The sequence below is a fragment of the Campylobacter sp. IFREMER_LSEM_CL292 genome (assembly GCF_025771615.1).
Lineage (GTDB): Bacteria > Campylobacterota > Campylobacteria > Campylobacterales > Campylobacteraceae > Campylobacter_D > Campylobacter_D lari_D.
In genome coordinates, this window is sequence record NZ_JAKMQP010000004.1 from 1 (window position 1) to 57671 (window position 57671).

62 protein-coding genes and 1 tRNA gene (1 of these 63 running past the window's edge) are annotated in these 57671 nt (G+C 29.9%); 25 read left to right on the top strand and 38 right to left on the bottom strand.

Annotation, left to right across the window (positions count from 1 at the left end; genetic code table 11):
• From L8T82_RS03350 to L8T82_RS03380, 7 genes are all read right to left on the bottom strand, one after another.
• On the bottom strand, window positions 1-75 hold a 75-nt coding region (locus L8T82_RS03350), incomplete at its 3' end, for a glycosyltransferase family A protein (RefSeq protein ID WP_141082294.1).
• Entirely contained in the window at window positions 71-1726 is a 1656-nt protein-coding gene (locus tag L8T82_RS03355) for a galactosyltransferase-related protein (protein WP_263725864.1), read from the bottom strand. The genes L8T82_RS03350 and L8T82_RS03355, both read right to left, overlap by 5 nt.
• The gene (locus L8T82_RS03360) at window positions 1723-2679 is read right to left on the bottom strand and encodes a KpsF/GutQ family sugar-phosphate isomerase (protein WP_412175064.1); all 957 of its coding nucleotides are present in this window, start codon (window positions 2677-2679) and stop codon (window positions 1723-1725) included. Before L8T82_RS03360 ends, L8T82_RS03355 begins: the two co-directional genes overlap by 4 nt.
• A gap of 8 nt (window positions 2680-2687) precedes the next feature.
• Window positions 2688-4331 (bottom strand): polysaccharide biosynthesis/export family protein, encoded by a 1644-nt coding sequence (locus tag L8T82_RS03365; RefSeq protein WP_263725865.1) that lies wholly within the window; start codon window positions 4329-4331, stop codon window positions 2688-2690.
• Entirely contained in the window at window positions 4331-5446 is a 1116-nt protein-coding gene (locus tag L8T82_RS03370; RefSeq protein WP_263725866.1) for a capsule biosynthesis protein, read from the bottom strand. The genes L8T82_RS03365 and L8T82_RS03370 overlap by 1 nt, the downstream gene beginning before the upstream one ends.
• On the bottom strand, window positions 5436-6107 hold the full coding sequence (locus L8T82_RS03375; protein WP_257403809.1) for an ABC transporter ATP-binding protein: 672 nt from the start codon (window positions 6105-6107) through the stop codon (window positions 5436-5438). The genes L8T82_RS03370 and L8T82_RS03375 overlap by 11 nt, the downstream gene beginning before the upstream one ends.
• Entirely contained in the window at window positions 6104-6880 is a 777-nt protein-coding gene (locus L8T82_RS03380) for an ABC transporter permease (protein WP_263725867.1), read from the bottom strand. The genes L8T82_RS03375 and L8T82_RS03380 overlap by 4 nt, the downstream gene beginning before the upstream one ends.
• Window positions 6881-6961: 81 nt before the next feature.
• On the opposite strand from L8T82_RS03380, the gene L8T82_RS03385 reads away from it, so the two are divergent.
• A complete protein-coding gene (locus L8T82_RS03385) occupies window positions 6962-7759 on the top strand; it encodes a ferritin-like domain-containing protein (RefSeq protein ID WP_263681017.1) in 798 nt (265 codons plus the stop codon).
• Window positions 7760-7762: 3 nt separating this feature from the next.
• On the opposite strand, the gene L8T82_RS03390 is transcribed toward L8T82_RS03385, so the two are convergent.
• The 4 genes from L8T82_RS03390 to acpP all read right to left on the bottom strand — a co-directional run bounded on the left by L8T82_RS03390 (window position 7763) and on the right by acpP (window position 10318).
• Window positions 7763-7838 (bottom strand) — tRNA-Phe (locus L8T82_RS03390).
• Window positions 7839-7906: 68 nt separating this feature from the next.
• Entirely contained in the window at window positions 7907-8842 is a 936-nt protein-coding gene (locus L8T82_RS03395) for an acetyl-CoA carboxylase carboxyltransferase subunit alpha (protein ID WP_173787044.1), read from the bottom strand.
• A 1-nt stretch (window position 8843) separates the two neighbouring features.
• Entirely contained in the window at window positions 8844-10058 is a 1215-nt protein-coding gene (locus L8T82_RS03400) for a beta-ketoacyl-ACP synthase II (RefSeq protein ID WP_263664799.1), read from the bottom strand.
• Between the two features lie 26 nt (window positions 10059-10084).
• Window positions 10085-10318 (bottom strand): acyl carrier protein, encoded by a 234-nt coding sequence (acpP, locus tag L8T82_RS03405; RefSeq protein WP_039617517.1) that lies wholly within the window; start codon window positions 10316-10318, stop codon window positions 10085-10087.
• A gap of 145 nt (window positions 10319-10463) precedes the next feature.
• On the opposite strand from acpP, the gene tenA reads away from it, so the two are divergent.
• Window positions 10464-11129, top strand: a complete 666-nt coding sequence (gene tenA / locus L8T82_RS03410) for a thiaminase II (protein WP_263725868.1) — start codon at window positions 10464-10466, stop codon at window positions 11127-11129.
• 15 nt (window positions 11130-11144) lie between these two features.
• Here tenA and feoB read toward each other — a convergent pair whose 3' ends face one another.
• From feoB to L8T82_RS03445, 7 genes are all read right to left on the bottom strand, one after another.
• On the bottom strand, window positions 11145-13169 hold the full coding sequence (gene feoB, locus L8T82_RS03415) for a ferrous iron transport protein B (protein ID WP_263725869.1): 2025 nt from the start codon (window positions 13167-13169) through the stop codon (window positions 11145-11147).
• Window positions 13169-13396 (bottom strand): FeoA family protein, encoded by a 228-nt coding sequence (locus L8T82_RS03420; RefSeq protein ID WP_039627920.1) that lies wholly within the window; start codon window positions 13394-13396, stop codon window positions 13169-13171. Before L8T82_RS03420 ends, feoB begins: the two co-directional genes overlap by 1 nt.
• A gap of 92 nt (window positions 13397-13488) precedes the next feature.
• Window positions 13489-14829 carry an MmgE/PrpD family protein gene (locus L8T82_RS03425; RefSeq protein ID WP_263725870.1) on the bottom strand — a complete coding sequence of 447 codons (1341 nt, stop codon included), beginning with the start codon at window positions 14827-14829 and terminating at the stop codon, window positions 13489-13491.
• A 6-nt stretch (window positions 14830-14835) separates the two neighbouring features.
• Window positions 14836-16200, bottom strand: a complete 1365-nt coding sequence (gene purB, locus L8T82_RS03430) for an adenylosuccinate lyase (protein ID WP_220566812.1) — start codon at window positions 16198-16200, stop codon at window positions 14836-14838.
• A 3-nt stretch (window positions 16201-16203) separates the two neighbouring features.
• Window positions 16204-17373, bottom strand: a complete 1170-nt coding sequence (gene metC / locus L8T82_RS03435; RefSeq protein ID WP_263665765.1) for a cystathionine beta-lyase — start codon at window positions 17371-17373, stop codon at window positions 16204-16206.
• 12 nt (window positions 17374-17385) lie between these two features.
• Window positions 17386-18825 carry a C4-dicarboxylate transporter DcuC gene (gene dcuC, locus L8T82_RS03440; RefSeq protein ID WP_133319587.1) on the bottom strand — a complete coding sequence of 480 codons (1440 nt, stop codon included), beginning with the start codon at window positions 18823-18825 and terminating at the stop codon, window positions 17386-17388.
• Between the two features lie 3 nt (window positions 18826-18828).
• Window positions 18829-19191: a Rid family detoxifying hydrolase gene (locus L8T82_RS03445; protein ID WP_044598311.1), complete on the bottom strand. Its 363-nt coding sequence runs from the start codon at window positions 19189-19191 to the stop codon at window positions 18829-18831.
• 167 nt (window positions 19192-19358) lie between these two features.
• On the opposite strand from L8T82_RS03445, the gene L8T82_RS03450 reads away from it, so the two are divergent.
• Window positions 19359-20033, top strand: coding sequence for a transcriptional regulator (locus L8T82_RS03450; RefSeq protein WP_133319588.1), 675 nt, complete (start codon window positions 19359-19361; stop codon window positions 20031-20033).
• A 3-nt stretch (window positions 20034-20036) separates the two neighbouring features.
• Here L8T82_RS03450 and L8T82_RS03455 read toward each other — a convergent pair whose 3' ends face one another.
• The 4 genes from L8T82_RS03455 to L8T82_RS03470 form a co-directional block, all read right to left on the bottom strand.
• Window positions 20037-21368, bottom strand: coding sequence for an anaerobic C4-dicarboxylate transporter family protein (locus tag L8T82_RS03455; protein WP_263725871.1), 1332 nt, complete (start codon window positions 21366-21368; stop codon window positions 20037-20039).
• A 20-nt stretch (window positions 21369-21388) separates the two neighbouring features.
• On the bottom strand, window positions 21389-22786 hold the full coding sequence (argH, locus tag L8T82_RS03460) for an argininosuccinate lyase (RefSeq protein ID WP_263725872.1): 1398 nt from the start codon (window positions 22784-22786) through the stop codon (window positions 21389-21391).
• 172 nt (window positions 22787-22958) lie between these two features.
• The gene (locus L8T82_RS03465) at window positions 22959-23420 is read right to left on the bottom strand and encodes an ankyrin repeat domain-containing protein (protein WP_263664792.1); all 462 of its coding nucleotides are present in this window, start codon (window positions 23418-23420) and stop codon (window positions 22959-22961) included.
• 51 nt (window positions 23421-23471) lie between these two features.
• Window positions 23472-24896 (bottom strand): catalase, encoded by a 1425-nt coding sequence (locus tag L8T82_RS03470; RefSeq protein ID WP_263661128.1) that lies wholly within the window; start codon window positions 24894-24896, stop codon window positions 23472-23474.
• Between the two features lie 218 nt (window positions 24897-25114).
• Here L8T82_RS03470 and L8T82_RS03475 point away from each other — a divergent pair, with 218 nt between their 5' ends.
• From L8T82_RS03475 to acpS, 3 genes are all read left to right on the top strand, one after another.
• A complete protein-coding gene (locus L8T82_RS03475) occupies window positions 25115-25753 on the top strand; it encodes a transcriptional regulator (RefSeq protein WP_220566805.1) in 639 nt (212 codons plus the stop codon).
• A gap of 65 nt (window positions 25754-25818) precedes the next feature.
• Window positions 25819-26364 carry a flagellar basal body-associated protein FliL gene (fliL, locus tag L8T82_RS03480; RefSeq protein WP_133319594.1) on the top strand — a complete coding sequence of 182 codons (546 nt, stop codon included), beginning with the start codon at window positions 25819-25821 and terminating at the stop codon, window positions 26362-26364.
• Window positions 26364-26720 carry a holo-ACP synthase gene (gene acpS / locus L8T82_RS03485; protein ID WP_263725873.1) on the top strand — a complete coding sequence of 119 codons (357 nt, stop codon included), beginning with the start codon at window positions 26364-26366 and terminating at the stop codon, window positions 26718-26720. Before fliL ends, acpS begins: the two co-directional genes overlap by 1 nt.
• 8 nt (window positions 26721-26728) lie before the next feature.
• Here the strand turns inward: acpS and fabG are convergent, their stop codons facing one another.
• Entirely contained in the window at window positions 26729-27472 is a 744-nt protein-coding gene (gene fabG / locus L8T82_RS03490) for a 3-oxoacyl-ACP reductase FabG (RefSeq protein WP_263725874.1), read from the bottom strand.
• Window positions 27473-27486: 14 nt separating this feature from the next.
• A complete protein-coding gene (gene gpmI, locus L8T82_RS03495; protein ID WP_263725875.1) occupies window positions 27487-28965 on the bottom strand; it encodes a 2,3-bisphosphoglycerate-independent phosphoglycerate mutase in 1479 nt (492 codons plus the stop codon).
• 78 nt (window positions 28966-29043) lie between these two features.
• Between gpmI and mraY the strand changes: the two genes are divergently transcribed.
• Window positions 29044-30102: a phospho-N-acetylmuramoyl-pentapeptide-transferase gene (mraY, locus tag L8T82_RS03500; protein WP_263725877.1), complete on the top strand. Its 1059-nt coding sequence runs from the start codon at window positions 29044-29046 to the stop codon at window positions 30100-30102.
• On the top strand, window positions 30102-31301 hold the full coding sequence (murD, locus tag L8T82_RS03505) for a UDP-N-acetylmuramoyl-L-alanine--D-glutamate ligase (protein WP_263725878.1): 1200 nt from the start codon (window positions 30102-30104) through the stop codon (window positions 31299-31301). Before mraY ends, murD begins: the two co-directional genes overlap by 1 nt.
• On the opposite strand, the gene L8T82_RS03510 is transcribed toward murD, so the two are convergent.
• Window positions 31293-32156, bottom strand: a complete 864-nt coding sequence (locus L8T82_RS03510; RefSeq protein ID WP_133319600.1) for a LysR family transcriptional regulator — start codon at window positions 32154-32156, stop codon at window positions 31293-31295. The genes murD and L8T82_RS03510 overlap by 9 nt on opposite strands.
• A 106-nt stretch (window positions 32157-32262) precedes the next feature.
• Here L8T82_RS03510 and L8T82_RS03515 point away from each other — a divergent pair, with 106 nt between their 5' ends.
• The gene (locus tag L8T82_RS03515) at window positions 32263-33300 is read left to right on the top strand and encodes a YeiH family protein (RefSeq protein ID WP_263725879.1); all 1038 of its coding nucleotides are present in this window, start codon (window positions 32263-32265) and stop codon (window positions 33298-33300) included.
• 57 nt (window positions 33301-33357) lie between these two features.
• Here the strand turns inward: L8T82_RS03515 and L8T82_RS03520 are convergent, their stop codons facing one another.
• Both L8T82_RS03520 and prfB read right to left on the bottom strand, forming a co-directional pair.
• Window positions 33358-34194 carry a universal stress protein gene (locus L8T82_RS03520; protein WP_263725880.1) on the bottom strand — a complete coding sequence of 279 codons (837 nt, stop codon included), beginning with the start codon at window positions 34192-34194 and terminating at the stop codon, window positions 33358-33360.
• 19 nt (window positions 34195-34213) lie between these two features.
• The gene (gene prfB / locus L8T82_RS03525; RefSeq protein ID WP_039642502.1) at window positions 34214-35314 is read right to left on the bottom strand and encodes a peptide chain release factor 2; all 1101 of its coding nucleotides are present in this window, start codon (window positions 35312-35314) and stop codon (window positions 34214-34216) included.
• Between the two features lie 77 nt (window positions 35315-35391).
• Here prfB and rimO point away from each other — a divergent pair, with 77 nt between their 5' ends.
• On the top strand, window positions 35392-36708 hold the full coding sequence (gene rimO / locus L8T82_RS03530) for a 30S ribosomal protein S12 methylthiotransferase RimO (RefSeq protein WP_263725882.1): 1317 nt from the start codon (window positions 35392-35394) through the stop codon (window positions 36706-36708).
• The gene (gene tilS / locus L8T82_RS03535) at window positions 36698-37660 is read left to right on the top strand and encodes a tRNA lysidine(34) synthetase TilS (protein ID WP_263725883.1); all 963 of its coding nucleotides are present in this window, start codon (window positions 36698-36700) and stop codon (window positions 37658-37660) included. The genes rimO and tilS overlap by 11 nt, the downstream gene beginning before the upstream one ends.
• On the opposite strand, the gene L8T82_RS03540 is transcribed toward tilS, so the two are convergent.
• The 3 genes from L8T82_RS03540 to L8T82_RS03550 form a co-directional block, all read right to left on the bottom strand.
• Complete coding sequence (locus L8T82_RS03540) at window positions 37641-39008, bottom strand: phosphomannomutase/phosphoglucomutase (RefSeq protein ID WP_263725884.1); 1368 nt, start codon at window positions 39006-39008, stop codon at window positions 37641-37643. The two genes, tilS and L8T82_RS03540, sit on opposite strands and share 20 nt — an antisense overlap.
• 1 nt (window position 39009) lies before the next feature.
• Window positions 39010-40008 (bottom strand): hypothetical protein, encoded by a 999-nt coding sequence (locus tag L8T82_RS03545; RefSeq protein ID WP_133319607.1) that lies wholly within the window; start codon window positions 40006-40008, stop codon window positions 39010-39012.
• A gap of 253 nt (window positions 40009-40261) precedes the next feature.
• Entirely contained in the window at window positions 40262-40471 is a 210-nt protein-coding gene (locus L8T82_RS03550; RefSeq protein WP_039662706.1) for a hypothetical protein, read from the bottom strand.
• A 168-nt stretch (window positions 40472-40639) separates the two neighbouring features.
• On the opposite strand from L8T82_RS03550, the gene L8T82_RS03555 reads away from it, so the two are divergent.
• From L8T82_RS03555 to L8T82_RS03580, 6 genes are all read left to right on the top strand, one after another.
• Complete coding sequence (locus L8T82_RS03555) at window positions 40640-41131, top strand: TM2 domain-containing protein (protein WP_263665780.1); 492 nt, start codon at window positions 40640-40642, stop codon at window positions 41129-41131.
• A 51-nt stretch (window positions 41132-41182) separates the two neighbouring features.
• Window positions 41183-41440: a hypothetical protein gene (locus L8T82_RS03560; protein WP_263665781.1), complete on the top strand. Its 258-nt coding sequence runs from the start codon at window positions 41183-41185 to the stop codon at window positions 41438-41440.
• Between the two features lie 30 nt (window positions 41441-41470).
• Window positions 41471-41974, top strand: a complete 504-nt coding sequence (locus L8T82_RS03565; protein WP_263725885.1) for a hypothetical protein — start codon at window positions 41471-41473, stop codon at window positions 41972-41974.
• Between the two features lie 120 nt (window positions 41975-42094).
• Window positions 42095-43669: an ABC-F family ATP-binding cassette domain-containing protein gene (locus tag L8T82_RS03570; protein WP_263661142.1), complete on the top strand. Its 1575-nt coding sequence runs from the start codon at window positions 42095-42097 to the stop codon at window positions 43667-43669.
• Window positions 43666-43998, top strand: a complete 333-nt coding sequence (locus L8T82_RS03575) for a hypothetical protein (RefSeq protein ID WP_039617462.1) — start codon at window positions 43666-43668, stop codon at window positions 43996-43998. The genes L8T82_RS03570 and L8T82_RS03575 overlap by 4 nt, the downstream gene beginning before the upstream one ends.
• Window positions 43999-44048: 50 nt before the next feature.
• Window positions 44049-44381 (top strand): hypothetical protein, encoded by a 333-nt coding sequence (locus L8T82_RS03580; protein WP_039627883.1) that lies wholly within the window; start codon window positions 44049-44051, stop codon window positions 44379-44381.
• Window positions 44382-44400: 19 nt separating this feature from the next.
• Here the strand turns inward: L8T82_RS03580 and L8T82_RS03585 are convergent, their stop codons facing one another.
• Complete coding sequence (locus L8T82_RS03585; protein ID WP_263725886.1) at window positions 44401-44982, bottom strand: IMPACT family protein; 582 nt, start codon at window positions 44980-44982, stop codon at window positions 44401-44403.
• A 74-nt stretch (window positions 44983-45056) separates the two neighbouring features.
• Here L8T82_RS03585 and galU point away from each other — a divergent pair, with 74 nt between their 5' ends.
• The 3 genes from galU to L8T82_RS03600 all read left to right on the top strand — a co-directional run bounded on the left by galU (window position 45057) and on the right by L8T82_RS03600 (window position 47685).
• On the top strand, window positions 45057-45887 hold the full coding sequence (galU, locus tag L8T82_RS03590; protein ID WP_133319613.1) for a UTP--glucose-1-phosphate uridylyltransferase GalU: 831 nt from the start codon (window positions 45057-45059) through the stop codon (window positions 45885-45887).
• Window positions 45877-47100 carry a glucose-6-phosphate isomerase gene (locus L8T82_RS03595; RefSeq protein ID WP_133319690.1) on the top strand — a complete coding sequence of 408 codons (1224 nt, stop codon included), beginning with the start codon at window positions 45877-45879 and terminating at the stop codon, window positions 47098-47100. The genes galU and L8T82_RS03595 overlap by 11 nt, the downstream gene beginning before the upstream one ends.
• Before the next feature lie 129 nt (window positions 47101-47229).
• Window positions 47230-47685, top strand: a complete 456-nt coding sequence (locus tag L8T82_RS03600) for a Dps family protein (protein WP_263725887.1) — start codon at window positions 47230-47232, stop codon at window positions 47683-47685.
• A gap of 337 nt (window positions 47686-48022) precedes the next feature.
• Here L8T82_RS03600 and L8T82_RS03605 read toward each other — a convergent pair whose 3' ends face one another.
• Together L8T82_RS03605 and L8T82_RS03610 are read right to left on the bottom strand one after the other, a co-directional pair.
• Window positions 48023-49186, bottom strand: a complete 1164-nt coding sequence (locus L8T82_RS03605) for a 2,3,4,5-tetrahydropyridine-2,6-carboxylate N-succinyltransferase (protein WP_263709486.1) — start codon at window positions 49184-49186, stop codon at window positions 48023-48025.
• A gap of 10 nt (window positions 49187-49196) precedes the next feature.
• A complete protein-coding gene (locus tag L8T82_RS03610) occupies window positions 49197-50300 on the bottom strand; it encodes an Mrp/NBP35 family ATP-binding protein (protein ID WP_133319616.1) in 1104 nt (367 codons plus the stop codon).
• Window positions 50301-50407: 107 nt separating this feature from the next.
• On the opposite strand from L8T82_RS03610, the gene L8T82_RS03615 reads away from it, so the two are divergent.
• Genes L8T82_RS03615 through L8T82_RS03630 form a run of 4 tightly spaced genes read left to right on the top strand, consistent with a single transcriptional unit; the run spans window position 50408 to window position 54039 of the window.
• Complete coding sequence (locus tag L8T82_RS03615) at window positions 50408-51523, top strand: bifunctional 2-C-methyl-D-erythritol 4-phosphate cytidylyltransferase/2-C-methyl-D-erythritol 2,4-cyclodiphosphate synthase (RefSeq protein ID WP_263671079.1); 1116 nt, start codon at window positions 50408-50410, stop codon at window positions 51521-51523.
• Window positions 51520-52395 carry a hypothetical protein gene (locus tag L8T82_RS03620; protein ID WP_220566787.1) on the top strand — a complete coding sequence of 292 codons (876 nt, stop codon included), beginning with the start codon at window positions 51520-51522 and terminating at the stop codon, window positions 52393-52395. The genes L8T82_RS03615 and L8T82_RS03620 overlap by 4 nt, the downstream gene beginning before the upstream one ends.
• Window positions 52373-53539: a sulfate adenylyltransferase gene (locus L8T82_RS03625; protein WP_263725888.1), complete on the top strand. Its 1167-nt coding sequence runs from the start codon at window positions 52373-52375 to the stop codon at window positions 53537-53539. The genes L8T82_RS03620 and L8T82_RS03625 overlap by 23 nt, the downstream gene beginning before the upstream one ends.
• Window positions 53540-53541: 2 nt before the next feature.
• A complete protein-coding gene (locus L8T82_RS03630; protein ID WP_043019364.1) occupies window positions 53542-54039 on the top strand; it encodes a phosphatidylglycerophosphatase A in 498 nt (165 codons plus the stop codon).
• A 68-nt stretch (window positions 54040-54107) separates the two neighbouring features.
• Here L8T82_RS03630 and L8T82_RS03635 read toward each other — a convergent pair whose 3' ends face one another.
• On the bottom strand, window positions 54108-54458 hold the full coding sequence (locus L8T82_RS03635) for a hypothetical protein (protein WP_263725890.1): 351 nt from the start codon (window positions 54456-54458) through the stop codon (window positions 54108-54110).
• A gap of 119 nt (window positions 54459-54577) precedes the next feature.
• On the bottom strand, window positions 54578-54859 hold the full coding sequence (locus L8T82_RS03640; RefSeq protein ID WP_263666332.1) for a hypothetical protein: 282 nt from the start codon (window positions 54857-54859) through the stop codon (window positions 54578-54580).
• 92 nt (window positions 54860-54951) lie between these two features.
• Between L8T82_RS03640 and L8T82_RS03645 the strand changes: the two genes are divergently transcribed.
• Complete coding sequence (locus L8T82_RS03645; protein ID WP_039640720.1) at window positions 54952-55203, top strand: helix-turn-helix domain-containing protein; 252 nt, start codon at window positions 54952-54954, stop codon at window positions 55201-55203.
• Between the two features lie 38 nt (window positions 55204-55241).
• Here L8T82_RS03645 and mnmA read toward each other — a convergent pair whose 3' ends face one another.
• The 3 genes from mnmA to L8T82_RS03660 all read right to left on the bottom strand — a co-directional run.
• Complete coding sequence (gene mnmA / locus L8T82_RS03650; protein WP_133319621.1) at window positions 55242-56258, bottom strand: tRNA 2-thiouridine(34) synthase MnmA; 1017 nt, start codon at window positions 56256-56258, stop codon at window positions 55242-55244.
• Window positions 56221-56856: a TIGR00730 family Rossman fold protein gene (locus L8T82_RS03655; RefSeq protein ID WP_263671084.1), complete on the bottom strand. Its 636-nt coding sequence runs from the start codon at window positions 56854-56856 to the stop codon at window positions 56221-56223. The genes mnmA and L8T82_RS03655 overlap by 38 nt, the downstream gene beginning before the upstream one ends.
• Window positions 56857-57048: 192 nt before the next feature.
• Window positions 57049-57671, bottom strand: partial view of a hypothetical protein gene (locus L8T82_RS03660; protein WP_263725891.1) — the 3' portion only. The gene runs 10 nt beyond the window's last position; 623 of the gene's 633 nt are visible here — the last part of the coding sequence; the start codon falls outside the window, past its right edge; its stop codon occupies window positions 57049-57051.

Genomic DNA, 57671 nt, shown 5'->3' on the forward strand with positions numbered 1-57671 from the left:
AATTACACTATCTAAACATTCTTTTAGATATTTTTCTACATTGTATATGGGGATTACTACGCCTACGGTTTTAATTTGCATTTTTAAACTTTTTTAAAAATTTAGAATCATCAAAAAACGCTTTTGGGTTATAAAAAAATTTTTGAAATAAACGATAAAATTTCGTATGAGAAATTTTAGTTTGCACAAGCTTTAAGCCTATATATTTATTAAATATTTTTATAAATGAAAATGATGAAATCTCATATATAAAAGGCTTATAAATCAAAGAATTTAAACTATATTTGCTTTTTTGAATATCTTTAAAAAATATTTTTTTATTTTCTAGATTTATCTTATAAAATTTTATAATTTCTTGTTCTTTTTTACCAAAACAGTATAAATCATTAATTAAAAAATTTACAAAAAAATCTAAATCATTTTTATCTATATTTTTTTCTACCATAAAATTTAGAATTTTATCATTGTCTTCTTTTGATAAACTTTTTAAATACAATCTTGCTTGTGTTATTTCATCTTGATATAAAGTTTTATCAAATTCTAACATTTTATTTTTGTTGCTAGTTATCAAATATGACTCGGGTAAAATTCCTTTTTCAAAATAAAAAATCTCTAAATCTAGCTTTTGAAAAAAATCCAATAGATTTTTATTTTTAATGCACTCATTTAAAAGCAAAACTTTATGAATTTGTTTTTTCGTGATTATATCTTCGAGTTCTTTTTGGCTTTTGTAAATTAAATTATCTTCATTTATATATATAATATTGCCTATATAAGGTAGTATTTCTTTTATGGAATATAATGTTTCCTTGGAATGAATAAATAAAACATTATATTGATAAACACTTTTATCACATAAATGCTTTATAGAATGTGATTTAATATTTGATATATGATTATAAAATCTTTGATGATTTTTGTGTTTATTATCCATGTAGCCATTTTGATTTGGTTCATCATGATGAAAATGATATAAATACACCCCATGAAAACTTGCTTCATATCCAAATAAAGCAAACCATGCTCTAAATCCTTCAAAATTTTTAAAATTCCAATTTCTTGCATCATAGTTTAAATTAGCTGGTATTTGCTCTAAATCAATACAAGAGTATAAAATTCTTGCTAAAAGATCAAAATCCTCATATCCATGGCCTATAAATTGCTCATCATTTCCACCAAGTGTTAAAAATTTATGCCTATTAATCACTATACTAGAAGTAGAACTTGGAGCAAAAAATTTGATCCACTCTTTTTTTCCGCTAATTAAATCATTTTTTATCAAACCATCCCATAATTTTTTATCTTGAGTATAAATAAACTCGTTACCCTTTTGATTTAAAAATACAACTGGTAAAGACAAAATATGATTTGCCTTTAAAGCTATTTCTTTAACATTAATAAGATCTAAAATATACTCTAAAGATTGCTGTGATAAATAATAATCCACATCTAAAAACATCACTACATCTGAATTTGCAAAAGATGCACCAAGGTTGCGGCATTTTCCTTGGGAGAAAAAATCTTTTTGACTTTCATCTTTAAGATAAATATGTCCATTTTCTTCGATGATATATTTTAAATCATTTTCTAAAGAAGAATATCCTTCAACAAATATATATTCAATCCTATCATCACTTTTAAACTCACATGCTTTTTGAATAACACGATCTTTGATATAAATTCTTTCTTTGCTTAAACCAAAAGGTATAATAATAGAAAGTTTCACACATTCCCTATCGCATAAAGTTGTATAATGCCTACTATTTTTTCATCTTGAGTGACAACTATTTCTTTGATTTTATGTTTTAACATAAGCTCTTCTGCCTCGCTTGCCATAGCACTTGCTTCTATAGTTTTAGGTTTTTCACTCATGATTTCTTTAGCTTTAAAATCAAATCTTGGCTTACCGTTTGCTCTTAAAGCTCTTCTTAAGTCCCCATCTGTGATGATCCCTACTAGCTTCTCATTTTCAAGCACTACACAAAGTCCTAACTTGCCACTAGTCATCACATCAACTAACTCATTAAATTCACTCTCAGGACTGACTATAGGTAGATTATTTGACACCATCAAATCACCCACCCTAGTCAAAAGCTTTCTACCTAAGCTTCCTCCTGGATGAAATAAAGCAAAATCATCGGGTCTAAATTTCCTTGCCCTCATCAAAGCTACCGCTATAGCATCACCCATAGCTAAAGTGGCCGTAGTAGAAGAAGTTGGAGCAAGCTGAAGTGGGCAAGCTTCTTTTTTTACTGCTATGTTTATAAAAATATCTGCTTGTTTAGCTAAAGTAGAATTTTGATTTCCTGCCATAACAATTAAAGGAATTTTTCTTTTTTTAATCACAGGTATAAGTTTTAAAACCTCTTCAGTTTCTCCTGAATTTGAAATAGCCAAAAGTACATCCTCGCTTGTAAGCATACCAAGATCTCCATGTAATGCTTCACCCGGATGCATAAAAAAACTTGGAGTACCTGTGCTAGCCAAGGTCGCAGCTATCTTAGCCCCTATATGGCCTGATTTACCCATACCACTTATTACACATCTACCTTTGATAGATAAAATCAACTCAATGGCTTTATTAAAATCTTCATCTAAATTATCGCATAAATCTAAAATCGTTTTTGATTCTATCTCAAAAACTTCTTTGGCTATTTTAATCGCATCTATTTGGCTCATCTAAATTCCTACATTTTCAATACTACATTAGTTGCAATAGCTATTTGATATAAAATTTGTGTTAGCATGCTAAAAATTTGGAGATTTTGACTATCTACTTTTGGTAAAACTAAAATAGAATCTCCCGCTTTGATATCTGCTGAACTTCTACCACTGTATTTAGTTGCTTTACCATTAGCATTGATTACTAAAACTCTTGATATATCTGCTCTATCACTAAAACCACCTGCTAGGTTAATATAATATCTTAATTTTTCTTTGTCCATATATACAAATGCACCCGGTATAGAAACTTCACCTTGAACTAAAACAAGATTATTTTTACTAGGCACATTCACTACATCGCCTTCTTCTAATACTATAGAATTATACGCTTTGATATTGTCTATAACGATTTGTCCTTTTGGTTGAGCTTGTTTTGCACGCGCAATAAATTCTAAAATCGTCTTAGCTTGAGTGGCTCTAATGCTAGCTTGCTCAGCATTAACCGAAGAACTTGTTAGAGCTAGTGTTTCAAGCTCTTTAAGCTGAGCTTCTATAAGTTGTTTTTGAGTAGCTGCTACACTTTTTCTAAAAACCTGTAAGGCATTGATGTTTGATTGATCATTAACTGTAATCATTTTAGCAAGTTCAGCTAAAGTTGTGCCTTTTTTTATCACCACCGAGTGCAAACCACTATGCTCACCTTCTATGCTAATGCTAATATTTTGCGCAGTATAATCAGGTCTAAACTCTATCTCATCACCATTGTATAACCTCACACCTAAAAACTGCTTTTTACTATACGCATCTACATGTAATTTATGATCATCTCTATAGCTTTTTACCACAGCATTAGTTACTATAGGTTTAGCTCCTGCAACTCTAGCTATATCTTCTAAATTTAAAATATCGTTACTTAACTCAAATCTAAAGGGCTTTTGCACATCTCCTTCTACAAAAACATACTTTTGCACACTACCCACTAAAATCACATCACCCATTCTAAAAGGAAAAAGATCAAGCTGACCCTTAAGTAAAAAATCATACAAGTCTACTTTTTTAATAACTTTATTATCTCTTAAAATTTGAATATCTCTAAAGCTACCATATTCTAGATTAATACCGCGTGCTTTATCTAAATACTGTATAATAGAATCTGAACTTAGTCCTTGATAAAGACCTGGTTGATTTACATTTCCTGTAACAAATACCGATACATTTTGATAAATATCCATATCTGCATATACATAGACATTGCTTTTATAAATTTTATTAATAGCTTTTGTAATAACTTGTACTAAAGCACTATTTTTCACACCCAAAAGATTAATAGCTCCTACTTTTGGTATGAAAATATTTCCTTGAGAATCTACTGTTAAGATTTGTATAAACTCTACCGCACCCCAAATTTTTACATTAATCCTATCGCCTACTGCTAGTTTATAATCAGGATTATAAACATGTTGGGTAAATTTAGTAAAGTTTCCATTAAACAAATGTGCACCAAATACTTTAGCATTTATAATTGCTGTTTTATTTAAATCACTTTGTAAAAATTCTTTATCTTGAATTTGCTTTATACTATCTGCTTGTGTTTTTGCGATTTGAGAAACATCTACCGCTGAAAATAAAAACAAAGGTAAAAGTAAAAATAAAAATATCTTTTTCATTAGTATCTATGCTCCTCTATAATCATTTTAATAAATTTAACAATTCCATAAATCAAAGATAAAATCATAAAAGCCGTGAGAATATTATACAAAGTTTCTGGATATTTAGCACTTTGAGGTAAACTTGGACTTTGAACTATAACCACCTGCTTTATCTTTCTTAAAGCTTCTATCCTAGCACTCTCATAAGCTTTTAATGCAGCTGTGTAAGCACTTTCTGCAAAACCTGCTTCTATGGTTAGATCTTGAAATTTAGCTGCAAGATCGTTGAGTTTTTGAGAGGATTTTGGCGATGAAACTTTGGATTTTTCTTTTTGAAGTTGTTTTTTTAAGGCTGTGATTTCACTTTTTATAGTAACAATTTGTGGTGCATTATCGTTTATATAACTTTGCATCATTAAAAGCTCAGCTTCTTTGGCTGCTATTTTTGATTCAAGTTCAGCTATGAGTTTTAAAGTGCCTTCTGCTTGTTTGAGTGGATCAAATACTCCATATTTGTTTTGAAAAGCTAAAAGCTCATCTTTAGCCTTTTGATATCTTTTTTTAAACTGCAAAAGTTCTTCTTCGGCAAATTGCATTTGATCTCTTGCGGCTTTGTGTGAAATTTCATTGATAAATTTTTCACTTTCTTTAACTATAGTTAAAGCTATCAAATGTGCACTTTGTGGATCAAAACCTTCAACTTCTACACGCAAAAGCCCATTAGCTGAGTTTTCTTGAGTAATTTTAACACGGTTTTGATAATACTTTAAAAACTCTTCCTGATTGGCTGATGAGGAAATACTATAAAAAAAATCAAGTTTTTGTTTTTGATATAACTCACGAATTTGAACTTTTTCTTCTAAGATATTTAACATATCTAAAGAATGAATATAAGATTTTAAATAATTAATGTCCTCGCTTGAAAAAGAATTATTAGTCAAAAATGCGGCAATTCCAGTAATAGCTCCGCTATCTCCTGTGGTTGATTTCACACTTAAAACACTTTCACTCACATAGCGATTTGCTGCTATAAAAATATAATAAAATACAACAAATGCTGTTAAAACCAATACTATTTTAAAAGAATTAAGTATCTTTAAATTTTTAAACTTTTTTAATAAATCATTTTGCATTTATTTTTCCTTGATACACCGCTATACCCTCATCTACATCATCATATATAGTAGCTTGTCCATCTTGCATGAATATAATTTTATCACACCATTGTTTAATTTCAGCTACATTATGCGAAACCATGATAACTTTTGACTGGCTTAGCTTTTCTTTATAGATTTTAGAGCTTTTTTCTCTAAATTTAGGATCTCCAACAGCACCTGCTTCATCAATTAAATAATAATCAAAATCAAAAGCCATACTTAAGCCAAAAGATATTCTAGCACTCATACCTGCTGAATAAGTATTCATAGGCTCATCAAAAAATTTACCAAGCTCAGCAAAATCTTCCACAAATTTAATCTTTTCTTCTAAAGCCTTTCCTTTGTAACCATATACTCTAGCTACAAAGCGTGCATTATCTCTTGCTGAAAGTCTATGTTGAAACGCACCTGCTAAGCCTAGAGGCCAAGATAATTTTTTATTAGTGATAATCCTACCTCTATCAGGAAGCAAGGAACCGCTTAAAAGTTTCATTAAGGTTGATTTTCCAGCACCATTGCGTCCCATTAAACCTATACTGCAATTTTCAGGGAACTCAAAACTTAAGTTTTTAAAAACATAATGCCTTCCACCATTGCGTAAAGGAAAAGATTTTGTTAAATTAACTAATTTTATCATCGCACCGCTATCAACTTTTCTCTAGTAAAATAATAAAAAAACAATCCCAAAAACAAAATCACACTTAAACATGCAATAGGATAATAGTAATTATAATCATCAAGCAATGGATAATTTTGAAAAAAATTATATTTTAAAAGCTCCATAATATGTAAAAGTGGATTGTAATATAAAATGTCTAAAATAGGTTTTGGAACTATCCAAACAGGAAATACCACCAAAGAAGTCCAATATAAAACAGTATTTAAATAACCCAATGCCATTTTTAAAGGTTCTGCAAAATGTCCTGCTATAGCAAAACACATCCCCATAGCAAAGCCAAATATTACAAGCAAAAAAAGCGAAAACATCACTTCTAAAAAATGCTTAGGTATAACTTGCATATGCAAAAACCAACCTGCTAAAAACATTACACAAATAAAAATAGTAAAATAAATACAAAACTCAAGCAGTGCTCTTGCAATAAAAACATGTATGGGACGAATAGGTTTATAAGCAAAAAGAGCTAGATTAGCACCTATGCCATTTAAAAGCTGAGTAATAATACTTCTAAACATAAAAAAAGGTATAATTCCTACTGCTAAAAACAAAAAGATAGAAACACCTTCAGGCATGATTTGATGATGAAATTCTCTAATAGCTGTTATAATAGAAGTGATTACCAAAACTACCATCATAGGCTCTCCGATTACCCAAAAATAGCCCAAATATTTATTAATACCAAATCTTGTCTTTAACTCTCTAAAAAAAAGAGCATGTATGACATTAAACATATTTTTAGCAAACCTTTTTAAATTTTCAAAATTTTTATATTATACTTTTTTATCTTATATAATATTTAACAAGGTTTAAAAATGAAAAGAAATTTCTTTGAAGAATTAGAAAAAATTTTATATCATAAAGATATTTTCAAAAAGATTGAATTATTTAATGAATTTTATGAAAATTTTAAAGCTAATTTATATGATTTTAATCATTCCCATGAAGCGATCATTTGTGAAAACTCACAAGTTAAAATCCTTCATCCTATGAAAATAAGGCGTCCAAAAGAAGCAAATAGTACTTTATCTTTAGCTAAAATATTACATTCAGTCGCTCATATAGAATATAGTGCTATAAATTTGGCCTTAGATGCTAGTTATAGATTTAAAAATTTGCCATTGAAATTTTATCAAGATTGGCTTGAAGTAGCTGATGAGGAAATTAAGCATTTTTTACTTTTAGAAAAAACTTTAAATGAACTTGGTTTTAAATATGGAAATTTCTATGCTCATGATAATCTTGAAAAAGCCTTATTTTTAACCAAAGATAATCTTGCTCATAGAATGGGCATAGTACATAGAGGACTTGAAGCAAAAGGACTTGATGCCAATCCTTTTGTCTTAGAAAAATTAAACACAACTAATCATCCTATAAAAAGTTTATTTAGTGAAATTTTCACCATTATATTAAATGATGAGATTAAACATGTAAATAAAGGAGATTTTTGGTGGAATTATGCAAAAAATGAAAATGACGATTACCTTGATCTTTGTGCCAAATATAAAGAATTTAATCTTTTAGGAAAAGTATATAACAAAACAGCTAGAATACAAGCAGGGTTTAACGAAAATGAACTTCAAAAATTAGATGATTTTTATAATAGAAAATAAAGATGGTGGTTAGAGGCAGAATCGAACTGCCGACACGCAGATTTTCAGTCTGCTGCTCTACCGACTGAGCTATCCAACCACTGAATTGAAGTTGTAATTATACAATAGTTTTTTTAAAAAAAGTTGAAATTTGCATAAAAATGCAAATCATTCAGCAAAAGCTCCAAATTTAAAGATTTTTTGCATTCTTAATGCAGCTAATTCGCGTTTATCGTATTGTTCTAACTCTTCTATAGCTTTTAAGACATAATCACTTAAATTTTTAATCGCGTTTTCTTTATCTCTATGAGCTCCACTCATTGGCTCTTCGATAACATCATCTATTAAACCTTGAGTTTTTAAATCATCAGCAGTTACTTTCATCGCCTTAGTAGCAGCTTCACTTTTTGATGGATCATTCCATAAAATAGCAGCACAACCCTCAGGTGAAATCACAGAAAAAACTGAATTTTTCATCATAGCAAGTTTATCAGCTACTCCTATAGCCAAAGCACCACCACTTCCACCTTCGCCTATAACTACTGCTATAGTGATTGTTTTAAGGGCGCTTAACTCATATAAATTTCTAGCTATAGCCTCGCTTTGACCACGCTCTTCAGCACCCACTCCTGGGTAAGCACCCGGAGTATCCACTAAAAATAACACCGGTATGTCAAATTTTTCAGCCATTTTTGCTACTCTTAGAGCTTTTCTATAACCTTCAGGATGAGGCATACCAAAATTTCTATGAAGTTTATCTTTAGTACCTCTACCTTTTTGCTCACCTATAACAATAACTTTTTTACCACCTATATAGCCTGCATAACACACAATAGCAGGATCATCTCTAAAAGCACGATCGCCATGAATTTCATAAGCATCGCTTAGTATAGCTTGAATATAATCAAGCGCATAAGGACGATCAGGATGTCTTGCAAGCTGTAAGCGTTGGTAATCGCTTAAATTTTTATAAACTTTTTGAGTTTCTTTTTCAAGGTTTTTTTCTAAAATTTTTACTGCTTCATCATCACCTTTGATTTTAGCATTTGCTAAATCTTCATCAATTTGCTGAATATTTTTTTCAAAATCTAAATAAGAAGCCATATTAATCTACTTTTTTGAAAATCACACAACCATTTGTTCCACCAAAACCAAAAGAATTGCTCATTACAACATTAACTTCGTTTTTTCTTGCAGTATTTGGTATATAGTCAAGATCGCAATTTTCATCTGCAACGATTTGATTGATAGTTGGCGGTAATACACCTTGATCAAGTGCCATTAAAGAAATAACAGCTTCAATAGCACCAGCAGCACCTAAACAATGTCCTGTTTGACCTTTTGTAGAACTAACTAAAGGAATTTGATCTTTAAAAAGTTCTTTAATAGCTGCTGTTTCATTTTTATCATTTACTGGAGTAGAAGTTCCGTGTGCATTAATATAATCTACTTTTGGATTTCCTGCCATTTTTAAGGCTTTTTTCATAGCACGCAATGGCCCTTCTAAAGTAGGTGAAGTGATATGATGTGCGTCCGCACTTTCGCCAAAACCTACCAACTCAGCATAAATTTTAGCTCCACGCTTTTTAGCAGCCTCATACTCTTCAAACACTAAAGCACCAGCACCCTCACCCATTACAAAACCATCTCTTTCTTTATCAAATGGTCTTGAAGCCTTAGCTGGATCATCATTTCTAGTAGAAAGAGCTTTCATAGCAGCAAAGCCACCTATACCTACAGCACAAATAGCTGCTTCAGCTCCCACTACAAGCATTTTATCCGCATTGCCTAAAGCTATGCTTTTATATGCTTCACCTATAGCATGAGTTCCTGCTGCACAAGCAGTTACGCATGAGATATTTGGTCCTTGTAATCCATGCTCAATTGAAATAATCCCACCAAGCATATTAACTAAAGCTGATGGTATGAAAAAAGGAGTAATTTTACGTGGTCCACGCTGTGCGCAAGTAACAGAATTTTTTTCTATATTTGGTAAACCACCTATACCAGCTGCTGAAACTACACCAAATTCTTCTTTGTTTAAAGTTTCATCAAATTTAGCATCTTCCATAGCTTCTCTTGCTGCTTTAATACCAAGTTGTATAAAACGATCTATTTTTTTAACCTCTTTAGCATCACAAACACTTAAAGGATCAAAATTTTTTACTTCAGCAGCAATTTGCACTGGAAAATCAGTGGTATCAAAAAGAGTGATTTTATCAACGCCACTTTTACCATCACAAATTGCTTTAAATGAGCTATCTTTGTCTAAGCCAAGTGCATTGATCATTCCTATACCTGTTACTACAACGCGTTTCAAACCGCACTCCTTATTAAAAATTAAAATTATTTTTGAAGATTTTCTATATAATTAACAACATCTTCGATTTTTACTAGTTTTTCAGCATCACTGTCTGGAATTTCTACATCAAATTTTTCTTCTAAAGCCATAACTAATTCAACAACATCTAAAGAATCTGCACCTAAATCTTCAATGATTTTAGATTCCATTTTAACTGCATCTTCATCAACACTAAGTTGCTCAACAACTACTTTTTTTACATCATCAAAAATTGCCATTTTTATCTCCTAGTTTAAAAAATTAAACCACATTTTACAATAAAAAAATAAATTTCTTGTTTAAAAAGTTAAAAATTAAAGATTATTACGAAAAATTTAATTATCTGTGTTTAAATAAAAGCTTAATTTTTAACAAAGGAAATTAATGCTTTTGGATAAACTTATAAAAGAAAATAAAAAAACTTGGGATCAATACATCTATCATGAATTTGTAAAAAAACTTCAAAATGGTACTTTAGAAAAAGATACATTTTTGTTTTATCTTAAACAAGATTATATCTTTTTAAATAATTATGCAAAATGCTATGCTTTGCTTGCTTTAAATGCAAATAACGCTAAAGAAATTCAATTTGCTATTAAAAATCAAAACTACACTTTAGAAGGAGAATTGGAACTTCACAGAAGTATTTTAAAACTAGGCATTGATGTAGAAAAACTTGACTATAAAGATGAAAGTTTAACTAATATTGCTTATACAAGATACTTACTAAGTGTGGGACAAAATGGAGATTATTTGGATATGCTGTGTGCTTTGAGTGCTTGTGCTATAGGTTATGCATATATAGGGGAAGAAATTTATAAAGGACTTAATGAAAAAAGCTTAGAAAATCATCCTTACAAAGAGTGGATTTTAACCTATGCAGGTAAAGAATTTCAAGATGAAATTAAAGAATTTAAAGACTTTTTTAATTCTTATGCAAATAGCATTAGTGAAGAAAAATTTAAAAAATTAAACGAAATTTTTTATACTACTATAAGACTTGAAACGGCCTTTTGGCAACACTCTTTAGAGCAAAAAATGGAAATTTAATCATCATAAAGATGATTAAATTATCAATTTAGTAATATTAATCCCTACAAAAGCGATCAAATACGCACATAAAGATGTAAATATAAAAAGATACCATGCATATTTTTTATTTCCCGCTTCTTTAGCAAAAACTATAGTTGCTGCAAAACAAGGATTATAAATCATAACAAAAAGTATAAAAGCAACTGCTGTGCTAAAAGGGATGTTTTCTTTTATGGCTTCTTGTAAATTTAAACTTGTCTCATCAACTTCATCACCTAAAGAATAAAGCACACCCATAGTAGAAATCATCACTTCTTTAGCCGCTAAACCACTTACCAAAGATACACTAAGTTTCCAATCAAAGCCAAGTGGTGTAAAAATAGGCTCTATTGCTTTGCCAAATTGTCCAAGATAACTATTTTCTATCTGAAGCTCTTGAGTTAAAGCATCTTGAGTATTATTTTCTTGTGCAGGAAAATTACTCGCAAACCAAATAAGCAAAGAAGCTATCAAAATAAATGTTCCTGCTTTTTTTAAATACATTTTGGCTTTGTTAAACACCATAAACCATACCAAATTCCAATTTGGCATTCTATATTTTGGCATTTCCATTACAAAAGGTTCATCTTGTCCTCTAAAAGCGCTCATTCTTAAAATCTTAGCTGCAATCAAACCCAAAAACGCACCCAAAAGATAAATCCCAAAAAGATAATTTCCCGCCACATCAGCAGGAAAAAACACTCCAACAAAAAGCACATATACAGGAAGTCTTGCGCCACAACTCATAAAATTAATAATAAAAAGAGTTAATAGTCTATCTTTTTTATTTTTTAAAGTTCTTGTAGCCATAAATGCAGGTACTGAACAGCCAAAACCCGTGATTAAAGGGATAAAACTTTTACCATGTAAGCCAAATTTGTATAAAATTCCATCTAATAAAAATGCAACCCTAGCCATATATCCAGTTGTTTCAAGCAAGGCTATACCAAAAAATAAAATCATAATATTTGGTAAAAAAGTTATAACCGCACCAACCCCACCTAAAACACCATCAGCTAAAGCTGAAGCGATAAATTCATTGCTAATATTATTTTTTACCATATCACCTAAATTAGCAAAAAACATTTCTATATAATCCATAGGAATTTGCCCTAAAGTAAAGGTTAGTTGAAATAAAGCCCACATAAAAAACAAAAATATAGGAATTCCTAAAAATTTATTAATTAAAATAGAATCTATTTCTTTGGTATGATTTTTATACTTAACACTCTTGCTTAAAACCTTAACACATATACCATTTGCAAAAGCAATCAGCTCTTCTTTAAAAATACTTTCCATATCTTTGTTATGATATGCCATATAAATTTTTTCTAAAGCTTCATCAAGTATTCTTCTCAAAGCGTGCGAAATGACTATATTAACTTCATTTTTAAGCAAAGCTATCGCTAAATCTTTTGTAGAAAAATCTAAATAAGTAATTTCATTTTGATTTAAAAATTCACTTATTTTTGCAAGTTCTTCTTCTATGATATCGCTATAAACACGCTCTTTAGCTTCAAATTTAGCTTCATGGGTTGAAATGATTAAATCCAAAAGTGCATTTAGATTTTCTTTAGTTTTAGCGCACACGCCAAGACAAGGTGTATTTAGAAGTTGAGATAAAATTTTAAAATCTATACTAAAACCTTCATTTTTAGCTTCATCTTGCATATTTAAAGCCATAATCATTTTGATTTTAGCTTCTATTAAAGATGCGCTTAAAATCAAATTACGCTCTAAATTTGTAGAATCAAGCACATTTACTACAAGATCAAATTTACCCTTTTTTAAAAAATCTTTTGTAATTTTTTCTTCTTCGCTATAACCATCTAATGCATAAGTTCCTGGTAAATCTATAAATTTAAACTCATAATTTTTATAAATTAATCTAGCCTCAGCCTTTTCAACCGTAACACCGCTAAAATTTCCAACTTTCATATTAGCTTTACAAAGTGCGTTAATTAATAAACTTTTACCAACATTTGGCTGACCTACTAAAGCAACGATGATTTCTTTCATTAAAACTCTTTTGAAATTTGTATTATTTTTGCTTCACTTGAGCGTAAAATCACGCAAGTTGTATCAAGTTCTACCATAATAGTAGAATTTGCTATAGAAGAGCGAATTTTTTTAACTTTTTTGTTTTTTGCAAAACCAAAACTAAAAAGTCTTGCTTGGAGTTGTTTATCTGCTTCAAAGCCTACTATAAAGGCTTCTTCATTGTCTTTTAATGTATCTAAAGTCATGTTTTTCCTTACAAAAACTAAGATAAGACATTATATAAAAAATTCAATTATTTATTTTTTAAAATAATAAGCAATCTCAAAAAATGAGATTGCTAGAAATCAAAATCATTTAGATTTTCTAAATTTTGAAGCTTTTTGACTAATTCCTCAGCCTTTTCTAAAGAAAGTGCTATGCTAGCATTAGAAAGAAATTTATCTTTTAATTCATCAAAACTTAAAGGATTATCAAAATTTCCTTTATTTATAAACACATCTTTTTTAATTACTCTTCCATCATTTAAAACAGCTTCTAAATGTCCTGGAAAGTATTTAGGGAAACCGCTAGATTTTTTCTTCTCATAGCTAATTTTTTTAGCAAATTCTATTAGTTCAGCTCTATTTAAATTTTCATAAGATTTTAAAGTAATTTTGCCATCAAAAAATGCCAAGGCCATTAAAAAAGGCATGGAAAATTTGGCCGCATAAGCACTTTGTGGAGTGTATTTTGCTTCTATTGGATCACAGATAAATGAAATTGGCACTTCATCTACAAAGCAATGCAAACTTTTGATATCTTGCGCTTTTAAGCCATCATTTCTTAAACTCATAGCACAATCAATAAGCCCATGTGCAAAATGACAACTTGGATAAGGTTTTAACGAAACTTGCATTACTTGCCAAATTTCATTCAACCCCTTACAAAGTTCATTTTTATCACATTCATCTTCTAAGCCAAAAGTTCTAAAGACATTATCCCTTCCTTCAAATATACTCAAAGGACCACTCATATTAGCTTTTGCGAAATTTGCTACCAAAATTCCATTTTTCAAAGCATTAGCTATGTGTAAAACTTTAGAATTAGATCCATTAGATAAAAACTCATTTACCCCACTTGCAAAACTTCCTGCTAAACCTAGTGCATTGATAATTTGATCTTTGTTTAAATCAAGTAAAACACAACTTGCAGCCACACTACCAAAAATTCCTGCTATAGCTGTAGTATGAAAGCCACGCTTATGAAAACTTCCTTTACTTGCTATACCCACTCTAGCAGCAATTTCCCAACCAACAATAAAGGCTTTTAAAACTTTCTTTCCATCTTTACTTACACTAAATCCATAAGTTAAACAAAGCGGGGTTAAAATAGCACTAGCGTGCAAAATAGCTTCAGTATGAGTATCATCAAAATCAAGGGCATGCGCTGCAATAGCATTTACCATCGCAGCATAAATTACATCAAGCTTTTTATCCCCACTCCAAATTTTTTCACTAGGATTTACGCTTAAAGCTTCAAAAGCCTTAGTTGCATTTAAAACACAAGCTTCATTTTTAGCAGCTAGGGCTGTTCCTAGTGCATCAAGCATAAGCTCTTTTGCTCTTTGTTTTACTTCACTAGGAATAGCTTCATAGTCTAAATTTACGATAAATTCGGCTAGTTTTTCACTTAAATACATTTTTTCCTACTTTAGAATTGGTGCATTAGCGATTTTTTCTAAGAACTCATCAACTAATTTTGGTGCATAACCTACATAAGTTGTAGCATCCATTAAAACATCAATATCTTTTTCACTTAAAACCTTACTCACACGCTCATCTTCAAGTAAAACAACTTTAAAAGTTTTATGATTTTCTATACCTCTCATGGCATTCTCATAAACAATTTCATGTGCATGTTGCTTACCATAATGATCACTCAAAGCAAACATCACGCGCTCTGCTAATACAAAGCCATTAAGCGTATCAAGATTTTTTAACATTTTGTCTTTTTTAACTTCTAAATCATCAAAGACAAATTTCATATTTGCTAATACCACTGAAAGCATTAAAAACGCTTCTGGTAAAAGCTTCCATTCCATTTTCCAAACTTGGCCATCTCTTTCATGCTCATGTCTTTCTATATCGCTTAAAATTGCAATATTAGCTCTTAGAGCATTACTTACAGTCACTGCGTTTTCACTTACTGCAGGATTTCTTTTATGAGGCATAGTAGAGCTTCCTACTTGACCTTTTCCAAAAGGCTCAGCAATTTCATCGATTTCATTATGAGCTAAAATTAAAAGTTGATGTGCTATTTTGTTAAAGGTTGCGTTGATATTACCTAAAACATAACCAAGCTCAATAAAACGATCTCTTGCTGGTTGCCATGAGATGTCAGGAACTTCTAAACCTAAGCTTTCTAAAGTAAGTTTTTCTACTTCATTAGCCTTGTCACTTAAGCTTGCTTTAGTTCCCACTGCACCTACGATTAATCCTACATATAATCTTTTTTCAAGTTCGATAATTCTTTCATAGTGACGATTAAGCTCACTTAGCCAAATTGCAACTTTGTGTCCAAAAGTTATAGGTAAAGCTTGTAAAGCTAAGGTTCTTCCCATCATTGCAGTGTTCTTATGCTCTTTTGCGATTTTTGCTAAATTTTTAGCTATATCTTTTAAATCTTGTTTGATTAAAGCCATAGCTTCTTTAAATTGTAAAACTATGCCTGTGTCAATGATATCTTGTGTTGTTACACCAAAATGCACATATTCGCCAAGACCATTTTCACAAGCTTTTTCCAAACCTCTAACAGTAGGCACTAAAGGGTGTTTAGTCTTTTTAAACTCAGCAAAAATAAAATCCATATCCATAAATTTATAATGCGCTTTTTTAGCTATTTCTGTAGCTGCCTCATTAGGGATAATGCCAAGTTTTGCTTGAGCTTTTGCCAAAGCAGCTTCTACATCAAGCCATTTTTGAATTCTATTTTCTTCACTAAAAATAGCTCTCATTGCAGGGGTGCTCCAAGAATCTTGAAGCAACCTCATATCAAATACACTCACACCCATGTTTTATCCTTTAAAATTTATTTTTTCAAATGCTTGTTTTAAATCAGCAATCAAATCCTTACTATCTTCAAGACCTATATGAAATCTTACAAAAGGACCTCTAGTGCTCCAATCTGTTGCCGTTCTTGGCGGAGTAGTAACAGTAGCTAAACTCTCATATCCACCCCAACTTGCACCGATTGAAAAATACTCTAAATTATCTACAAATTTAACGGCTTGTTCTTTAGAAATACCATCTGCAAATTCAATTGTTACCATACCATTAGTGCCTTTATGATCACGCATAAAAACTTCATGGTTTGGATGAGTTTTTAATTTTGGATAAAAAATTGTTTTAACTTCTTTTCTACTTTGTAAAAACTCTACTACCTCATCTGCACTTTTTTCATGAGCCCTCATTCTTACATCTAAAGTTCTCATACCACGAAGCACTAAATAAGCATCATCAGGACTTGTAGTAAATCCTAAAGCTTCTGGCAATTTGTCAAAATTTTTCCATTCTTTTTCATTAATTACCACTATACCCATAGTAACATCTGAATGCCCACTTAAGTACTTAGTCGCTGCAATTACTGAAATATCCACTCCAAGCTCAAGCGGGTTTAAAAAATACCCACTTGAATAAGTATTATCAATCGCTACTGGTATGTTATGTTTGTGCGCAATTTCGCAAAGTTTTGGTAAGTCTATGATTTCATAAAGTATAGAACCTGGACTTTCACAAAGGATTAATTTTGTATTTGGTTTGATTTTTTCCTCTACATCAGAAGCATCAGCTTTTAGAAAGTCAATTTCTACGCCCATTTTAGTTAAAAATAAATCACAAATTGTTCTAACAGGTCCATAAATAGCATCAGTGATTAAAAAATGAGCATCTTTACTAGCATAATTTAAAAGCACCATAGCTAATGCTGCAAGCCCTGTTGGGAAAAGTTGTGCTCTATAACCACCCTCAAGCTCACAAATAAGTTTTTCAAGTTCAAAATTTGTAGCTGTTCCTCTAGCACCATAACTTAAAACACGCTCATTTTTTCTTAGCTCGCGGTATTTTTGCCAAGTAGCATGATCTTTAAAAAGTATGGTTGATGCACGCATTAAGGTTGGATTAACTGATCTTGCTTCAGCGTTTTGATCGCCTCTTCCTAGGTGGATTAATTTAGTTTTATTATTCATTTTAAGTCCTTTTTACAAATAAACATAAGTCATAATCACATTAACAATAGCAGCTACAAGCATAGGAATAGCTGTTCTTTTTACAACTTGCAATGGATTTACTTTAGCCATAGCTGAAATTGCCAAAATAGCTGGTGCAATAGGTGAAACACATCTACCAAAACCTGTCATGATTTGGATAGGTGCTATCATAGTTATAGTTTCAACTCCAAAAGATTTTGCTATATTTGGAATGAGTGGTGCAAAAGAAAAAAATGCTGCATTTCCTGAACCCATTAAAAATGCGCACACAGCAAGTAAAATAGAAACTGCTATGATGATAGCAAGCACTCCAAAACCTGCATCTTTTGCAAAGTCTATTAAAGTATCTACAAAACCAACCGATAAAAGGCCACTTGCAAAAACTTGGCCACAAACGATCAAAGAAACCGTGATTACAAACAAATGTCCCATACCTTTGAAAAATACCATGATAGAATTTAAAGTATCAATTAAACTTTTATAACGAATGATTTCAAAAATAATTGCTATAAAAGTTGAAATCATCATAGCAACCGGTACATTCATTCTAATTGCAGTAGATGAAGCTGCTTTAACTTCTTCCATGGTAGTAAATCCCGTTAACACCATAATGCTATCTAAAACACTACTAAAGCCCAAAATTAACACTAAAGGTATAATAGGTAAAATCGCATAAATTCTAGGTGGTTTTTTAAGCTCTTCACTTTTGCCATCATGTTCTGCTAATTCTTTTTCAACATCATCACGGTTAAATGTGAAATTTTCTTTTTTATCAAAATATTTTGAGCAAAAATAAATCGCAATACCCACTGCTATAATAATAGGCACAGTTGTAGGAAGCTGATAATGCACAAAATATACCGCAGGATCAATTTCAGCTGTTTTTGCAGCTAAAATTACATTACCACTTCCTGGACCATGGTCAATGTATTGACAAATAGCAATAATCGAAAGCGCAGAAAGCTTAGAAACACCTGAACGCACTAAAATAGGGTACATTGTAACCATAAGCAAAAGTGCTAAACCTGCATGTGAAGGTATAAAAAGCACTAAAAACTGGATCACAAAATATGAAACCAACAATAAAACATAAGGTGATTTCACAGCTTTTAAAGGTCTTTCAAATACTTTAAATAAAGCATAACTTGCACCTACATGATCCATATAAGCAGAAAATCCTGCTATACACATTAAAGTAAGTCCAAGACCTGCTAGAGTACTTGACATTTTAGTATTTACTACTTGAAAAATATCAAAAAGACCTAAATGTAAAGATTGTTTTTCATTAATAATTGGAGAAAGTCCAAAAATTCCTGCTAAAGCTAACAAGAATAAACCACTTAAAAGCAACGCCATGTGGGCGTTGATTTTTTTATAGAGCATAAAAACAAGTAAAAATACAGAACATCCTGCAAAAAATAAACCCAACATGCTCTATCCTTTATGAGCAATAACCTCTATCTCCACTTTTGCTCCTTTAGGAAGATCTTTTACCGCAAAAGCACTTCTTGCAGGATATGGAGCTGCGAAAAATTCAGAATAAACCTCATTGAAAGCCAAAAAATCATCAATATTTGCTAAAAAGCAAGTCGTTTTAACTACATTATTAAAATAAAGATTATTTTCTTCTAATATAGCCTTGATATTTAACAATGATTGTCTTGTTTGTTCTTTTACATCTTCACTTTCTATGTTTCCACTTTGTGGATTAATAGGAAGTTGTCCTGAAATAAATAACAAACCATTAGCTTCTCTATAAGCTGAATATGGTCCTATAGCCTTTGGATAATTTGCCATGTATACTCCTTGTGTTTAAATAAAATCATAATATAATATTATCATCATAATAATAAATTGTCAATATTTTTTTATCATAATAATAATTTTTTTTATTGTTGTAAATATTAACAACTTTGATGAAAATATTTTGTAAAATAACAAAAAACAACAAAAAGGTCTAGATCATGGATGAACAACAAAAAGAATTATTTATCAAACTCACTCAATTTTTAGGGCAAGTTCTTGGAGATCAGTATGAAATAGTTTTTCATGTGATTTCACCTGAGGGTTCATATATAGCAGCCATTGCAAATAATCATATTAGCGGAAGGACAATCAATTCTCCATTAACCTCTTTTGCGAGTGAGCTTGTACAAGAAAAAGAGTATTTAAATAAAGATTTTTTATGTGATTACAAAGCAAAGGTTGGAAAGTCTAAGATCGTTACTGGATCAACCTTTTTTATAAAAAACCAAAATAAAATTGTAGGAATTTTATGTATAAATCACGACACCACAGAACTTAGAAATGCTATTAGTAAAATCATAGAACTAGAAAAAATTAATGATTTTAGTGATTTATTAGATATTCACAATCAAAACAACGTAAATTTACACAATGTGAGTAATATAGAAACACTTAGTCATTCTATAGAAGATATTCTAGCTGAAAACATAGACTTAAAATATTTAAATTCAGGATATAGCTTAAGCACTGAACAAAAAGATGAGATTATTAAAAAGCTTCATTCAAAGGGAATTTTTAATATAAAAGGAAGTATACCTATAGTTGCTAAGTCACTTAATATATCAGAACCTAGCGTCTATAGATATTTGCAAAAATTTAAAAATAGCCTTTAATAGCTAAAAAACTATTTGCGATATAAAATAAGCACTCGCAACAGCACCAATGATTAAAGCAAAACCTGGTCTTAAATAAGAGTGATTGATCACAAATTTTCCTATTTTTGTTGTGCCTGTTCTATCAAAAGCCACACAAGCTATTTGATTAGCTCCTGGAACTATAAAATCTCCACTCACGCAAGGATAAAGCACGATAAGAATTTGAGGAGGAATTCCCAAACTCACACCCAAAGGCATCAAAGCAGCTACTGTTGCAGCTGGAGAAAAAATCACCATAGAAAAGGCAAATAAAGCTACACCAAATAAATACGGATAATCTTCTACAATATGTGATAAAGAATCACTAAATAAAGGCTTGTAAGCTTCAAAAAATGTCCCTGTCATCCAAGCTATACCAAAAACCCCTACAACGCCTATAAGTCCTGATTTAAATACAGAAGCTTCACCAAGTTTATTAGCAGGAACTTTAGCAAAAAGCATAATTAAACAAGCTGTTGCAAGCATGATCATTTGAATTAAATTTGGGGTAGAAAGTCTTTCTATTTTACCATTTGCAAGCTCATAGTGAGGTAACAAATTTGTAAAAGTCCCAAAGAAAATAATGGTTAAAATCCCCAAAGCAAATATTAATAAAGCTCTTTTTACTTTAGGATCTGTTTCTTGTTTATCTTCTTGTTTATCTTGAGTTAAAAACTGATATTCCCCTGCTCTTACTCTTCTTTGAAATTCCTCATCTTGCTCAAGCTCTTTTCCTCTTTTAAAAACGCTCAAACAAGCACATATAACACCAATTAAAAATGCTGGCATTACCACAGCTAATATTTGAACAAGTCCTACACCACTAATAGCTAAAATGGCTACCATACCTGCAGTGGCTGCACTCATAGGAGAAGCTACCACTGCAATACCTGCTGCTATAACTGAAACTGAAAGTGGTCTTTCAGGACGAATTTTAGCTTGAGCAGCTACTTCAGCAATCACCGGATAAATAGAAAAAGCTACATAAGTAGTACCACAAAATATTGTAAATGTGGATGTGATTAATGGGCCCATAAAAACAATAGCTTGAGGTTTTTTCTTTAATGCTTTTTCAGCTATTTTTACTAGCAAATCAAGCCCGCCTGCGCTTTGCAAAACACTCACGCAAGTAATCACAGCAAGTATAATAAACACAACACTCACAGGAAGTGAAGCTGGTTGCATACCAAAAACTAACACCAAAATACACATACCAAGCCCACCTGCAACCCCAAGTCCTATACCACCATATCTACCACCTATGGCTATCATAGAAAAAATAATAAAAAGTTGAAGTATAAAAATAATATCCATCTAATCTTCGCCCTTATTGTTTATTTTTTACATTTATCCAACAATTCTTTTGCATGTTCAATTTGCTCTAATACAACTTTAGTTCCTGTACCACCATAAGAAAGTCTTGCGTCTATACAAGTTTCTAAAGCAATTGCTTCATAAATATCTTCTTGGATATTTTCATTAAATTGATGGAATTCTTCCATGCTAAGCTCTTCAAGCATTTTTCCGTGTTTAATACAATAATTCACAGCTGAACCTACTATACTATGAGCTTCTCTAAATGGTATATTTTTTCTTACTAAATAATCAGCCATATCTGTGGCATTTGAAAATCCTTTTGCAGCTGCTGCTCTTGTATTATTAGCATTTACTTGCATTTTTTCTATCATAGGAGTTATAATTTTTAAACTTGCCATTAAAGTATCCATAGAATCATAAACTTGAGCCTTATCTTCACTCATATCAGTATTATAAGCTAATGGAATACCTTTCATAATAGTTAGCATTGCCATAACATTACCATACATTCTACCTGTCTTACCACGCATTTTTTCAGCTACATCAGGATTTTTCTTTTGAGGCATTATGCTTGAACCGGTACAAAAATCATCACTTAATTCTATAAATTTAAAATCTTGACTTGAAAAAAGTATAAGCTCTTCACAAAAACGACTAAGGTGCATGAAACACATTGCAGCAATAGCAGTAAATTCAACCATATGATCTCTATCACTTACACTATCAATGCTATTTTCTGTTGGTTTAGTAAAGCCTAGTTCTTTGGCACAAAAATGTCTGTCTATATTAAATGTAGTTCCACCAAGTGCAGCTGCTCCCAAAGGACACTCATTCATTCTTTTATATAAATCCTCAAAACGAGAATAATCCCTACTTAACATCCAAAAATACGCCATAATCCAATGTGAAAAAAGCACTGGCTGGCCCGTTTGCAAATGCGTATAACCTGGCATAATAGCTTTGATATTTTTTTGAGCTTGATGGACGATTTCTTCTTGCAAAGTAGTAATTTGAGTTAATACTTCTTTAATAACTGCTCTCATATGAATTTTTGAATCAAGAGTAGTTTGGTCATTTCTACTTCTTGCGGTGTGAAGTTTTCCACCTACTGGACCTACGATTTGTGTCATTCTTTTTTCTACAGCCATATGAATATCCTCATCAGCTATATCAAAAACAAAGGTTCCATTTTGAATTTCTTCTCTAACTTGTTCTAAGCCCTTAATGATAGTTTTTGCTTCATCGTCTTTTATAATACCTTGTTTTGCAAGCATGATGCAGTGAATTATACTACCTTGTATATCAAAAGGAGCAAGTCTTGGCTCAACTGGTAGTGAAGCAGTATATTCTTCAACTAATTTATTTGTAGGTAAATCAAAACGCCCACCCCATAATTTTTCTGTTTTGTTAGACATTTGTTATCCTTTCATTAAAAAATTAGGGGTAATTTTATTTGAATTTATTTTAATTTAGCTTAAATTTTTTATTTCTATAATAAAAAATTTTAAAAATTTATAATTTAATAATAGAATTTTTTGATAATTTTAAATAAATAAAATATATTTTTAATATATTATAAATTTTTAACTATTTTTTGAAAATTTTTAATACACTAAAAGCTATTTTTTTAAGAAAACTTTTTTTAGAATGCCTTGTTAAAAACTCTACTATATCTCTATGCCCAAACATCAACGCAAAAGTAAAAGGTGTCATACCAAGACCATTGTTTTCATCAATATTTGCTCCATGTTCTACCAAAAGCTTACACATAGGTAAATATCCTTTAAAACACACCCCTGCTAATGGAGTTTGTCCTCTATCATTTTTCTCATCTACCCTAGCATTATTTTCTAGTAAAAACTTAGCACATTCATAAGCATTATGATAACTTGCAAGCATTAAAAGACTATCGCCTTTATGATTTTTTAAATTCACACTCAAACCCGCTTCTATCATAATCTTTAAATTTTGTAAATCATTTTGTCTTGCGTAATCAAAAGCCATAGTGCAAAGCTCTTGAATTCTTTTTTCTTCTTCATTACTAAACATATTTTTCCTTTATAATCTTTAGTTTGCCACTTTTAAAGTGGCAAGTAAAAATTACATTTTCAAAGCTTTTTTAACACCATTTGCATATTCACTTGAAATTTTTTCAAAATGACTTAATGCTCTAGCAATAATTTTTTCATCAACCCCACTCATAGAAGCAGCGATATTTTTAAATAATTGCTCTTTTTGATCTTGATTCATTATATCAAACAAGGCTCTTGGTTGGGTGTAAAAATCATTATCAAGTGGAGCATATCTTTGTGCATTACCTTCAAGTGCTAAGTCAGGCTCTAGGTAATTTTTATCTTCTTTTGGACTATCATCATAACTATTTGGTTCATAATAAGCAAGACCATTTTTATAAGTGTCAAAATTCATAGCACCTGCTACATTATAAGTATTTACTTCACTTTTTGCACGATTAACTGGTAATAAATGATAATTTGTCCCTATGCGGTATCTGTGTGCGTCAGGATAAGAAAAAATTCTAGCTTGCAGCATTTTATCAGGACTAAAACTAATACCAGGAACAATATTGCTTGGACTAAATGCAGCTTGTTCTACTTCATTAAAGTAATTTTGTACATTTTTATTAAGTACTAATTCGCCTACTTCAATTAAAGGCACAATACTATGTGGCCAAACTTTAGTTAAATCAAAAGGATTAAAACCTAATTTTTCTGCTTCATCTTCTTTTAAAACTTGAATTTGGAAAGTCCATTTTGGAAAATCTCCTTTTTCAATAGCTTCATATAAATCTCTTTGATGACTTTCTCTATCATTTGCTATTAAATTTGCCGCTTCTTCGTTGGTTAAATTTTTAATACCCTGCTTTGTTTTAAAATGAAATTTCACCCAAAATCTTTCGTTTTTATCATTAATCAAACTATAAGTGTGACTTCCAAAACCATGCATATGACGATAGCTTGCAGGAATACCTCTATCACTCATTAAAATAGTAACTTGATGTAAGCTTTCAGGACAAAGACTCCAAAAATCCCATGCAGCATTATTGCTTCTTAAATGATTTCTTGGATCTCTTTTTTGAGTGTGGATAAAATCAGGAAATTTATATGCATCTCTTATAAAAAATGTCGGAGTATTATTACCTACTAAATCCCAATTTCCTTCTTTAGTATAAAATTTAATAGCAAAACCTCTTACATCTCTTTCTGCATCAGCTGCACCTGCTTCGCCTGCAACGGTTGAAAATCTTATAAATAAAGGTGTATTTTCTCCAAGCTGTAAAACTTTTGCCTTGGTGTATTGAGAAATATCTTTAGTGATTTTAAGCTCCCCATAAGCACCGCTCCCTTTTGCATGAACAGTTCTTTCTGGAATTCTTTCTCTATTTTGATGGGCAAGTTTTTCTAACAAAATATAATCTTGCATTAAAAGTGGACCCTTAGCACCTGCGCTTAATGAATTTTGATTATCGGCTATGATATTTCCGAAATCATTGGTTAGTTTTTTCATCTTTTCTCCTTTTTATAAATAATAATTTTTATTATTTGATAAATTATATCCCTATATTATTAAAATAAAATTAAACAATAAAAATTATTATTTTTGAAAAAATAATCTTTTTTTAAGCATAATTATTTTTATTTTGTATTAAAATTGTTGAAAAATAAGAATAAGTGCTCTTATTTTAAATATTTTTACTACAAAATTAATAAAACAAGGAGAGTTTAATGGATAAAGAAACAAGAACTTACTATATTAAATTAGTGAAATTTCTTGCTGATGCTTTGGGAAGAAATTATGAAATAGTTTTGCATGATGTAAGTGAAGATGGTACTAATATAGCAGAAATAGCTAATAATCATATTAGCAAAAGAACTATAAATTCACCTCTAACAGGCTTTGCTATTGAAATGATTAAAAACAAAATCTATTTAGAGCGTGATTATATAACACATTATAAAACTTCAGCTAAAAGCTCACAAGTAATGTCAGGCTCTACTTTTTTTATTAAAAAAGATGAAAAACTTGAAGGTTTGCTTTGTATTAATCATGATACTTCAGCATTTAAAAAAATCTCTGATGAAATTTTAAATCTTGGAAATATTTATGATAATTCTTATGAAAGTCCTGAACAAGAAAATAAAGAATACATAAAACTTGATTTAGAAGAAATCGTTGAAGATATTACGGGGATAGATATTGAAAGTTTTAAAAATAAAAGTTTAAAACCAAAGGAAAAACAAAAAATGATAGCTAGCTTATATGAAAAAGGCGTATTTAATGTAAAAGGTGTTATTCCTAAAGTTGCGGAGCTTTTAAATATTTCAGAACCTAGTGTTTATAGACATTTACAAAAGATTAAATAATCATAATTTAAAAAAAATATAATTTTTGATACAATAACATTTTAAAATTTTATAAAAGGAAAAATATGGCTGATGATATGATGGATGAACAAGGTGAATCAAAGAAAAAAGGCGGGAATACTTTAGTAATCATTATCGTTGTATTTTTATTTGTATTTTTACTTGTTATTGTAGGAGCAATTGCTTATCTAATGTTTAGTGGCGGCTCTGAAGAAAATCCTACCCCGCAAACTGAAGAAAGCGCACAAGTTGCACAAGCTCCTAAAAAAACAAATGCAGTAGCAGCTAGAGGGAGTGATTATGCAAATATTGGCGTGATGTATCCTTTAGCACCTTTTACGCTAAATTTATTAAGTGATGGTGGATCAAGATATGTAAAATGCACCATTCAACTTGAACAAAATGTTGAAACATTAACTCCTGAACTTGATAAAAAAGTTGCTATTATTAGAGATATTATCATTAGAACTTTAACATCAAAAACCTTTGAAGAAGTAAGCACTACAAAGGGTAAAGAAAGATTAAAAGATGAATTAACCGGTAAGATCAATGAAGTTTTAACTGATGGTTTTATCAAAAATATTTATTTTACCGACTTTGTAGTATCTTAATGATAGGCTGTGACATAGTCGTATGCTCTCGCATAGAAAAAATTTATGAAAGACATAAAACACTTTTCTTGGATAAATTTTTGTCCAAGAAAGAGCAAAGTTATATAAAAAATACCAACACTCTAGCCGGATTTTGGGCTATTAAAGAAGCTGCCTCTAAGGCTTTGGGGGTTGGAATTTCTAAAGAATGTTCTTTTTTTGACATCACCATCTCTAAGGATGATAAAAATGCTCCACACATTAGTTTTTCTCAAAAAGTCATGCAAGAATTTAAAATTGAATCAACAAGTGTAAGCGTGGCGCATGATGGGGGTTTTGCTATAGCAGTAGTAGCTATAGAAACTAAGCAAGGTTAAAACCTTGCTTACATATAAAGTCCACCGTTGACTTTTAAAATTTCCCCTGTGATATAAGAAGAATGATTGCTTAATAAAAATGCCACAGCTTGAGCTACCTCGCTTGCATCTGCAAAACGCTTTAAAGGGATATTATTAATATAATTTTGTTTTATTTCATCACTTAAAACTTCAGTCATATCACTTTTTATAAAACCTGGGGTAATGCAGTTATATCTTATATTTCTTGCTGCACCTTCTTTAGCAAAAGATTTTGTTAATGCTATCATACCGCCTTTACTAGCACTATAATTAGTTTGACCTGCATTTCCCATTTCTCCAACTATAGAAGCGATATTTACAACCGCGCCAAAACGCTTTTTACTCATAGTTTTTAATGCCTCTCTACAACCTAAAAAGCTTGAATTTAAATTAGCATTAATCACTGAATAAAAATCATCCATACTCATTCTAAGCGCTAATTTATCATTAGTAATACCTGCATTATTAACTAAATAACTAAGCTCACCATCACTTTCTACTATAGTTGCAATAGCGCTTGTAAATTCTTCTTCAACACTTGCATCAAATTTAATCACAGCTGCAGTGCCACCACTTTTTTCTATCTCTTCTTTTAACGCATCAGCAAGTTCGGGCTTACTTCTATAATTAATCCAAACTTTTAAGCCATAACTTGCTAATTCTTTGGCTATTGCTGCACCTATACCTTTACTTGCACCTGTTATTAAAACATTTTTTCCACTAAATTTCATTGTTCTCCTTTAAATTAAAATAAAGCCTCATCCATTTCTTTTGGGATAGGTAAGTTTAAAATTTTAAGCACGCTTGGTGCTATATTACTAAGCCCCATGCCTTCTTTGAGCTTATCTACTCCTTTAGCTTCGACAAAAGCAAAAACATCAAAGGTTGTGTGATTAGTGAGCATATTTTCTTTTTCATCCCTCATCGCTTCACAGTTTCCATGATCTGAAGTAATAATAAAAGCATAATCATGCTCTCTTGCTTTAGCAATAACCCTACCTAAACACTCATCTACACATTCAACCGCACTAATCGCAGCTTCAAAATCACCCGTATGTCCTACCATATCACCATTTGCAAAATTTACTACGATAAAATCCATACCACTTTCTATACCCTTAAGCACCTCATCTGTGACTTCTTTAGCACTCATTTGAGGTTTTTCATCGTATGTTTTTACTTTAGGACTTGGAATTAAAATTCTTGTTTCATTGCATTCTAATTCTTCTTTTCCCCCATTAAAGAAAAAGGTTACATGAGCGTATTTTTCTGTTTCAGCTGTGTGAAGTTGGCTTAAATTTGCATTAGCTATCACAGAAGCTAAAGTATTATTTAACTCTTCTTTTTCAAACATCACAGGTAGTTTAAAACTCTCATCATACAAACTCATAGTAATGGCATTTTTTATAAGCACTTCTTTTGGAAATTCATTAAAACTTTCTTGGGTTAAAGAAGCGACTAATTGACGCATTCTATCATTTCTAAAATTGATAAAAATCACACCATCTTCAGCCTTAATTCCATCAAAGTTTTGACTAATAACTGGGGTTAAAAACTCATCTGTGATATTTTCATCATAGTTTTTTTGTATAAATTGCATAAAATCATCACACTTTGGTGCCTTAGCAAATAAAGCATCATAATAAGACTTAACCCTATCATAGCGCTTATCTCTATCCATAGCATAAAATCTTCCCGATAAAGAAGCAAAATTAACCCCTTCTTTTTCGCAAAATTCCTGTAAAGATTTTATAAATTCTAAACCTGAATTTGGAGGACAATCCCTACCATCACTAATTGCATGCGCAAAAACTTCTTTATTTTCTTGCCTACAAATTTTTAAAAGTGCATTAAAATGTGTATGCATAGAATGCACCCCGCCATCACTATAAAGCCCTATAATATGCACTCTTTTGCATTTTTGCAATAAATCTTTTAAAGCCTTATTGTCTTTTAAAGTGTCATTTTCTATGGCTTTATTTATCTTGACTAAATTTTGATAGATTATGCGTCCACTACCTATACACATATGCCCTACTTCGCTATTACCCATTTGACCTTCAGGTAAGCCAACTGCCAAGCCACTTGTTTTTATCAAAACATTAGGGGTATTTTCAAAAAGCTTATCATAAGTTGGCTTTTTAGCATGAAAAAAAGCATTATAGTTTGAATTTGTATTATGTCCTATACCATCTGTGATTATCAAAATACATTTTTGACTCATTTTTTACTCTTTTTTATAATTTATTTATGTGATTTTACTAAAATTATGCTTTTAAAAAACAAATACAAGGTTAAAATTTTGCTTTATCTTACAGAATATACAAATTATATGTTTTTTTCTTATATTAGCGTGCGTGCTGGTTTTGCATTTTTTATTGCTTTATTTTTGAGTTTGTATTTAATGCCAAAATTTATCAAATGGGCTCAAAATAAAAAAGCAAATCAACCTATTTATGAATACGCTCCACAATCACACCAAGCTAAATCTCATACCCCTACTATGGGTGGGCTTGTTTTTATCTTTGCTACTATCATAGCAAGTGTTTTAAGCGCTGATTTAAATAATAGTTTTGTAATCGTTGGATTATTATGTTTAGTACTATTTTGTACTATAGGCTTAGTTGATGATTTTGGGAAAATTTTAAAAAAAGACAATCACGCAGGATTAAGCCCAAAAATGAAACTACTAGGGCAATTTAGCGCTGCTTTTATCTGTGTTGGATTATTATATTTATTTGATATAAATACTGAATTTTATTTACCTTTTTACAAACATGCTATTTTTGATGGTGGTATGTTTATGTTGTTTTTATGGATTTTAGTTATTGTATCAAGCTCTAATGCTGTAAATTTAACCGATGGGCTTGATGGTCTTGCAACCGTGCCTTCTATATTTTCTCTTTTAAGTCTTGGTGCTTTTTTGTATTTAAGTGGAAATGCTATTTATAGTTCTTATTTATTTTTACCTAAAATTCAAGGACTAGGAGAACTTGTGGTGCTAAGCTCAGCTTTAGTTGGCGCGCTTATGGGATTTTTGTGGTATAACTGCTATCCTGCACAAGTTTTTATGGGAGATAGTGGGAGTTTAAGTATAGGGGCATTTTTAGGCTATCTTGGTATAGTAAGTAAAAATGAAATTTTACTTTTGCTTATAGGCTTTGTATTTGTTTTAGAAACTATTTCAGTGATTTTACAAGTAGGAAGTTTTAAAATCTTTAATAAAAGAGTATTTAAAATGGCACCTATTCATCATCATTTTGAAAAAATAGGTTGGGTGGAAAATAAAATCATCGTGCGTTTTTGGATGATAGCCTTACTTGCAAATATCATTGCATTAATTAGTATAAAGTTAAGATAATGAAAATTTCACTTTTTGGATACGGAAAAACAACTAAAGCTTTTGCGCAGCGTTTTGGAAATTGCGATATTTATGATGATCATTTTGCAAGTATAAGTAAAGATGAATTTAACAATACACTTTTACCGCCTTGTGAATTTGATCCTTTAAAAAGTGACTTAGAAATTCCAAGTCCTGGCTTTCCAAATGATCATTTTCTCATACAGCAAGCAAAAAATTTAAGCAGTGAGTATGATTTTTTTTATGATGGCATGCCAAAAAGTGTTTGGATAAGCGGAACAAATGGCAAAACCACCACTACCCAAATGACTCATCATCTTTTAAAACACATCAATGCACAAATGGGAGCAAACATAGGAACTCCTTTAGCACAAATGGATATTAGTGTTAAATTATGGATTTTGGAAAGTTCATCTTTTTCGCTTTTTTACACCAAAGTAGCTAAACCTGAAATTTATGCACTTTTACCTATCACGCCCGATCATCTTTCTTGGCACAAAAGCTTTGAAAATTATGAGCAAGCCAAGCTTAGCGTGCTTGAAAGAATGAATGAAAATGATGTGGTAATTTTACCTAAAAAATATGAGGCTTATCCAACTCATGCTTATGTTATAAGCTATGAAGATGAGCAAGATTTAGCTAAAAAAATGCAAATTGATTTAGAAAAAATTCATTTTAAAACCCCATTTTTGCTTGATGCTCTTATTGCCTTAAGTATAGAAAAAATCATACTAGATCGTTGCTCTTATGAGCTTTTAAACGAGTTTAAGATAGAAAAAAACAAACTTGAAGAAATATTTGATCATAAAAATAGACTTTGGGTAAATGATACTAAAGCAACTAATCTTGATGCTAGTTTAGCTGCTCTTAAACGCTATAAGGATAAAAAAATTCATCTTATCATAGGTGGGGATGACAAGGGAGTGGATTTAAGCGCTTTATTTGTTTTTATGAAAGAGCTTGATATAGAGCTTTATGCCATAGGAAAAAGCACCAATAAAATACTTGATTATGCTAAAAATGCTAATTTAAAAGCACATTTTTGTGAGTTTTTACCTAAAGCGGTAGAAAAAATCAATCAAAACTTAACTAATGATGAAGTAGCCCTACTAAGCCCTGCTTGTGCAAGCTTAGATCAGTTTAAGTCTTATGAAGAAAGAGGAGAGCTTTTTAAAAAATGTATTCAAGAATTAAGCTAAATCTTTTTGAATGCAAAATTTTAAAAACTCACATAAATTTATAAATTTATTGCTTGGTTCTTTATTTTTATGATAAATCAAGCAAAGCTCTCTTGAAATTTTAAAATTTTTTAATCTTACTTCAAATAAACTTTTAGCTTCGAGCTCTTCTTTAACACTAAATTTAGGTAAAACTGCTAAAAATTTACCTTTTTTAGTCAACTCTTTTATCATAGCAGTTGAGTTTAACTCATAAACCAAATTAAGCTTTACATCTTTAGGCAAAGCATTTAAAAACACTTCTTTTGCACCTGAACCTTGCTCACGACTTAGCCATTTAAAATCCTTTAATTCATCTATGAAAAATTCTTTTTTGAAGTCATTTTTACTCACCACAATAAGCTCATCATCACAAATTTTAATCTTTTTTATATCCTTATCTTTGCAAATCCCTTCAATCAAACCTATATCGATTTCTTTATCTAAAATATCTTTGATAATATTTTGACTATTATCCAAAGACAAATTTAATTTGATATTTTCTGCCTTTTGATCCAAAAAAGTTCCTAGTAAATAAGTACCTACATTTTGACTAACTTTCATACTTATTTCATAGCTTTGATCATCTTGCATTGCTTTTTCTATGCGTTCAAATTCTAAAATCAAAGGAGTGATTTGTTTTAAAAACACTTTTCCTTTTTCATTTAAACTTAAAAATTTAGCATTTCTATCAAAAAGCTTGGTGTTTAAACTTTTTTCAAGTTCAAATATAGCTAAAGACAAAGCAGATTGAGTTATATTTAATTCTTTAGCACAAGCTCTTAAATTTAAATTTCTACACAAGGCTTGAAAATATTTTATTTGTTTAAAAGTCATAAGCACTCTTTTGATAAATATTTTTAATCATTATATCAAATAAAATTAATTTTACTTATCACAAAAAAATCATTAAGATTACAAAAAACAAAAAAAGGAAAAATTCATGCATAAAAATATATATAAACATAGAAAATTTGAAGCTTTTTTACTGCTTTTTACTCTTGCTTTTTGTGCTTTTGCTATTTCTGAGCTTAATTTTTTTAAAAATCTTGGAATTTCAGCTTTAATCATAGCCGTGATTTTAGGAGCTTTAATAGGAAATTTAGCTCATCAAAATGCAAATTTACTCAAAAAATCAGGAGTTTTAGGCATAGCAACAAAAGAAATTTTAAGACTTGGAATTATACTTTATGGTTTTAGAATTACTTTTAATGATTTAGAAAAAGTTGGATTAAATGGGATTTTGCTAGCATTTTTAGTGGTATTTTCTACCTTTTTTATAGGGCTTTTGTTAGGAAAATTATTCAAACTTGATCTTAAAGAAAGCATACTTATAAGTAGTGGCTCAAGCATTTGTGGAGCAGCTGCTGTGATGGCTAGTGAAAGCATTGTTAAAGGTGGCTCTGCTAAAGTTGGCGTAGCAGTTTGCACTGTGGTTGTGTTTGGAACTTTAGGGATGTTTTTATATCCTTTGGCTTGGAATTTAGGTTGGTTTGATTTTTTTAATTTAAAGCAAATGGGGTATTTCATGGGAGCAAGCTTACATGAAGTTGCACATGCTGTTGCAGCAGGTGAAGCTGTAAAAGCAGGAGATGGTGCTGTCATAGAAAAAATGTTGCGTGTTTTAATGCTAGTACCTTTTTTGATTTTCTTAAGTCTTTTTTCATTGAAATTTCTAAGTAAAAATAATGAAAAAATCTCCATTAAAGCAAATATTCCTTATTTTGCTTTGTGGTTTTTATTTGCATGCGGTATTAGCTCACTTGAAATATTAAATACAGATTTTGCGCTTAACTATATAAAACCAAGCATACAAACTATAGACACACTTTTGCTTTCTATGGCTATGGTAGCTTTAGGAGTAAATATCCATAAAAATGTTTTAAAAAATGCAGGTTTTAAACCATTTTTAATGGCATTTTTTCTTTTTATATGGTTAATCTTTATATCAATTAGTTTTATTTTATTATTAAATTTATAAATACATGAAAATTCTTCATGTATTTATTTTATAATCTTTAATCAAAATAGATTAATGTTAGCGAATTAACAATAAAGGTTTTTTAGCCTTAGTTAAAATATCATTTGTCAAACTACCAAATAAAATACTTTTTAACCAATGATGTGAATAAGCTCCCATAATCAATAAATCTATATCATTTTGCTCACCAAAATCAAATAAAGCTTGAGTAATCTCTCCATTTAAATATTGAGTTTGCACATTTAAATTTGCTTCTTTAAAAATTTGACTTACTTGAGCTAATAACTCACAAGAAGATTTTTCATCTTTAGAAACATTTACTACATAACGCTTTGCTTCTTTAAAAATAGGTCTTTTAATGGCTTGTTCTATAGCCTTTTTAGCTAAATTACTCCCATCATAAGCCATCATTACACTTTTAATCTCTTTAAAAGTAGAATTTACAAGCAAAATAGGCACATTTAAAGCTCTTACTAGTTCTTCTGTATGAATGCCTATTTTATTTTTTTTACCTCCGCCTTTTAAACCTGCTATGGCTAATCTTATTTGACCATTGTATTCTTTTAAAACTTCTTCTAAATCTCCATCTCTTTGCACACTAAAGCATTCTTTTACACCTTGTTCTTTTGCATAAGCACAAAATTCTTCTAAAATTCTTTGCCCTTTTTTGCAAAGATTTTCATTTTTTTGACTTTGCTCTTCTACTAAATCTTCAATCACACACCCACTAGCGCCTATGCCAAAACTACAAGCTAATTCAGCATTAGTAAAATTTGGTTCTATGGTATATAAAAACATTAAAGGTAAATCTAGCTTTTTAGCTAAATACACCCCATAATGCAAACTTTCCCTACAAGGCTCTAAAACATCTACACAAACTAGAATTTTTTCCATTTAATATCCTTTTGTAGTATTAATCTTGTGCTTTTTGCGCTATTAAAACACCTTCTATGATTTTTTTAATATCCCCATCTAAGATATTATCAACCTGTGAAAAAGCTTCATTTGAACGCGTGTCTTTGACCTGTTGATAAGGAAAAAGTACATAAGAGCGGATTTGATGACCCCAGCCTATCTCACTTTTTTCGCTTGAATTTGCTTCATCTTGTTGTTTCATAAGCTCAAGCTCATAAAGGCGTGATTTTAGCATTTTAAAAGCAGTTGCTTTGTTTTTGTGTTGGCTTCTATCGTTTTGACATTGCACTACTATACCACTTGGCATATGAGTTATGCGCACTGCTGATTCAGTTTTATTAACATGCTGTCCACCCGCTCCGCTTGCTCTATAATAATCAATCCTTATATCTTTTTCTTCAATTTCTATTTCTATATCATCATCAAGTTCAGGTGAAACCATCACACTAGAAAAACTCGTATGGCGACGCCCTGCACTATCAAATGGAGAAGTTCTTACTAAACGATGAATGCCATTTTCAGCTTTTAAATACCCATAAGCATTTTCACCTTTTACTAAAAAGCTAACATCTTTAAGCCCTGCTTCTTCGCCTTCTTGAAAGTCAAGTGTTTCCACTTTAAAACCTTCTCTTTCACAAAATCTCAAATACATCCTATAAAGCATGCTAGCCCAGTCATTACTCTCCGTTCCACCTGCTCCTGGGTGAATAGAAACTATGGCATTTTTACCATCATTTTCCCCACTTAAAAGCATAGAAATTTCAAGATTTACAATAAGATCTTCTAGCTTATTTGCATCTTCAAATAAAGCTTCTATGGTGTCTAAATCATTTTCACTATTAGCAAGATCAAAAAGCTCACTTGCATCATTTAAAGCATTATTTGCATTTTCATAATTTTTAAGTAAATTTGAAATTTTAGTTTTTTCTTTACCTATAATGCCTGCTTGTTTTACATCACTCCAAAAAGAAGGGGAATTTTCTAAATTTTCTATTTCTTTTAATCTTGCTTTTATCTCTTCAGGCTTAATAATAGAAGCGATATTTCCAACTTTGTTTTTTAATTTTTTTAAAAGTTCGCTGTATTCGTAATTATCCATAAAAATTTTCTTTCTAATTTTGATATAATTTAATCTTATAATTTTAGCAAAAAAATAAAACATTTAAAGTGAGAAATATGCCAAAACTTTTTTTAATGTCTTTAGGTTGTAATAAAAATTTAGTCGATAGTGAAATCATGCTTGGAAGATTAAGTGATTATGAAATTTGTGATGAGCCAAGCTTAGCTGATGTTTTGATTGTAAATACCTGTGGCTTTATAGATAGTGCTAAAAAAGAAAGCATAAATGCGATTTTAGACTTACACGAGCAAAGAAAAAAAGATTCATTGTTAGTTGTAACAGGATGTTTAATGCAACGCTACCGCGAGGAATTAATGAAAGAACTACCTGAAGTTGATCTTTTTACCGGTGTGGGAGATTATGAAAAAATTGATGAAATGATACTTAAAAAAACTAATCTTTTTTCAAATTCTACTTACTTGCAAGATAAAAATACCAATCGTGTAATCACAGGATCAAACTATCATGCTTTTATCAAAATAGCTGAAGGGTGTAATCAAAAATGTTCATTTTGCGCTATACCAAGTTTTAAAGGCAAACTTAAATCAAGAAGCTTAGAAAGTATTATAAATGAAGTAAAAGAACTTGTTAAAAAAGGCTATAAAGACTTTTCTTTTATCGCTCAAGATACAAGTTCGTATTTGTTTGATCAAGGTCAAAAAGATGGACTTTTAAAGCTTATTGAAGCTATAGAAAATATCCAAGGTTTAAAGGCTGCTAGAATTTTATATCTATATCCAACAAGCATTAGTAAAGAAGTGATAGAAAAAATCATTCAGTCAAAAGTTTTTGTAAATTATTTTGATATGCCTTTACAACACATCAGTGACAATATGCTTAAAATCATGAAACGCGGAGCTAACAAAGCTAAATTAATCGAACTTTTAAATTTAATGAAACAAGCCCCAAATTCATTTTTACGCACAGGTTTTATAGTAGGACACCCTGGAGAAAGTGATGAGGACTTTGAAGAATTATGCGCTTTTATAAAAGAATTTGGTTTTGATAGAATTAGTGTTTTTGCTTATTCTAAAGAAGAAGATACCGCAGCTTTTGAAATGGAACAAATTCCTAGTAAAATCATCAATGCAAGATTAAAAGTGATAGAAAAAATTGTTGATGATTGCATAGAAAAAAGCTTTAATCAACAAGTTGGTAAAAAAACCTTAGCATTTTGTGAAGGTCAAAGCTCTGAAGGAGAATTTTTCATCGGTGCAAAAGATTTGCGTTGGGATAGAAATATTGATGGAGAAATTCTCATCAATGAAAGTGATTGTGGAAATTTAGAAATGGGCGAGCTTTATGAGTGTGAAATCACACAGAGCTTAGATAAAAAACTCATTGCAAAAGCCTTAAGAAAGTTTGATGATTGATAGTAAATATTTAAATCATTTAAAGCAAGGGAAAAATCTTTTAGCATTTTCTCACGGGAGTGATTCTAGCGCTTTATTTTTCATGCTTTTAGAAAAAAATATAGATTTTGATCTTGCTTTTATAAACTACAAAACTCGCAAAAATAGCGATAAAGAAGAGCAAAGTGCTAAAGAATTAGCCAAGCGTTTTCATAAAAAAATTTACATCAAAACCGCACCCAAGATAACAAAAAATTTCGAAGCCCATGCAAGAGCTTTGCGTTATGAATTTTTTGAAGAACTTTGCAAAAATCACTCTTATGATAATCTTTTACTAGCTCATCATTTAAATGATAAACTAGAATGGTTTTTAATGCAATTTTCCAAAGGCGCAGGACTTAGAGAATTACTTGGTTTTAAAGATATTGAAAAAAGAAAATATTTTACTATCATAAGACCCTTGCTTGAAATTCCAAAAGAAGAAATTTCAAACTACCTAAAAGACAACAATATCGCTTATTTTCATGATGAGAGTAATGATGATGAAAAATATTTTAGAAATTTCATACGCAAAAATTTTGCCAATGAGTTTTTAAAGCTTTATCCAAATGGAGTAAAAAAGAGCTTTAAATACCTAGAAAAAGACTTAAAAGAAGAAAATATTTGTGAATTTAAAAATATTTACATTACTCATAAAGATGAAAGTTTAATCGCAAAATGCTTTAAAAAACTTGGAATACTTTTAAGTGCTAAACAAAGACAAGAAGCTTTAAAAGGCGATGGAGTAATTTCGCATAAAATAGGCATTGTTTACATACAAGAAAAAGTTTTGATTTTTCCTTTTGTAAGTTGTGAGAAAATGTCAAAAGAATTTAAAGAAATTTATAGAAAAGCAAAAATCCCTAAACTCTTAAGAGCATATTTATACACAAAAAATATTGATGTAAAAGAACTTATGCAAGCTCTTTTATGATTTCTTCAAAAAGTTCTTTTACTCTTGTTTCTAAAAAGTCTTTAAATTCAGCACTTGTAGCTTCAGCACGCATGATAAGATATGGACTTGTATTAGAAGCACGCAAAAGCGCCCAGCCTTCTTTAAAGGTAATTCTAACTCCGTCAATTTCATTACAATCAAGCACATTTTCAAAAGCATTTGCTTTTATTTTTTCTTTAAATTTTTCTATGATTTGAAATTTATTTTCTTCACTAACCTTAAGCTTAATCTCTTCACTTGCATAAAGTTTTGGTAATTCTTTAACTAATTTTTCTATATCAAAACCATTTGCTAAAAGCTCTAAAGTTCTTAAAAATGCATAAATTCCATCATCATAACCAAAATATCTATCTTTAAAGAAAATATGCCCACTAAGCTCTGCCGCTATGTCGATATTTTGCTCTTTCATCATTTTTTTAATATTAGAATGTCCAGTCTTACCCATCATGATAAAACCAAATTTAGCTACCTCATCAAAAAGGTTTTTAGAGCATTTTACTTCACCTAAAACTCTAGGATTTTTTATATTTTTAGCAAATAAATAGCAAAGCTCATCGCCCTTAAATACATAGTCTTTACTTGCTACTACTAAACGATCCCCATCTCCGTCAAAAGCAAAGCCCATTTTTGCATTTTCATTTTCTTTTAGCGCAACTTGCAATGCGTGTAAATTTTCAAGCTCTGTTGGATCGGGCGCGTGATTTGGGAAATTTCCATCAGGATTTTCAAATAAAATTTGTGCATTAAGATTTAATTTTTCCACCAAAGGCTTTATAATCACTCCAGTAGCTCCATTTGCACAATCAATAATGATTTTTTCTTTATAGCCCTTAAGATGTGAAAAATGTTTAACTAAAAAGTCTATATATAAGCTTTTAATATCATAATTTTCATATCTTAAATCATCATTGATTTCAAGTTCTAAATACTCTTGCACTTTTAAAGAAAGCTTTTTCAAATCAGCACCAAAAAAACTTTCTTTATTAATCGTTATTTTAAAGCCATTGTATTCTTTTGGATTATGCGAACCTGTTATCATGATATTTGCATCAAAAATTTCATCAAAAAATAGACTAAAATACCCCATAGGAGTTGGTGCTAAGCCTATATTGAAAACTTGCATATTAGCTTTATTTAAACCGCTGATTAAATAGTTAAAAAGTTCATTTGCGCTATATCTTGCATCATAGCCTACGCTTACTTTCTCACAACCCCTTGATTTCATTTCTAAACCCAAAGCATAGCCTATAGCTTTTACACTTTTTTCATTTAACTCACTTGGGTAAAGCCCTCTTATATCATACTCTCTAAAAATCAAATCTAACATTTTAATCCTTTTGTCTTCTAAGTTCTAATTTTGCTTGTTTTAAACTTTCTTCTATGTTTTCATTTTTACTTGATAAACAAAGTTTAATTTCTAACTTTACATTTTGTTCTTTAAATTCAAAACAATATTTTTGCATAAAATTTTCAAGCATTTGAAGCTTGCTTTGCACAAAGGCTATATTTTCATTTTCAAATACAATAATAAAATAATCCTTATCATCTTTAAAAACCCTAGCATGTAAAGCTTTTTTTAAAATCCTAGCAAATTCATGCATTATAAACTCGCCCATTTTTGAGTCTTTTTGATGATAAATTTCATTGATATTTTTTACTTCAATCAAGGCTAAATGAAAATTTTCAAGTCCTTGGGCATATCTTCTTAAGGCCTTTAAATTTGGCAAATTGGTTAAAGTGTCAAAAAAGGCTATTTTATAAGCTTTATACACTAAAAATCCTATCAACACCAAAGAAGCAAATTCATAATAACCCAAATCAACACTATTGTAAAATAAAAATTGCACGCTCAAGCCCATATAAGCTAGCAAAAAATGAAAATCATTATTTTTAAAATATGAAAATAATAAAAATATCATTCCTACCCAAAACACACAAAAGCTTAACTCACTAATAGGCTTAAAAAATTGCGTTGAAAGGCCAAAAATTTCACTTGTAATGCTTGCATTAAAATTAGTACTTGTGCTAAGTATTAACGCTACAAAACCCATAAAGGCTAAATACGCAAATTTAATAAAATTAATTCTTTCAAAAACAAGCTTACTATCTTGCAAAAACACAAAAAGCACAAAAGAAAAAGGTAAAAATACCGAGATAAACAAATGCGCTTGATATTCACTTGCCACTAAAGATAAAGCCCTAGCACATAAAATCAACAAAAGCAAGAAAAAAATCTTATTTTGCTTAAAAAAATAAGCTAAAAATAAAGCTAAAAATTCCAAAACAAAACTAAAAGAAGGTAAAAAAGATAATAAAACTAAACTCAATCAAATAACCTTAATTTAAAAATAATTTTAAAAATTATACAACAATTTTGAATTATTTTTTTAATACATATTATAAGTAAAATAAAAATAGAAATTAAAATAAATATGCCTGAAATATGCTTAGTAAAAAATAATGTAATTTATCTTAGATAGTTAAATTTCAAAGCAACAAATGATAACACGAAAAAACTTTTAAAATAAAACTTTATGAAATTAAAAAGCTAATAAATATATTAAAATCATTAAATTGTTTTTATTTAAATTTTGCAATTTCATCTTGTATGGTTTGATTTATCTCAAGTAGCTCTTCATAATTTTTTTTATTTTTTTCCAAAAGTTCATCAAATTTAAAGCCAAGCATAACGATGCGATATAAATTAGGTTTGTATTTTCTCCAATTATACAAAGTGCTAACATCAATATCTAATTCATATGCCATATCGCGTTTGCTCTTTTTTGCCATAAGCTACCCTAAATTTTTAAATACTTATGGGCTGATTTTACATTAAAAATTCTTTATTAAAAACAATTGAAATATTCTATGTTTTATTTAATTAATATTGATTATTTCAATATTAATTAAGCTAAATTGTGGAATAATTCAAGTTATCTTAAGTTAAGGAGTGAAAGAATGGATGCTACGAGTTTATTTTTATCAATAAAAAATAAATTACCAAAAGAATATGGGTCTTTTAGAAAAAGAATAAGTCGAGGATATAAATATTCTGATCCTATTATGTCAAATGAAGATTTAAAAAAGAAACTTGAAACTTTAAGTTCTGATAAGTTGGATAAAGTATATACAAGACTTCAATACACCAAGCTCAAAAACCCAACTCTAGTCTTTTGGGTTTATAATTTTTTATTAGGTGGCTTTGGTGTTGCAAGATTTTATATAGGTCAAATTGGATGGGGAATTTTTAGATTAGTTTTAACTTTGCTTGCTATGATAATTGGCTTTATTGCTGATTCCTCATATGATTCATTTTGGATAGCTACTTCAAATATAATCAATTATGGTAATTTTGGTATTTGGTTTATAGATTTGTTTATAGTTGGCGTATTGCTTAGAAATCAAAATCTTGAAAAAATTAACTTAATTATAGACGATATAAAATCTTAGTATATTTGTGGAAGAAAATATTCTCAATTTTTACTTATTTAAGGAGATAAAATGAATGAAAAACACGCACCTTTTGAAACAGAACCCACTTTGATTTATGAGAAAAATACTTTTAAAATTGTCGCTGGAAAAACATATACAAATAAAGATGAAAAATTTTGCATAGGTTTAAAATCAAATGATTTTCCTAAAAATTCTTATCTTATATTTCCGCCACAGCTTAGCTTAGATTTATTAAAAAATCTTTTAAGTCAAGATGGGGCTAATAATAGTGAAATTATCAAGTTTATTAAAATAATAACCGAATAAGCAATGAAAAATATTTTATTAAGTTTCATAATGGTTTTGTTATTTACAGGATGTTTTAATAATAAGCCAAAATGCGATGATGAGGTTGTTCAGCTTACATTAAAAAGTATTTTAGATGATGAGTGGGTTTATATTGAGTATGGACTAAGTGAGCAGTCTTTAAAGGCCTTAAAAATAAGCTTAAATGGCATGGATATAAGGGATTTAGAGGCTATATTATCTACCGATACCATTGGAATTTTAAGAGCTCATTTAAAACCTATATTTGACTTAAAAGATTATGCTAATGAAGTAGGTTATACTTCTTTTAGTAGTTTTATAACTCAAGATAGTAATGATAAAAAAACAAGTTTTTGTAGAGCTAGTTTGAAATTAACTTACCCACAAATGCCAGATGATATGAGAGAAAATTATGCAAGAGGCACTTTAAAAGGAATTATATTTGATGGGGGAGAGCATGAAGTACAAATTTCATATAGTGCTCAATTTAGCGATGATAAAAAACAAGTTTTTGTAGAACTTTTGGATTATTAGTTTATTTTGGCAATGAAATTTTATTTTATTGCCAAGCAAAATTTATACTCAATTAATTTCAAGTCTTTTTTTGTTACAATTTCTTAAAAATTTTTATAAGTAAAAATTCTAAGGAAAATTATGGTAGAAATAAAAAATCTCACTATGCGTTTTGCAAATCAACTTTTATTTGAAGATGTAAATTTAAAATTAAACCGTGGTGAAAGATATGGACTTATAGGTGCAAATGGCGCAGGAAAATCAACCTTTTTAAAAATTCTCTCAGGTGAAATAGAATCAAGCAGTGGAGAAATTTGCATAGATCCAAATTTAAAAATCGCAGTACTGGGACAAGATCAATTTGCTTTTGAAAACTACACTATCAAAGATGCGGTAATGTGTGCAAATAAAAGATTATATGATGCACTAAAAGAAAAAGAAAAACTTTATATGAGTGAAGAATTTACCGATGAAATTAATGATAGATTAAGCGAGCTTGAAATCATAACAGCAGAAGAAGATCCAAACTATGATTGCGAGCTTAGATGTGAAAAAATTCTTAGCTCTTTAAATATTAAAGATTTTAATGCTCTCATGAGTACTTTACAAAGTGCGGATAAATTTAAAGTTTTATTAGCTCAAGTATTATTTTTAGGTGCTGATGTATTATTTTTAGATGAACCTACAAACAACCTTGACTTAGAAGCTATTTCTTGGCTTGAAAATGAACTTTTAAGACATGAGGGAACTTTAGTAGTAATTAGCCATGATAGACATTTTCTAAATAAAGTTTGTACAAGAATTTTAGATGTGGATTTTAAACAAATACGCGATTTTGCTGGAAATTATGATGATTGGTATATGGCTTCAACCTTACTTGCTAAACAAGCTGAACTCAAACGCGATAAAACTTTAAAAGAAAGAGAAGAATTAGAAAATTTCATACGCCGTTTTAGCGCTAATGCTTCAAAAGCCAAACAAGCTACAAGTAGAGCTAAAGCTTTAGAAAAACTTGAGCTTGAAGAGATTAAAACTTCAAGTAGGCGTGATCCTAGTATAGTTTTTAGAACAAATAGAGAAATAGGAAATGAAGTTTTAGAATTAAAAGGTATTAGCAAAGCTTATGATAAAACTTTATTTGAGAATTTAGAATTAAAATTAGAAAAAGGTGATAAAATAGCCTTAATCGGAGCAAATGGTGTTGGAAAAAGCACTTTAGCCAAAATCATTGCATCAAAATTAGAACCTGATAGTGGCCACATCCACCTTGGTGCTACCATAGAAATGGGATATTTTTCACAAGATACGACAAATTTAATCAATGAAAATTTGAAACTTTATGAATGGTTAATGAGTGAAAAATTCAAAGATTTAGATGAAATTCGCAAATGTCTTGGTAGAATGCTCTTTAGTGGAAGTGATCAAGAAAAAATGGCTTCTAGCTTAAGTGGAGGTGAAAAACACCGCTTAATGCTTTCAAGATTAATGTTAGAACGCGGAAATTTCTTGCTTTTAGATGAACCGGATAATCATTTAGATCTTGAAAGTATCATTGCATTAGGTGAAGCCTTGTATAATTTCAAAGGTTGTGTGATATGCATAAGCCACGATAGAGAGCTAATTAGTGCTTTTGCTAATCGTATATGGTTTTTAGAAGATGGGAAATTAACAGACTTTAAAGGAAGTTATGACGAATTTTTAGGAGGTTTAGAATGAATTCGTTTAAGATAAAATATGCAGCTGGTTTTGGACATTTTACTCAAAATCACAGAGGTTTTGGCCCAACTATTTATGTAGAAGAAAGTATTGATTTTCAAAGTGAAAAAGATTATTTTGACTATGTTGAATTTTATGAAAAATTCAGCAAAGAAGATGATACTTATTTTCACATTTCATTTTTAGAAGATCGCCCTTTAACTTCTCAAGAATTAGAAAGTAGAAATGCTTATAGAAAACTAAGAGATGAGCGCTGTAACAAAGCTAGAGAAGAGTTTATCAAAAACAATGAAATAGAAGCTGAATACTACCCAACTCATGGTGATTAAGGAATGATTTTTGCTTGTTTTTTCCTTGTAATATTTTGAAAGGAGAAAACATGCAAGTTAACCATGATAATTTATCGGTTAAAGAGTATGGATATGGTCAAAGTAGTGCCTATAAAAGCACTCAAGGAGCTAATGAAGACTTTATGTCTTTACTTAGTCAAAACAATAGCGAAAATTTAAACGAGCAAAGTATAAAACTTGATGAGCTTTTTTCAAAAGCCATGAGTCAAGATCAATTTAGCACAGGAATTTTTAGCTCAAATATGTCAAATATTTATAATTATCGTTTTAGAGGACAAAACGAAACTCCTATGCAAGCTAATATAGAAGAAAAACAAGAGCCACAAAAAGATATGGTAAAAGATCTTTTAAATTCTTTATGAAAATGAAGTAAGCAAACGCTTACTTCCAAATAAGTCCACTAAATTCAAACTCTTTTGCAAATTTTTTAAATTCCTCTTCTTCTTTTGTATTAACACTTAAAATCAATTCAACATTTTCTTGAAATTTTTTTTCATAAGAAATGTTATTTTTATTTAAAAAATGCTCAAATCTTGCATAAAGATAAAAAGGAATGTTTAAACTTAAAATATTTTTAGCTTCAAATTCTAAAAGTATCGCATTTAAAATAGCTTCATTTGTAGCTTCACTATAAGCTCTTACAAGACCACCTGTACCAAGTTTAATCCCTCCAAAATAACGCACCACAATCACCGCACAATTAACAAGCAAAGCCCCTCTTAAGACATTCAAACAAGGCATAGCAGAAGTTCCTTTTGGCTCACCATCATCACTTTTATCTTCTATGATTTGATCAAATTCATTTAAATACCTATAAGCATATACAAAATGCACGGCTTTTAAATGCTCATTTCTTAGCTTTTGCATTAAAGTTTGAAACTCTTCAAAAGGACATAAAAACGACAAAAAAGTTGATTTTTTGATTTCTATTTTTGCTTGATAAATTTGATCAATAGTTTTCATTTTTTCCTTAAATTAGTTATAATATTTAAATAAAATTATAATCAAAACAACTTATAAAAATTTAAGGATAAACTATGCTTCAAACTTGTATTTTTCCTGCAGCAGGTTATGGTACTAGATTTTTACCTGCTACAAAAACCCTACCTAAAGAAATGCTACCTATACTAACTAAGCCTTTAATTCATTATGGTGTAGATGAGGCTTTAGAAGCTGGTATGGAAACCATGGGCTTTGTTACAGGGCGTGGAAAAAGGGCTTTGGAGGATTATTTTGATATTTCTTATGAACTTGAACACCAAATCGCAGGTACTAAAAAAGAATATCTTTTAAGTGAAATAAGAACACTCATAGATCGCTGCACTTTTACTTTTACAAGACAAAATGAAATGAAAGGCTTAGGAGATGCGGTTTTAAAAGCAAAGCCTTTAGTGCAAGATGAAGCTTTTGGAGTTATTTTAGCAGATGATTTATGTGTAAATGAAGATGGGATAAATGTCTTAGCTCAAATGGTAAAAATTTATGAAAAATACCGCTGCTCTGTTATAGCTGTGATGGAAGTTGAAGCTGATCAAGTTTCAAACTATGGGGTTATAGCAGGAAATGCTGTGGAAGAGGATTTGATCATGGTAAATTCTATGGTAGAAAAACCTGATCCAAAAGATGCTCCAAGCAACTTAGCTATCATAGGAAGATACATTCTAACGCCTGATATTTTTGGTATTTTAGAAAATACTAAAGCAGGTAAAAACGGAGAAATTCAACTAACTGATGCATTACTTTCACAAGCAACTAATAATATGGTTTTAGCTTATAAATTTAAAGGAAAAAGGTTTGATTGTGGAAGCGTAGAAGGCTTTGTTGAGGCGACAAATTATTTTTATGAGAAAAGTAAAAATGCTAAATAATACTTTATTTTTTAAAACCCAAGATTTTAAAAAAATTACCGCTTATGCAAATAGAATGAATGATGAGTTAGAAAGTGGCGATATAGGGTATTATCACTTAGTAGATACAAGCTTTGATTTAATCAAAGAAAGTAAAGAATTTATCGCAACTAAAACTCATATAGAAAATATCGTTTTAGTGGGCATGGGTGGATCAAGTTGTGGGGTTAAAGCTTTAAAAGAGCTTTTATTTGATCAAGTAGAAGAAAAAAAACTTTTCATCATAGATAATACTTCCTCACATACTTTTACCCAAACTATGCAAAAAATAAATCCCAAAAAAACACTTTTCATCATAGCAAGCAAATCAGGTACAACTATAGAAGTGATTTCTTTATTTAAACTCATCATTGCTCATTTTGATTTTAAAAATGAAAATTTACACAAAAATTTTGTGTTTATTACTGATTTTGAGTCAAAACTTCACAAACTAGGAGAAGAATTAAACATAAAATGCTTTTTTATACCTAAAAATGTCGGTGGTAGATTTAGTGTTTTATCTGCTATTGGTATTGTTCCTTTGAGCTTTTGTGGCTATGATACTAAAGCCTTATTAGAAGGTGCAAAAGCTTGTTATGTGGATTTTTTTGAGAAAAAATGTGATCAAATTTTGCAAAAGGCTTATCATTACTGCACACATAAAAGTGCACATATTAATGTGCTTTTTTCTTATGGGGATGCTTTTAAAGGTTTTAATGAATGGTATATTCAACTAATTGCTGAAAGTCTAGGTAAAAAACAAGGCTTTAAACGCATAGGTTTAACTCCTATTGCTTTAATTGGTGCTAGAGATCAGCATAGCTTTTTACAACTTATCATGGATGGACCCAAAGATAAAACTGTTACTTTTTTAAAAATCAAAGATAGTCAAAAATCTCCTAGTATCCCGAATATAAGCTTTAATCATTTGCAAAATTGTGATTTTACTAATGAAGTTAATTTACATAATCTTTTAAACGCGCAATGCGATGCAACCATGCATGCATTAATTGCTGAAAATTTAAGTGTTGATGTAATAGAACTTGAGAAATTAGATGCTTATCACTGTGGGTATTTGATGTATTATTATGAGTTATTTACTTCTGCATGTGGCATTATGCTTGGAATTAACACTTATGATCAACCTGGCGTAGAGGTGGGAAAATTAATACTCAAAAATATATTAAGTAAATAAATTTGCTTTATTGTAAAAAAAGAGTATAATGAAAATATAATAATTATTAACATTAAAATTTATTAGATAATAATAATTATTATTTAAGAATTTTATGTTATAATTTTAAAAATAAAAAAAGGAGATAACATGTCAGTAACAAAACAATTATTACAATTACAAGCAGATGCTCATCATTTATGGGTTAAATTTCATAATTATCATTGGAATGTAAAAGGTTTACAGTTTTTTTCAATTCATGAATATACAGAAAAAGCTTATGAAGAAATGGCAGAACTTTTTGATGATTGCGCTGAAAGAGTTTTACAACTTGGAGAAAAAGCTATTACTTGCCAAAAAGTTTTAATGGAAAATGCAAAAAGCCCAAAACTAGAAAATGGTAAAGATTGCTTTACTCCTATAGAAGTTTTAGAATTTATTAGAGAAGATTATAAATATCTTTTAGCTGAATTTAAAAAATTAAATGAAGAAGCTGAAAAAGCAAGCGATACTACAACTGCAGCATTTGCTCAAGAAAATATCGCAAAATATGAAAAAGTTCTTTGGATGCTTAATTCAACTATCCAAAATACTTGCTCTATGTAAGAATTTATAATGTTTTTTGACTTACAAAGCTTTATTGCTTTAAGTCAAAAAACAAATTTAACTTCCCAAGAGAAACTACTCTTATAAAATTCCAAGTTCGCTTAAGTACTATTTTATAATTATAGTTTATAGCAACTCAATGCATTTTTAAACAAAAATATATCATTGAAAAATGATCATCACAAAATATTATTTAGATAAGTATTCAGCTCAAGCTTTTATGTAGGATTTTTCACTAAAAAAACTAAATACTAAAAATCATTTTTACAATATCTATAGTTTAATTTAAAATCTACAACGTGAGTTTTAAAATTCTTAACCCATAAGGGCTAAGAATTTAATGTAGATCTTCATTAAGTTTTACAGCTTTTTTGTTTAAAGCTGCTATCATCACTCCACTTTGAGAGTCTTGTCTAAAATGCAAGCCATTTAGCCCTGCTAATTCTAAACCTTTGTATATATCTTTGTCAAATTTAAAATCAGGATTGATTTTTTGAAGTTCTTCTTTATTTTTTAAAACAAATTTAGTCCCTTCTAAAACAGCAATGCCTGCATCAACGATACAATTATCCCCTAAAGGAATTCCTGTAACCGAATTTGCGCCCAAAAGACAAGCTTTACCAATACTAATAGCATTACCACTTGTACCACTTAAAACACCAAGTATAGAAGCACCGCCTCCTACATCGCTACCTTCGCCCACAACAGCTGATGAACTAATACGCCCTTCTACCATACAAGCTCCAGTTGTACCTGCATTAAAATTCACATAAGCAGCCCCTGGCATGATAGTAGTACCTGCAGCTAAAACCGCCCCCATTCTTACTTTAGAACTTTCTAAAATTCTAGTATTATCCTCAGGAATAACATGAGCTAAAAATCTTGGAAATTTATCTACATAATCAATCCTTGGATACCTTCCACTCATTTTTAAATCAATCTCATTTTCTCTTAAAAAGTCCAAATCAATAGGCTTATTATCACTCCATGCAACATTTGGTAAAATCCCAAAAGCACCTGTTAAATTTAAACTTCTTAAAGGTACTTTTTTATTAGAAAGCAAGTAAAGTTTTAAATACACACTTTCTAAGCTTTTTGGTGCTTCATCATCAAAAATACAAACAAAAGAAAAAGCATTTTCTCTAAAATTTTCCTTTGCTGCTTTGATTGCTTCTATATTTTTATGACCTTGCTCTTGTAAAAATGGCGCAAAGCATTCAAGTGCAAAATCCAAATCTTCTTTAATCAAAGTAGCCACAAACTCACTTTCATTAAAATCAACATCAACCCCTCTTCTAAAAAAAGCTTCAAACATAACAGCTGCAGCGGCATAATTTTGCTCAAAATTAATCACACCAAAATTAGCTTGAAGTTTTTTACTAGGATCAACTTGACTTAGATCAAGTCTTGCTATAGCAAAAGCTTTAGGCTTTTTATAATTAATCCTTTGTTCGATTTGCTTGATTAAATTTAAAAATTCTTCTTTACTTTCTATTGGCATATTTTCCTCCTTATTGCGAGCACGCGCTTTTGCCATTCATTATAGGTTGAATAGCTGAATTATCTACTTTACCTTCTTGATTAACCTTTTCTATAAATTCCCAGATTTTTTCAGCAGCTTGTAAATATCTTTTTGAACTTACACTCTCAGGCATGTAAAAACTCACAGGCTTACCGCTATCTCCACCTTCTCTTACACTCATTTCGATAGGAATTTGAGCTAAAACTTCACACTTATAAGCTTTTGCCATTTCTTCTGTGGTGCCTTTACCAAAGATATCATATTCTTTACCATTATCAGGACATAAAAAGCCACTCATATTTTCTATAATACCTGCAACAGGAATGTGCAATTTTTCAAACATATCTAGCGCTCTTTTGCTATCATCTAAAGACACTACTTGAGGAGTACTTACACACACACCCGCACTCACTGGCACGCTTTGAGCTAGGGTAATTTGTGCATCACCTGTTCCTGGAGGCATATCAAGCAATAATACATCAAGTTCAGGCCAAAGCACATCAGCTAAAAGTTGTTCAATCGCTTTCATGATCATAGAGCCACGCCACATTAAACCCTTACCTTCTTCTATCAACACACCCATACTCATCATATAAACTCCATGAGATAAAATAGGACGAATTTTTTGACCTACAATTTCAGGTTTGCTTTTACTCTCACCTAGCATTCTTGGTATATTTGGTCCATAAATATCTGCGTCCAAAAGCCCTACCCTTTTACCCATTTTAGCCAAAGAAATCGCTAAATTTAAAGTTGTAGTACTTTTACCTACCCCACCTTTTCCACTTGAAATCATAAGAAAATTTTTAATTTGCGGAGCGATATTTTTACCGCTTCTTGAATTGCTTTTTTCTTCAGGAATTTTTGGCTGTATGATTTCTAAATTAAGCTCTAAATTTAAATCTTTTAAAACATTTGCAATGTTTAGTCTAAGTTCTTGTGCAATTTGAGCATTAGCCGAAACGATTTCGACTACAATATGAGCTTGTTTTTCATTCAAATCAATCTTTTTTACAAAACCAAAACTTACTATATCTTTTTTAAATCCCGGATATATAACTTGTTTTAGTCTTTCTTCGATTTTTTCCTTCAATTTTTCTCCTTGTTGTTTAAAATGATTAATTCTACTAACTTAAATATAAATTTTGGCTTTTATGGTGTATAATATCGTAACATTAATAAAAAATTAAGGTGTAACAAATGTTAGATATTTCCTTGGTTATGCTATCAGCAGGGGAGTCATCAAGATTTAATGCTCCAGTAAAAAAGCAGTTTTTAAGACTAGGTGAACATCCATTATGGCTTTATGCAACTAAAAATTTAAGTTCTTTTTACCCTTTTAAACAAGTAATTGTTACTTCTGGTAATATTTCTTATATGAAAAGATTTGCACCTGAGTATCATTTTGTTAAAGGCGGTAATACAAGAGCACAATCATTACTTAATGCTTTAAATTTAGTACAAAGTGAATATGTTTTAGTTAGCGATGTTGCAAGGGTTTTGATCTCTAAAAACCTTTTTAATAATATTATAGAAAATTACGATAAAGCAGATTGTATTACACCTGTTTTAAAAGTAAGCGATACAGCAATTTATGCTCAAGAAGTTATCGACAGAGATAAAATAAAACTCATACAAACCCCTCAACTTTCGCGCACAAGTATGCTCAAAAAAGCTTTAGAGCAAAATGCAAATTTTACCGATGATAGCACAGCAATACAAGCTATTGGTGGTAAGATTTGGTATGTACAAGGTGATGAATTAGCTAAAAAAATTACCTTTAAAGAAGATTTAAAAAGCTTAAATTTACCAAAACCATCTTGGGAAATTTTTAATGGAAATGGCTTTGATGTACATGAATTTGGAGAGCAAAGAGCCTTACTTTTAGGCGGAGTAAAAGTACATGAAAATATGGGCTTGAAAGCTCATTCTGATGGAGATGTGCTAGCTCATGCACTAATTGATGCGCTTTTAGGTGCAGCAGGACTTGGAGATATTGGAGAACTTTTTCCAGATAATGATATACAATATAAAAACGCAGATTCTATGCTTTTATTGCAAAATGCTTATACTTTGGTGCAAAATTATGGATTTGAGCTTGTGAACGCTGATATTACAATCATTGCACAAACGCCCAAGATGAAAGATTTTAAAGAAGATATTGCTTTTAATATAGCCAAAATATTAAAAGTAACACCAAATAAAATCAATATCAAAGCCACCACCACAGAGCATTTAGGTTTTGTAGGAAGAAAAGAAGGAATTGCTGTTTTAGTAAGTGCGAATTTAAAATATTTTGATTGGATGAAATTATGAAAGTTTTAATAGTAGAAAATGAATTTTATTTAGCCCAAAGCATAGGTTCAAAACTTAATTCTATAGGTTATGATTGTGATATTATTGCAAATGTTAATGAGCTTGCTCATCATGATTATGAAATCATTTTGCTTTCTACTAGTATGGCTAATTTTGAACATATTGTAGAAATTTTTAAGCATAAAATTATTATTTTACTTATATCTTATATAAGCTCAGATACAGTTTTAGCGCCACTAAAAGCCGGTGCGAGTGATTATATACAAAAGCCTTTTATGATAGAAGAATTAACGCGAAAAATCAAACATTTTCAAGAATTTAAGAAAATAAATATTTTAAATCATACTTATCAGTCTTATTTAAAACATAAATTTGAGACAGCCAAATTACCAACTTTTGATTATAAAAAATTCAAATTGCCTTTAATTTTAAAAACTAATAATCAAAATTTTGCAGATCATTTTGTATTTAACTATACCAATGAGCATAATGTCGCAAATATTTATATAGATCTTTCACATCAACAAAATTTAGATAAAATCTTTAAAGATAATTGTTTATACTATCTTGTAAATTTCCAAACTCTAAAATCATCAGACAAAGAAAAAGTGTTAAACCTTGCTTTAAAAAAAGCTGTTATTATACATACAAGTACAAATGTTGAACATAGTGATTTTCAAATTTTAGAACTGGGCGAGGATGAGAAAAACTTCGAAAGTAATGGAATTTTAACTATTGATGATTATGTTAAACATATTATCATTAGTTATCAAAATGTCTTTCCTGATACAGATTTGTCAAAAAAATTAGGAATTTCTAGAAAATCTTTATGGGAAAAAAGGAAAAAATATGGCATTACAAAGAAAAAATAGTATTACAATCTCAGAAGAAGAATACGAAGTTTTATGTTTTATCAAAGAAGGAGTTTTTGGTTCTTTTACAAAATTAATGAATCAAAAAGAAAGAGATGAAGTTATAGCCACAGGAATGATACATAAACAAAAAATTCCTTATACTCTTACCTTTGCACCTGCAAGCACAAAAGAAAATAATACTGCTTTAGAAAATGCAAAAGTTGGCGATAAAATAGACTTTATTTGCAATGATAAACCCATAGGACATATCATTTTAGAAAGCAAATTTGAAAATGATAAAAATAGCAATGATATTTTTAGACCTAATGCTTGCTTGATCCAAGATTTTGGAAAAATTTGTATAAGTGGTGAATTTGAAATTTATCACAATAATATCAAAGCCATTAAAGAAGATTTTGAAAAAATCAAAAAAAGATTAAATCCTTCTAATATCACAGCCATTGTTTCAAGTTTTGATCCTTTTCATAGAGCACATGAGAGAATTTTAAGATGGGCTATAGAACAATCTGATTTAGTGATTATTTTCCTTATAGAATCCTATGAAAACAACGGATTGAACTTAAAACTCAAAAAGCGTTGTTTTGATGTTTTTGCGCAAAATTACTTACCATCTTCTAGGGTTTTACTTATACCTTTACATAATATCAAAATTTTTGCCTCGCATTTAAACCCTGTGCTTGAGTGTGCTTTGGCTAAAAGTTTTGATTGCAATAAACTTTTTGTAGGACAAAATCATGCAGGACTTGGAATGTATTTTAATCAAAACAGAACCTTTACCGTGCTTGATGATTTTGCAAAAGATTATAATATAGAAGTTACCATACTTCCTGAATTTGTATTTTGTGATGAATGTAAAATGGTAGTAAGTACCAAATCATGTCCCCATGGAGCTCATCATCATATGAAATACCATGGTGATTCTTTAAAAAATTTACTTAGACTTGGTATCATTCCACCAGCAGTTTTTATAAGAAGAGAAATTTCAGCTTTGATTTTATCTGAGCTTTTCCCAAATCGCTTTCATAATAAACAAAATATCTATAGTAATCTTTTCCCTACACATGGTATTTTAGAGTATCGAAGCGATAAAGAATTTTATGAGCAACTTATAAAACTTCATCAAATGTCATATATGGTGTAATCATGCAAAAATTATTTTTAACTTTTTTTTATTCAGGTAGTGTGAATAAAGCTCCAGGAACCTTTGGTACAATAGCAGCGCTAATCCCTGCTTTTTTTATTTTAAGGTATTTGGGTATAGGAACTTTGATCTTACTTGCAATTTTACTTTTTTTAATCTCTATAAAAATCATCGATCAATATGAAAAACAAACAGGCATACACGATGATAAGCATATTGTAATAGATGAAGTTGTTGGGGTATTTTTAGCCTTGGCAATTTGCGGACAGAGTGTTTTTACTTTTTTGCTTTCTTTTGTTTTATTTAGATTTTTTGATATCACAAAACCTTCTATCATAGGTAAAATTGACAAAAAAACAAAAGGTGGTTTGGGTGTAATGCTAGATGATGTTTTAGCAGGAATTTTCGCAGGATTATTTAGTGCAGTAATTTATGGAATTTTACTTAAATTTGATCTTTTATGGTTTGATATAAGCATTATGGAGATATTTTTAAACTAATAAAATACAATTGAAATATATCTTTTATTAAAAGATATATTTCTTATAAAAATTTTAGAATTTAGATATTAAACATTATCTTTAACCTGTAATTTCAATAATAATCTGTATATCAAATATGCCACAAATAAATAAGCTAATATCTTTGGCAACAGATATACAAAGTATTCTAATGCTCCCACAAAAGAAAATCTATCCCAATCGGTTCCAAATCCATATTCGAGATAATAAGAAGGTCTATAATCATCTCTTCCTATAATCGCTTCTAAGTTGTAACCATCAGGATCATCACCAAAATAAAATATATTAGCCACACTTTGTATAAGATTTATAACACCACAAATAAAAGCACTATCAAATCCCATAGAATAGATTCCTATATTTTCATCGGTAGTCATTCTATCTATTATATTATTCATAAGATTATCATAACCTTGTATGGATTGTTGATACTTTTCTTGATACCTCTGTTCTTTAGCATCATAATTATTAGAACTAAAAACAACACTTATTAAAATGCATAATATTATAATTTTTTTCATTGACCAACTCCTAACATTAAATTTTCTTGATAACTAAATTGAGCAATAGAATTTTTTATTTCCATTAAGTTTTCTTGTGTTTCTTCTGTAAGAAATTTATAAATATCATCTTTAAAATTTTCCAAACAATTAAATCTAAAATTATTAAATTTCTTATCTTCTATATTTATTAGCGTAATACAAATTTCATTATTTTCAAGATATTTTATCTTCACTTCTTTTGTATTGATCGTGTCAAAAATTCTCTTTCTACCATTACTGATAATTTTCTTTATCATATTATTACCTCTTTAATTTATCCTATAGGATATATTTAAAAAAATTATATCTTTGTAAAGTTTAATTTCATATTAATCCTATAGGATAAAAAATGGAAGAGGACTTTAGCAATTCTAGCGAAGAAGAAATTTTAAATTTTTATAAAAAAGTATCATCAAATATAAGAAATTTTAGAGAGAAAAAAGGAATTTCTCAGCTTGAGTTAGCCTTAGATATAGGTATAAAATCCGTTGCATTTTATTCAAATTGTGAGTGTAATCGATATGGTAAACATTTTAATTTAGAGCACTTATATAAAATTTCTAAAAGTTTAGAAATTCCACTAAAAGATTTATTAGAATAAACACTACAACGCCAAAGGGGTGCAACCCTTTAGCTTTTTTATTTAATAAATCCGCTTGCAAGAACCAAATCTTTATCGTAAAATACTGCCATTTGTCCGCTAGCAAGCCCATAAACAGGCTCTTGTAAGATGATTTTTGCACTTTTATCTTCATTAATCAAAACTTTACATGGGGTCGATCTTGATCTATAGCGTATTTTTACTTCACAATCTAGCTCTTTAGCATCAACAAATAAATTAATATTATCAAGATTAAATTCACTTATCTTAAGTTCTTCTTTTTTACCTACTATGATTTCATTTTTTTTAGGATCAATTTTTAACACAAAATGTGGCTCATGAGCCCCGCGTACCTCAAAACCTCTTCTTTTACCTATGGTATAGTGCATATAACCTTCGTGTTTTCCTACTTCTTTACCGCTACTATCTCTTACAATACCTGGAATTTTAGTATCCATAAACTGATCTAAAACTTGCACATAAGTATCTTCCACAAAACAAATTTCAGAACTTTCCTTTTGTGTTGCAAAAGATTTTAAAACATCAATTGTAGAAGCAAATTTTTTCACATCTTCTTTTCTCATCTCTCCAAGAGGGAAAATCAAATATTCCAAAGCCTCTTTCTCTGCATTTGCTAAAAAATAACTTTGATCCTTACTCTCATCAACTGCAATTTTAATCAAACCATTTTCTATCCTTGCATAATGACCTGTGGCTAATTTCTCACAACCCAAACTCTTAGCAAATTCTAAAAGCTTGCCAAGCTTAATAAAGCGATTACACAAAGCACAAGGATTTGGCGTCTTTCCTTCTTTGTAGGTATTAACAAAAGGCATATAAACTTGATTTTTAAAATCTTCTTGCAAATCTAAAATATGATATTTGATGTCTAAAAATTTAGCAACTTTTTCAACTTTTTGTATATTTTCTTCATGATAATTAGCTTTTCCATGAAGCTTCATATAACAACCTATAATCTCATGTCCTGCTTGCTTTAACTTATAAGCAGTTACAGTGCTATCTACACCCCCACTCATTGCAACAAGAATTTTCATCTTTTTCCTTTATCATTCTTATAATTTCATCTAAATCATCACTTATACTATACTTTAACTCATCATTTTTAGATATAGTTCCAAGTTCTAGTAAAGAAGTTTTGATAAATTCATCAAGAGGTTGCCAAAATTTTTGCCCAACTAAAATAATAGGAACATCTTTTTTAAAACTAAGTTGCTTAAGAGTAAGAATTTCAAAAAATTCATCTAATGTTCCAAAGCCGCCTGGGAAAATCACAAAAGCTAGACTCTTTTGGATAAGAGCCATTTTGCGAATGGCTAAGCTCTTAAAAGTGATATTATACTCTAAAAAGTCATTTGCTTTTTGCTCAAATGGTAAATGTATATTAAATCCAAAAGATTTCAAGTGCGAAGTTTGACTTTGCATAGCGCCATGATTAGCAGCTTGCATAATACCACCGCCACCACCACTGATGATGCTATAACCAAGATCTGCTAACTTTTGGGCTAATTTTGAAGTCAAAATACAATACTCATTGTCTTCTTTTAATCTTGCAGAACCAAAAAAAGTTATAGCATTTTTTAGGTTTGGCATGTTAGCAAATTTTTCTAAATCTTGGATTATTTTTTCATTCATTTTATAACCTTTAGTTAAAATAAATTCCATTCTAGCTAAATTTTTATAATAATCTTTTATGTAATTTTTAAATAATTTTCTTTTGCAAACTGCATTAAATTAGATTTTTTTAAATTTCTAAACTTTCAAATTCACACTTTTATATATTATACACACTTAATTATGAAAAGATTTTAGTAAATTCGTTATTATTTAAATCTTTACATCTATTTTAACACCAAAAAGAATTTTCAACTCATCGCTTATACTAAATTTACCTTCTAATAGTTTTTTTACAAGATCATTTCTTGTATTATCATCTTTATAAGTTTCTTTGTTTTTGCTTTCTGCTTGTATAGGTTTAAAGGGTTTTTCTTTATCTTCTTTTTGATTGTTTTTATTAGCTAAGAACCTATCTATATCTTCTTGAGTAAGTGACTTACCAAGTTCATTAAAAAATTGTTTTTCTCTTTGTGCCCTTTCAGCACCCCATATTTTCTCAAATTCATTCATACTTGTAAGAGTTTTTAAAAGATCAACTTTTCGTTTATGAAGTGCGGACAAATCTACGCCTTCTGTAAGATAGTCTGTGCCAAATTTATTAAGTATTTTTATTTCATCCTTGCTTAGTTTATCTTCCATATATCTTTTATATAAAGAGTTTTCTACTTCTTTTACATCAGGAGATCCATTATACCCTTGTTCTTCTTTGGTTTTTTCAGAGAAATTAAATTTTTTTATCACGGAATTAAAATAATTATCATCGTTTTTAAGCACAGATTTTTTATTGTTCGTGTTATTGCTTAGATAATTAATATTTGTATATTGAGTATCAA

What these genes read in the sequence shown, in the direction of transcription:
- L8T82_RS03360 (WP_412175064.1), bottom strand. Translation starts at nt 2,679, where the DNA reads ATGAGCCAAATAGATGCGATTAAAATAGCCAAAGAAGTTTTTGAGATA.
- L8T82_RS03365 (WP_263725865.1), bottom strand. Translation starts at nt 4,331, where the DNA reads ATGAAAAAGATATTTTTATTTTTACTTTTACCTTTGTTTTTATTTTCA.
- L8T82_RS03370 (WP_263725866.1), bottom strand. Translation starts at nt 5,446, where the DNA reads ATGCAAAATGATTTATTAAAAAAGTTTAAAAATTTAAAGATACTTAAT.
- L8T82_RS03375 (WP_257403809.1), bottom strand. Translation starts at nt 6,107, where the DNA reads ATGATAAAATTAGTTAATTTAACAAAATCTTTTCCTTTACGCAATGGT.
- L8T82_RS03380 (WP_263725867.1), bottom strand. Translation starts at nt 6,880, where the DNA reads ATGTTTAATGTCATACATGCTCTTTTTTTTAGAGAGTTAAAGACAAGA.
- L8T82_RS03385 (WP_263681017.1), top strand. Translation starts at nt 6,962, where the DNA reads ATGAAAAGAAATTTCTTTGAAGAATTAGAAAAAATTTTATATCATAAA.
- L8T82_RS03395 (WP_173787044.1), bottom strand. Translation starts at nt 8,842, where the DNA reads ATGGCTTCTTATTTAGATTTTGAAAAAAATATTCAGCAAATTGATGAA.
- acpP (WP_039617517.1), bottom strand. Translation starts at nt 10,318, where the DNA reads ATGGCAATTTTTGATGATGTAAAAAAAGTAGTTGTTGAGCAACTTAGT.
- tenA (WP_263725868.1), top strand. Translation starts at nt 10,464, where the DNA reads ATGCTTTTGGATAAACTTATAAAAGAAAATAAAAAAACTTGGGATCAA.
- feoB (WP_263725869.1), bottom strand. Translation starts at nt 13,169, where the DNA reads ATGAAAGAAATCATCGTTGCTTTAGTAGGTCAGCCAAATGTTGGTAAA.
- L8T82_RS03420 (WP_039627920.1), bottom strand. Translation starts at nt 13,396, where the DNA reads ATGACTTTAGATACATTAAAAGACAATGAAGAAGCCTTTATAGTAGGC.
- L8T82_RS03425 (WP_263725870.1), bottom strand. Translation starts at nt 14,829, where the DNA reads ATGTATTTAAGTGAAAAACTAGCCGAATTTATCGTAAATTTAGACTAT.
- purB (WP_220566812.1), bottom strand. Translation starts at nt 16,200, where the DNA reads ATGGGTGTGAGTGTATTTGATATGAGGTTGCTTCAAGATTCTTGGAGC.
- metC (WP_263665765.1), bottom strand. Translation starts at nt 17,373, where the DNA reads ATGAATAATAAAACTAAATTAATCCACCTAGGAAGAGGCGATCAAAAC.
- dcuC (WP_133319587.1), bottom strand. Translation starts at nt 18,825, where the DNA reads ATGTTGGGTTTATTTTTTGCAGGATGTTCTGTATTTTTACTTGTTTTT.
- L8T82_RS03445 (WP_044598311.1), bottom strand. Translation starts at nt 19,191, where the DNA reads ATGGCAAATTATCCAAAGGCTATAGGACCATATTCAGCTTATAGAGAA.
- L8T82_RS03450 (WP_133319588.1), top strand. Translation starts at nt 19,359, where the DNA reads ATGGATGAACAACAAAAAGAATTATTTATCAAACTCACTCAATTTTTA.
- L8T82_RS03455 (WP_263725871.1), bottom strand. Translation starts at nt 21,368, where the DNA reads ATGGATATTATTTTTATACTTCAACTTTTTATTATTTTTTCTATGATA.
- argH (WP_263725872.1), bottom strand. Translation starts at nt 22,786, where the DNA reads ATGTCTAACAAAACAGAAAAATTATGGGGTGGGCGTTTTGATTTACCT.
- L8T82_RS03465 (WP_263664792.1), bottom strand. Translation starts at nt 23,420, where the DNA reads ATGTTTAGTAATGAAGAAGAAAAAAGAATTCAAGAGCTTTGCACTATG.
- L8T82_RS03470 (WP_263661128.1), bottom strand. Translation starts at nt 24,896, where the DNA reads ATGAAAAAACTAACCAATGATTTCGGAAATATCATAGCCGATAATCAA.
- L8T82_RS03475 (WP_220566805.1), top strand. Translation starts at nt 25,115, where the DNA reads ATGGATAAAGAAACAAGAACTTACTATATTAAATTAGTGAAATTTCTT.
- fliL (WP_133319594.1), top strand. Translation starts at nt 25,819, where the DNA reads ATGGCTGATGATATGATGGATGAACAAGGTGAATCAAAGAAAAAAGGC.
- acpS (WP_263725873.1), top strand. Translation starts at nt 26,364, where the DNA reads ATGATAGGCTGTGACATAGTCGTATGCTCTCGCATAGAAAAAATTTAT.
- fabG (WP_263725874.1), bottom strand. Translation starts at nt 27,472, where the DNA reads ATGAAATTTAGTGGAAAAAATGTTTTAATAACAGGTGCAAGTAAAGGT.
- gpmI (WP_263725875.1), bottom strand. Translation starts at nt 28,965, where the DNA reads ATGAGTCAAAAATGTATTTTGATAATCACAGATGGTATAGGACATAAT.
- murD (WP_263725878.1), top strand. Translation starts at nt 30,102, where the DNA reads ATGAAAATTTCACTTTTTGGATACGGAAAAACAACTAAAGCTTTTGCG.
- L8T82_RS03510 (WP_133319600.1), bottom strand. Translation starts at nt 32,156, where the DNA reads ATGACTTTTAAACAAATAAAATATTTTCAAGCCTTGTGTAGAAATTTA.
- L8T82_RS03515 (WP_263725879.1), top strand. Translation starts at nt 32,263, where the DNA reads ATGCATAAAAATATATATAAACATAGAAAATTTGAAGCTTTTTTACTG.
- L8T82_RS03520 (WP_263725880.1), bottom strand. Translation starts at nt 34,194, where the DNA reads ATGGAAAAAATTCTAGTTTGTGTAGATGTTTTAGAGCCTTGTAGGGAA.
- prfB (WP_039642502.1), bottom strand. Translation starts at nt 35,314, where the DNA reads ATGGATAATTACGAATACAGCGAACTTTTAAAAAAATTAAAAAACAAA.
- rimO (WP_263725882.1), top strand. Translation starts at nt 35,392, where the DNA reads ATGCCAAAACTTTTTTTAATGTCTTTAGGTTGTAATAAAAATTTAGTC.
- L8T82_RS03540 (WP_263725884.1), bottom strand. Translation starts at nt 39,008, where the DNA reads ATGTTAGATTTGATTTTTAGAGAGTATGATATAAGAGGGCTTTACCCA.
- L8T82_RS03550 (WP_039662706.1), bottom strand. Translation starts at nt 40,471, where the DNA reads ATGGCAAAAAAGAGCAAACGCGATATGGCATATGAATTAGATATTGAT.
- L8T82_RS03555 (WP_263665780.1), top strand. Translation starts at nt 40,640, where the DNA reads ATGGATGCTACGAGTTTATTTTTATCAATAAAAAATAAATTACCAAAA.
- L8T82_RS03560 (WP_263665781.1), top strand. Translation starts at nt 41,183, where the DNA reads ATGAATGAAAAACACGCACCTTTTGAAACAGAACCCACTTTGATTTAT.
- L8T82_RS03565 (WP_263725885.1), top strand. Translation starts at nt 41,471, where the DNA reads ATGGTTTTGTTATTTACAGGATGTTTTAATAATAAGCCAAAATGCGAT.
- L8T82_RS03570 (WP_263661142.1), top strand. Translation starts at nt 42,095, where the DNA reads ATGGTAGAAATAAAAAATCTCACTATGCGTTTTGCAAATCAACTTTTA.
- L8T82_RS03575 (WP_039617462.1), top strand. Translation starts at nt 43,666, where the DNA reads ATGAATTCGTTTAAGATAAAATATGCAGCTGGTTTTGGACATTTTACT.
- L8T82_RS03580 (WP_039627883.1), top strand. Translation starts at nt 44,049, where the DNA reads ATGCAAGTTAACCATGATAATTTATCGGTTAAAGAGTATGGATATGGT.
- L8T82_RS03585 (WP_263725886.1), bottom strand. Translation starts at nt 44,982, where the DNA reads ATGAAAACTATTGATCAAATTTATCAAGCAAAAATAGAAATCAAAAAA.
- galU (WP_133319613.1), top strand. Translation starts at nt 45,057, where the DNA reads ATGCTTCAAACTTGTATTTTTCCTGCAGCAGGTTATGGTACTAGATTT.
- L8T82_RS03595 (WP_133319690.1), top strand. Translation starts at nt 45,877, where the DNA reads ATGCTAAATAATACTTTATTTTTTAAAACCCAAGATTTTAAAAAAATT.
- L8T82_RS03600 (WP_263725887.1), top strand. Translation starts at nt 47,230, where the DNA reads ATGTCAGTAACAAAACAATTATTACAATTACAAGCAGATGCTCATCAT.
- L8T82_RS03605 (WP_263709486.1), bottom strand. Translation starts at nt 49,186, where the DNA reads ATGCCAATAGAAAGTAAAGAAGAATTTTTAAATTTAATCAAGCAAATC.
- L8T82_RS03615 (WP_263671079.1), top strand. Translation starts at nt 50,408, where the DNA reads ATGTTAGATATTTCCTTGGTTATGCTATCAGCAGGGGAGTCATCAAGA.
- L8T82_RS03620 (WP_220566787.1), top strand. Translation starts at nt 51,520, where the DNA reads ATGAAAGTTTTAATAGTAGAAAATGAATTTTATTTAGCCCAAAGCATA.
- L8T82_RS03625 (WP_263725888.1), top strand. Translation starts at nt 52,373, where the DNA reads ATGGCATTACAAAGAAAAAATAGTATTACAATCTCAGAAGAAGAATAC.
- L8T82_RS03630 (WP_043019364.1), top strand. Translation starts at nt 53,542, where the DNA reads ATGCAAAAATTATTTTTAACTTTTTTTTATTCAGGTAGTGTGAATAAA.
- L8T82_RS03635 (WP_263725890.1), bottom strand. Translation starts at nt 54,458, where the DNA reads ATGAATAATATAATAGATAGAATGACTACCGATGAAAATATAGGAATC.
- L8T82_RS03640 (WP_263666332.1), bottom strand. Translation starts at nt 54,859, where the DNA reads ATGATAAAGAAAATTATCAGTAATGGTAGAAAGAGAATTTTTGACACG.
- L8T82_RS03645 (WP_039640720.1), top strand. Translation starts at nt 54,952, where the DNA reads ATGGAAGAGGACTTTAGCAATTCTAGCGAAGAAGAAATTTTAAATTTT.
- mnmA (WP_133319621.1), bottom strand. Translation starts at nt 56,258, where the DNA reads ATGAAAATTCTTGTTGCAATGAGTGGGGGTGTAGATAGCACTGTAACT.
- L8T82_RS03655 (WP_263671084.1), bottom strand. Translation starts at nt 56,856, where the DNA reads ATGAATGAAAAAATAATCCAAGATTTAGAAAAATTTGCTAACATGCCA.